The following is a 57198-nucleotide window of genomic DNA, read 5'->3' as shown; positions in this document are numbered from 1 at the left end:
CTTGGGAGCGTCGCTATGGCCTGATCCAGCCCACGCGCACCGAAAGCGGGCATCGTCTGTATTCAATGGCCGATATCGAGAAGGTCCGCAGCATCCTTGGCTGGATAGATCGCGGTGTTGCAGTGAGCAAAATTGGCAAGATATTGGCCAAAACCGAACCGCTCAAGGCACTGGCGCACATCATTCCCAATGAACTGGTACTCGCCGACTACGCCCAATGGCAACAGCAGATTCAGGCAGCGGTGAGTGCGTTTGACGAGGTTCAGCTGGAGCAGGTCTATGGGCAGGTCTTTTCCAGTTACCCGCTGACCGTGGTATTTCAGGACATTCTGATTCCGCTCTGGAAGCAATTGATGCTGCGCCAGGAAGCGCTCGGTCAGACCAGCGAGTGGCTTTTCCTGGATGGTTTTCTGCGTTCTCGTGTGTTGCAACGCCTGCTGCTCGTGCGTGTCATGCAACCTCGGCGAGTGATTGTCTGCGCGTTGGCAGGTCAGTGTCATGAATTCGAGGTGCTGGTGACGGCGCTGTTTCTGAGCAGTGTCGATTCGGCGATTCAGGTGCTGACGCTCAGTCAGCCATTCGACGAATTGCCCCTCGTCTGCGAGCGGATAAAGCCCCAGGCGCTGGTGCTGTTATCCAATCATGCGCCGGCTACTGAACTGCCACGGCGTTTGAATCGCTTGGCGATGGGTCTTGATTGCCAGTTGTTTCTGGCAGGCGATGCGTCCGATCTGGCGCAAGCGAGCCTGGCCGGATCGTCGATTGGATGCTTGGGTAACGAAGCCGTGATGATGCGCCAGCGTCTGAAACAGTTCCTGGCAGGTAACCTGGATACTTGAGACTCAGAGATGCAGTGCGGGATGAGTCAACCGATGTTGCTGCAGGATGTACTGGCGCAGCCGCTCGGTTTCGTCGGTGTCACTCTGACTCAACTGGTAGGCGTAGAAGCCATTCTCGGTTTCTTTCTCGAAGGTGCCGCGCAACGCGATCCGCTCATACCCTGATGGGCTGAACCACAAGGCGAAATGTTTTGGTGGTTTGGTCTTGTTGCGAACTTCCAGCAAAACCCCTTTGAACGACACTTCATGCACCCACATCGTGCCGGGTTGGCCGCTGGCATTTTCCAGGGCTACCGGCTCTTCGAGTACCAGCCGCCAAGGCCGTACCAGCGGACCGTCTTCATAGATACTGGGGACGCCGAGGCGTAAATGCAGGGCGTGAAACTCGTCTTCCACCAAGTGCAGCGGAAACGTTATTTGCTGGTTTTCGAAGTTGGCCTGAATGGTCACTTGCTCATGAGCCGCCAGGCGCGTGAGCAAATCACGGATCTGCGATCCACCGTTAACGAGCAGGCTCGACGTCGCATCCCGCACATTGAGCTGCGGGTTGTGCTGCATTTTCTGGATAAAATCCAGCTCATCCTGGGTCAGGAGTGCGTCGCGTTGCATGGCTTGCTCGAAAGGTTTAGTGACAAAGTCTTCGGTGATTGTAGTTAATGACCATTAATTCGAGGTTTTGTTTTTACCGTTCGTCGCTTTGATTGCAGACAGTTCAGTCTGAAGGTCTGCCAATTGCGCTTCCAGTTGCGCCACTCGCTGCTGTGCCTTGACCTGCGCGGTGACGTCTTTCTGCACACCGACAAAATACGTCTGCCCATCGCTTGGGTTTTTCACCGTTGAAAGGGACAGCTCGTTCCAGAACGGCGTGCCGTCCTTGCGATAATTTCTGAGGATTTCCCGGCAGGTGCCACCGCTGCTCAACGCCTCGCGAATCAATGAGAGCGTCTCTTGGTCACGGTCTCCTGCCTGAAGAAAACGGCAATCCTGATAGAGGATTTCGTCGCGGGTGTAACCGGTCAGGCGTTCGAACGCCGGGTTGACGTAAATCAGGATGTTGTCGTGCTCGCCTTCCTTTTCAGCAATCACGATGCCGTCGTTGGAGGCGTTGATCACCATTTGCAGCAATTGGGCGTTGATCACGTGAGAGTCCTTTCCACATTGATTAAGGTCTGCAGTCTAGAAGAACACTGGGCTGCGTCTACTGGCCATTGGCGCCAAATGAGAGCGGATCGCAGCTTTTTGGCTCTGGCTGTTAATATCCCCGTTCTTTAATGCAGCTTCAGGAACAGATTGATGAAAGTCGCCATCCTTTCCGGCTCGGTGTACGGCACGGCTGAAGAAGTCGCCCGCCACTCCGCGAACATTTTGAAAGCCGCTGGCTTTGAAACCTGGCACAACCCGCGTGCGAGTCTCGTCGATATTCAGGCTTTTGGCCCCGAAGCGTTGCTGGCGGTGACGTCGACCACCGGCATGGGTGAGTTGCCGGACAACCTGCAACCGCTGTACTCAACGATTCGCGATCAGTTGCCTGCTGCCTGGCGTGGCTTGCCGGGTGCAGTGATTGGCTTGGGCGACGCCAGTTATGGCGACACGTTCTGTGGTGGAGGCGAGATGATGCGTGAATTGTTCGGCGAGTTGGGCATTCGTGAAGTCCTGCCAATGCTGCGCCTGGACGCCAGCGAAAGCGTGACGCCTGAAGCCGACGCCGAGCCTTGGCTAGCAGAGCTGGTGACCGCGCTGCAGGGCTGACCAGCAGGGCGGCGCAGGGTTATGACGGGGCGCCGGAAATGGCTCATGGAGGTATGTCTGGCGGCATAACTTTGACAGGGGGCACTCCCGTCCGCCCGCTGACTCGCACGGCCATCAAGCTGGCTGCCAATGCAACTACAACAACCTCGGGGGCTGACTAGACTGCTGTTACGTTAAAAACAATAAGAATCAGGAGGTCCTTGTCGTGAGCGTAACCCCCCTCCAATCCCCCGACAGTGTAAAAGACCGGGTCAGTGCCGCCGAGTGGCAGACCCGCGTCGATCTGGCGGCCTGCTATCGGCTGGTCGCCCTGCATGGCTGGGATGATCTGATTTTCACGCACATCTCGGCCAAGGTGCCGGGCACCGAAGACTTTCTGATCAACCCGTTCGGGCTGATGTTCCACGAGATGACTGCGTCGAGTCTGGTCAAGGTCGATCAGGCCGGCAACAAGCTGATGGACAGCCCCTACGAGATTAATCCGGCGGGCTACACCATTCACAGCGCCGTGCACGAGGTTCGTCACGATGTTGTCTGTGTGTTGCACACGCATACGGCGGCCGGGGTCGCGGTGTCGGCGCAGAAGCAAGGCGTTTTGCCGATCAGCCAGCAGTCCTTGTTTGTTCTGTCCAGCCTGGCTTATCACGCCTACGAAGGCGTTGCGCTGAACCATGAAGAGAAGGCGCGCCTGCAAGCCGACCTTGGTGAAAACAATTTCCTGATGCTGCACAACCACGGTCTGCTGACCTGTGGCGGCACCATCGCGGACACGTTCCTGATGATGTTCACCTTCCAGCGCGCCTGCGATATCCAGGTGCTGGCGCAAAACGGGGGCGCCGAGCTGATCGCTATCGAACCGCAGATTCTGGCGGGCGCCAAGGCGATGATTGCCGGCGTCACCAAAAGTGCTCAAGGGATGGGTGGGGCACTGGCCTGGCCAGCGCTACTGCGTAAACTCGATAAACAAGACCCTGGGTATAAACTCTAATGCCACTCGCGGAGATTCCCCTGTGTGTCTGGCGCAAACGCGGCCAGACGTTTGTATTTCGTGGCCAGGCGATCCGTTACTGGACGGCGGGGCAGGGTGAGCCGCTGTTGCTCATTCATGGTTTCCCGACGGCCAGTTGGGACTGGCATTACCTATGGCAACCGCTGACGCAGCGCTATCGAGTCATCGCTTGTGACATGCTCGGCTTCGGTGATTCCGCCAAACCGATGAATCACGAGTACCGGCTGCTGGAGCAAGCCGATCTGCAACAGGCACTGCTGGAACACTTGCAGGTCGAGCAACCGGTGCACGTGCTGGCCCATGATTATGGCGACAGCGTGGCGCAGGAGCTATTGGCCCGGCATTACGAAGCGCGTATTCATATCGCCAGTTGCGTGTTCCTCAATGGCGGCCTGTTTCCCGAAACTCATCGCCCGATATTGATGCAAAAACTCTTGCTCAGCCCCTTGGGCTGGATGATCGGCCGAGCCTTTTCCCGTGACGCTCTGGTGAAGAGTTTTCAGCAGATTTTTGGTCCGGACAGCCGCCCCTCAGAAAGCGAGATGGACGATTTCTGGAGCCTGGTCGACAGCAATCACGGGCCCCGGATCTTGCACAAACTGATCGCCTACATCCCCGAGCGACGTGCCCAACGTGATCGTTGGGTCGCCGCCATGCAGCGCGGTGAAGTGGCGCTGCGGGTGATCGATGGCGAGGTCGATCCGATCTCCGGCGCACACATGGTTGCGCGCTATCGGCAGCTGATCCCGAGCCCCGACACGGTGCTGCTACCCGGCATTGGCCATTACCCGCAGAGTGAGGCGCCGGGGCAGGTGCTCCAGCATTACCTGGAGTTTCGCGACAAGTTAGTGTCACCGCCGCGCAAGGTGGCTTGCTCCTGAGTCGGGTCTGAAAGATCGCAGCCTCGTTTCACTCTGTAGGAGCTGTCGAGTGAAACGAGGCTGCGATCTTTCCCCATCACCCCAATATCAATCCCAATCTAAAACGCCATCATCCCCTAGCCTTATCAAGCACCATTCAGCTCCGCCGTGTTCATTGTGACCCGCAGCGCCGTGCCTGACACTCGGACTCATTGTCCCCTTGGCCTGCTGGAGTCCCCCCAATGAATGAGTCTGTGCGCTTCGAAGATAAAGTCGTGATCATCACGGGTGCCGGTGGAGGACTTGGGCGGGCCCATGCCCTGCTGTTCGCCAGGCAAGGCGCCAAAGTCATCGTCAACGATCTCGGCGGTTCGGCGCAGGGTGAAGGCGCCAGTGCTTCGGCGGCCGATCGCGTGGTGGCGGAGATTCGCGAGGCGGGCGGCATCGCCGAAGCCAACCACGACTCAGTCACCGACGGTGACAAAATCGTTCAGCACGCCCTCGACGTCTTCGGCCGTGTCGACGTCGTGGTCAACAATGCCGGGATCCTGCGGGACAAAACCTTCCACAAAATGGAAGACGACGACTGGGACCTGGTTTATCGCATTCATGTCGAAGGCGCCTACAAAGTGACACGCGCTGCCTGGCCGCACCTGCGTGAGCAAAACTATGGCCGCGTGATCTTCACCGCCTCGACTTCAGGCATCTACGGCAACTTCGGCCAGTCCAACTACGGCATGGCCAAGCTCGGCCTCTACGGCCTGACCCGCACCCTCGCCATCGAAGGCCGCAAGAACAACATCCTGGTCAACGCCATCGCCCCCACCGGCGGCACCCGCATGACCGAAGGCCTGATCCCGCCGCAAGTCTTCGAACAACTCAAACCGGAACTCGTCAGCCCGTTGGTGGTGTACCTCGCCAGCGAGAACTGCCAGGAAACGTCAGGACTGTTCGAAGTCGGTGGCGGCTGGATGGGCAAAGTGCGTTGGGAACGCAGCCTGGGCGCCGGGTTTGATCCACGGGTCGGTTTCTCGCCGGAAGATGTCGCGGCGCATTGGCAGCAAATTTGCGATTTCGAGGGGGCGGCGCATCCGAAGGACAACATAGAGGCGCTCAAGGAAATGATGGGGAACTTGAAGAAATATTCGCTTTAAAAAAACCAGCAAGGTCAGTGCTCTCGACCTTGCTGCTCTTTGAAATCAGGACCCGAAGTCTGGTTTGCGGAGGTCATCAAGGAAAATACTTGTGAACCAATGCCGCCAGACGCGCGGCCGTCTGCGCGTCCATGATCCCGTCGTAAATTTCCGGGCGAAAGTGCAATTGAAAGGCTCGAACAAGTTGTGTGAAGCCTTGTTCGGTTGATGCGCCGGAAACGTCATACCCGTAAGTCTTGAACAATGTCAGCAATGTGGTTTGGGTGGGGATGCCGGTTTCGTTGTATTGCTGCAGATAAGTATCCCGGGTGGCCTCGTCGAACCAGGCGCCGACACCTTTCAGGTGAAGTGCATGCCAGGGAAACTTCGGCCCAGGGTCACTTTTGCGGCCTGCCGCAATATCGGAGTGCCCCAGAACACGGGTTGGGCTGATATCCGGGTAGCGTTCAAGGATGTTCAGCGCCAATTCCTCAATCGCGCAAATTTGCTCTGGCTGATACGGCGGGAAGTTGAAAACCCCTTGGTCAAACGTCGCAAGGTTGACGATTTCGACGCCGATGGACGTATCGTTCAGATTGCTGCGATTGCCCCACTGGCTGACGCCCGCATGCCATGCGCGATGGGTTTCGTCGACGAGATTGAAGACTTCCTGCCCGGTATAACCTGCTTTGATATAGCTCGGATCAGTGATATCGGGAACCAGATAATGGGCGCTGACATTCGGCCCGGTCAGTGCATTGACCGAACTGGAGAAGTTACCGGCCGTGTAGTGAAAAATTAGAAAACGTATTCGACTGTTGAAACTTTTAGTGGCGCGATGCTTGTTGTAATTAATAGGTTTCATGAGGGATTGCTCACAATGAATTAGGTTGAAGTCAGCGTGCTAATAAAAATAATGGCTGGCTTGAAATTAACCTTATTCGATGTGGCGCTTCGCATGCTTACAGAACCTTGTAGGCACTCTCTCTAGTGTGTGTAGGCAGTAGCGGCTTAGCGAGATGCACGTGATATAAACGGTACCCTGTGTGAACGCAAATACATCTGGAGTCTAGCGTGAGACATGCGAACACTGAGTCAAATTCGAGAGGTGCTTCGGGTATCAGGTGGGAAGCGCATGCCTGTCTTCCTCTTCTACCAAACCAGGACATGTCTGCATTACTTCGCTATCAAAAAGCTGGTTTCCACCATGTTTCAGTGAACGTTGGCATGGACATGACTCCCTTTCCTACAGTGATGCAGGTCATTGCAGGCTTCAGAAACTGGATCACTTATCACACGGACAAACTCGTGTTGGTGCGAAATGTTGCCGACATTTATCGTGCACGGGATCAAAAAAAGTTGGCGGTGTCGTTTGATCTGGAAGGCTCGAATATGCTTTTGCAGGATCCAGCGATGGTCGCGTTATTTGCTTCGCTTGGGGTGAAGCAGATACTGCTTGCCTATAACAGGGACAATGGCTGCGCCGGCGGCTGTCACGGAGCGGGTATCGGACTTTCGTCCATTGGACGTGAAATCGTGGCGGCGATAAACACGGCAGGCATCGTCATGGACTGCTCACACGCCAGCAAGCGTTCCAGTCTTGAGATTATGGAGTTGTCACAGCGTCCAGTCGTTTTTTCTCATACTAATATCAACGCTATATTTGATCATCCCCGTACTATCGATGACGAACAGATACTCGCCTGCGCCGCCTCAGGCGGTGTTATCGGCTTGACGGGACTCGGGATATTTCTGGGTGACCCTCAAGCGTCCGTGAACGCTTTTGTTCGCCAAATTGACTATTTGGCGGAACGCGTTGGCGCTGCACATATTGGCCTGGGTCTTGATACCGAACTCTACCCTGATCTGAATGACCTGCCTGATGGTGTGAGTGAGGAAGCCTGGTGGCCGAAGGCTTACTACGGGGGTGTGAGCGCTCAAACTCAACTACAACCTGAAAAATTGCCAGAGATCGCTCGGGCGCTCGAGCACCTTGGCTACCAAGACACTGACATCAACGCCATATTCGGCGACAACTTCATGCGGGTAGCCGAAGCCACTTGGCTGCAAGCCTGAACAATACGTGAGTAGACTCAAGTCGATCAGCGCGCAAGATGTCTTCACCGGATGTTTAACTCGCGCCCTGCAAACCATCGCCCATAAAAAAGGCCGCTGCAAACGCAGCGGCCAAAGTAAGACGTTAAATCAAGGAGCTACAAATCAACGTCTGTGTACACGGGTGACGAGCTGAAAATCTTCAACGCATCTGAAATCTGCGGCTAATGGAGCAGGCGGATCACGTGCCATTGCTTCGTGCTTTCAGGCCGTTTGCCGTGAAAGCCCGGCAAGAATAAGCGTTTGAGTCAAAAGGAAAAATAGCGATTCCTGACATGCACCGTTACAGAGTTGGCAACAGTCATGATGCTGACCTCCGAAGCAGCTGCCGCAGGCTGCTGCTACAGGTGCGCGGTTGCCTATCTGATGCGTTCGGCTGATAACCCTCCATCCAGCCCATCCATACCCCGCGCAATCCTCCAATCCTGACGGCCATTCATTCTTTAGAGCGACACCGCGAATACCTCCTTGGTGCGCTTATCGCCCCCAGCGGGCGGCAGTAGGGTGGGGCCTTCTGTCACTCACCGGGGAAGACGCATGACAAAAACAACAATGCGCGCCATCTTCACACCGCAAGCGCTAGCCGCTGCGGTTGCCTTGGGTTGCTGTGCCCAGGCACAGGCTGTTTCATTCAACATTGGGGAAATCGAGGGGACGTTTGATTCTTCGCTGTCCGTTGGCGCGAGCTGGGGCATGCGCGATGCCGATAAGTCCCTGGTAGGGATCGTCAACGGCGGCACCGGCCAGGCGTCGACCGGTGACGACGGGCGACTGAACTTCAAGAAGGGTGAAACCTTCTCGAAGATCTTCAAGGGCATTCACGATCTCGAATTGAAGTATGGCGACACCGGCGTGTTCGTCCGTGGCAAATACTGGTACGACTTCGAGTTGCAGGACGAAGACCGCCCTTTCAAACAGATCAGTGACCATGGCCGCAAGGAAGGCGCCAAGTCCTCTGGTGCGCAGATCCTCGATGCCTTCGTCTATCACAACTATTCCATCGCCGATCTGCCGGGCACGGTGCGCGCCGGCAAGCAGGTAGTCAGCTGGGGTGAAAGTACCTTCATCGGCAACTCGATCAACAGCATCAACCCGGTCGACGTGTCGGCGTTCCGCCGTCCTGGCGCGGAGATCAAGGAAGGCCTGATTCCGGTGAACATGCTGTTCGCCTCCCAGGGGCTGACCGACAAGCTCACTGTGGAAGCGTTCTATCAACTGGAATGGGACCAGACCGTTCTCGATAACTGCGGCACGTTCTTTGGCAGCGACGTGGCGGCGGACGGTTGCAATAAGGGGTACACCGTTGGGAGCCCGGCCATTGCGCCGCTGCAACCGATCGCTGCTGCGTTTGGCCAGGGCTTTGAGGTCGGCAGGGAAGGCGTGATCGTTCCCCGTGGCGGGGACCGCGATGCCCGCGACTCCGGGCAATGGGGGACGGCGTTGCGCTGGCTCGGTGACGACACCGAGTACGGCCTGTATTTCATGAACTACCACAGCCGCACGCCAACGGTCGGCACCAGCACTGCCGGACCGGGCACGCTGGCGAGTATTCCGGGGATCGTCGCCACCGCCAACCGTGTTGCGCCCGGCACCGGCTCGGCCCTCGCGCAGAGTGTGATGCTCGGTCGCGGCCAGTATTACCTCGAATACCCGGAAGACATTCGCCTCTACGGCGCGAGTTTCTCCACTACGTTGCCGACCGGCACCGCGTGGACCGGCGAGATCAGCTATCGGCCCAACGCGCCGGTGCAGATCAACAGCACCGACCTGACCCTGGCGATGCTCAACCCGATCGCGGGCGGTGCCGCATCACCTATCGCGACTAGCCCCGGTGCCGACAACAAAGGCTACCGGCGCAAGGAAATCACGCAGGTCCAGAGCACCCTGACGCACTTCATCGATCAGGTGGCGGGCGCCGACCGCCTGACACTCGTGGGCGAAGCGGCGGTTGTCCGGGTCGGCGGGCTGGAGTCGCGCAGCAAGCTGCGCTACGGCCGGGATTCGGTGTACGGCCAATACGGTTTTGGCGGTGACACCGACGGTTTCGTCACGTCGACCTCCTGGGGTTACCGCGCCCGCGCCATCCTCGACTACAACAACGTCGTTGCCGGGATCAACTTCAAACCCAACCTGTCCTGGTCGCACGACGTGTCCGGTTACGGCCCCAACGGGTTGTTCAACGAAGGCGCCAAGGCCATCAGCGTCGGCGTCGATGCCGACTACCGCAATACCTATACCGCGAGCTTGAGTTACACCGATTTCTTCGGCGGTGACTACAACACCCTGGTAGATCGCGACTTCCTGGCGCTGAGTGTTGGCGTGAACTTCTGATCTGGCTGAGAAGGATGATTTCAATGCGCAAGATGATTCTGCAATGCGGCGTTCTGGCCCTGAGCCTGCTGGCCGCCGACGTGATGGCGGCGGTGTCGCCGGAAGAAGCGAACACGCTCGGCACCCGCCTGACGCCGTTGGGCGCCGAGAAGGCCGGCAACGCCGACGGCTCGATCCCGGCCTGGACCGGTGGCCTCCCGAAAAACGCGGGCGCGGTGGACAGTAAAGGTTTCCTGGCCGACCCGTTTGCCAATGAAAAACCGCTGTTTACCATCACGGCCGCGACGGTCGATAAGTACAAGGACAAGCTCTCCGACGGGCAAATAGCGATGTTCAAACGCTACCCCGAGACCTACAGGATCCCGGTCTATCCGACCCACCGGACTGTGGCCGTACCACTGGAGATCAATGAATCGGCCAAGCGCAGCGCCCTGAATGTGACGCCGATCAACGACGGCAACGGCCTGGCCAATTTCACCGGCAATCGCTATTACGCCTTCCCGATTCCGAAGAACGGCGTCGAGGTGATCTGGAACCACATCACCCGTTACCACGGCGGTAATCTGCGTCGCACCATTACCCAGGCAACGCCGCAGTCCAATGGTGATTACACCGTTATCCGGTTCAAGGACGAGGTCGCTGTGCCGTCGTTGCTGGGTGATTTGAAACCGGGCAGTGATGAGAACGTCCTCAGCTATTTCAAGCAGGAAGTGACCGCGCCGGCGCGGCTCGCGGGTAACGTGTTGCTGGTGCATGAGACCCTCGATCAGGTCAAGGAGCCGCGCAAGGCCTGGATTTACAACGCCGGCCAGCGCCGCGTGCGGCGAGCGCCGCAAGTGGCCTATGACGGCGTAGGCTCTTCGTCCGACGGGCTGCGCACCACCGACAACTTCGACATGTTTTCCGGCGCCCCGGATCGCTACGACTGGAAGCTGATCGGCAAGAAAGAAATGTACATCCCGTACAACAGCTACAAACTCGACTCGCCCAGCCTCACCTACAACGATGTGATCAAAGCCGGGCACATCAATCAGGACTTGACCCGCTATGAGTTGCATCGGGTCTGGGAGGTCGTCGCCACGGTCAAGCCCAACGAGCGGCACGTGTATGCCAAGCGTCACATGTATCTCGACGAAGACAGTTGGCAAGTGGCGTTGGCCGATCACTACGACGGTCGTGGTCAACTCTGGCGTGTCGCCGAAGGACACGCGCAGTTCTACTACGATCACCAGGTTCCGGCCTACACCGTTGAAGCGTTGTATGACCTGATCGCCGGTCGCTACATTGCACTGGGGATGAAGAACGAGGAGAAGCACAGCTTCGAATTCAATATCGATGCCAAAGCAGGGGACTACACGCCGGCAGCCCTAAGGAGTACAGGGGTGAGGTAATCATTCCTACAGCCTCCTACACAAAAGGTGACCTTGCGGTCACCTTTTTTATAGGTGTCGATCAGTCTGTTGAATACTTCTTCAACAAGCTGTGTGGAGAGGGCTAGGGTGGCGCCACAATTATAAAAAGGCGCACCACTATGACTGCCATGACGCCATGTCTGGACCGTCCTGGACTCCTGCCCCGTTTGTCTTCCCATCACCTGACTCGCGACCGGTTGATCGAGCCGTTGCTGGCATCGACCGCGCGAGTGAAATTGCTCTGCGCACCGCCCGGCAGCGGCAAGAGCGCACTGCTCACCGAATGCCTGTTGCAGGTGCCCGAACAGTGTCGGGTCTGTTGGCTGCCGTTGGCGGGAGAGCCGATGAATGCGGCTGGTTTTCGACAGCTGCTCGCGCAGGCACTGGGGCTTGGCGCGTCGGACGAACCTGCTTTGCTTGAGTCCCTCGCTCGGTTGCAGACGCCGATCTGGTTGGCGCTTGATGACTACTGCCGTCTTCCCAACCCGGAACTGGATCTGTTGCTTGACCGACTGTTGTCCGTCAACAGTCCGATGGTCACCTGGTGGCTGAGTGGTCGCCGTCGGCCGCAATGCAATTGGCCACGGTTGTTACTCGATGACGAACTGTACGATTGCGAGCGCGCCACGCTGGCGTTCAATCAAGAGGAGATTGAACACCTGTTGCATCACCTGGAACCGGCGCAGGCGCACAAAGGAGCCTGCAGGATTTTCGCGCGCACAGGTGGCTGGTGCGCCGGCGTGCGGATGGCGCTGCTGCAAAAATGCGACTGGTCACGCAATGACAAACACGCTCGAGCGGACACGCTGCACGACTACCTGGAACATGAGTTGTTCGCCAGCCTGACCCCGGAGCTTGCAGAAGCCTGGCGGGTCCTGGCTCACTTGCCACGCTTCAATGCCCGGCTGTGCGATCACTTGTTCGGCGCGGGCGAGGGCGCCCAATGGCTGAGTGCCTTGCAGGCGTTGGGTTGTTTCATCGACCCTTGGCAGGACTCGACAGACTGGCAGCAGGTGTTCGCCCCACTCTCACAGTTGATGCGCGAAGAGCAGTGGCCGGCCGGACGCTCCTGGCACCGCCGCGCGTGTCAGTGGTTTGCGGCCGAACTGGACTGGAAAGCCGCGTTTGAGCAGGCCTTGCTGGCCGAAGAGTTCGAGGTTGCGGTCAGTCTGCTGCAGCATTTCAGTTTCGAGCAGCTGTTCGAGGAGCAGACCGTGGTGCTCCTGTTGCGTTTACATGAGCAGCAGGGCGCCGACCTGATGCTCGGCTCGCCGCAACTGGTCGGGTTGATCACCGCAACTCTGCTGTTTGCCGGGCGATTCGAGCAGGCAGGCGAATGCATCGAACATTTGTCGCGTTTCATGCCTCAGCCGTCGGCGCTCCTTCAACGGCAATTGATCGCGCGCTGGCAGGCACAACAGGGGTGGTTGCTGCATTTGCAGGGGCGCATGGATGGCTCACGCGCGCACTTGCTGGAGGCGCTCGGCGAGCTCGGCCCCGAGCTCTGGACAGCCCGGCTGATGTGCCTGTCCGGTCTGACCCAACAAGCGTTGCTCAGAGGCGAACTCGACGTTGCGCAGGCGATCAACCGTGAAGCGTTGTGCCTGGCCCGTGCCAAAGGATCATTGGTGTTTGAGTGTCTGCTGGAGCTCGATCACGCGCAATTGCTCGAGCAGCGAGGGGCCAGCGGCCGGGCCGAGAGTTTGCTGGCCAACCTGCACGACTTGCTCGCGCAGCAACAACCACTGGCCGAGCCACTGATGGGGCGTATTGCCTTGCATCGGGGGCGTTTGAACCTGTGTCAGGGCCAGGATGCGCAGGCTGCCGCGTATTTCGAAAACGGATTGCAGGTCTGTCTGCGCAACCATGACAAACGAGCGCTGTATGGGTTTCTCGGTCTGGCGCAACTCGCTGCCAATCGCCTGGATTATGCGCAAGCGTTCGACCTTCTGCGTGATGCCGAACGGGTCATGCAGCAACGGCAAATTCCGGACACGGTGTATCGCAGCGCCCTGTTGCACCTGAGTTGCCATTTCTGGTTGCAGCAGGGGCGGGCGGAGTTGGCACACGAAGCCCTGATCCGCGTCTTGCGCCACTATCACGGCCCGCATGCACGACAGGCGCCACCGGCGACGCTGGAGCTGATTCCTGGCCTTGAATATTTGCAGGTGCTGGCCGAGGTGAACCTGGGGCAGGCGCAAACGCCTTTGGCCCGGCTCGAAACCCAGTTGCAGTGGGCACGACAGCGAGGGATGTCTCGGCTGCAAGCGCAATTGCACTTGGCATCAGCAGAAGTCGCCTGGCTGACAGGCGACGCTGTCATGGCCCGGCAGTCGTTGCAAGAAGGCTTGGTCCTGGTCGAGCGCTGCAACTTTCAACAAACCTTGCGCGATCTCCAGTTGCGCCAGCCACGGCTGCCGGAGGCCATCGGATGTACCGTGTCAGTTAGCTGTCCAGGGCCAACGGCCTCGGCTCAAAACAAGCTAAGCCAGCGGGAAATAGAAGTCCTTAAGTTAGTGGCTCAGGGAAACTCCAATCAACAAATTGCCGACCAATTGTTTATATCGTTACATACAGTAAAAACCCACGCGCGACGGATTAACGGAAAGTTGGGGGTGGAGCGTAGAACTCAAGCGGTGGCCAGGGCGAAAGTGTTGGGGTTAGTTGTTTGAGGTGTTTGTGAATGCTTACGAATGCACACAAGTTGCGGGGTGTACTTCCAACGCTTTGCTGTTTATAAAGTGTGCCTCGACCCGGTCAAATTGATAGTTGTTTTTTTGTGTGTGGGTCGACTAATCATTTATTGAAAGGAAGCGAGTGGATGAAAAGCGAATTATTTGAAGCAGTGAGCGAGGAGCTCGGCAAGATTTTCAAGAAAATGGGCTACACGATCAATGTGGATGAAACCTATCTCACGTCTGTGGTCATCAATGATCAGGGCGAACAGGTCGTTGATTATTCCAAGAGTTTGAGTTGGGCGATCATGGAAAAAGTGCAGACGGATGAATTTCCGGCTTTCGATGATACTTACGCAGGTGTGTTTTTCAAGCAATGGACTTTCGATCCTGCTTATCGGATTGTTGAGTTGGATATGATCGACATTAACCATGTTGGTCGTCTTGTGGTTGAGTCCTTCCGCAAGTAATCACTGAATGATCAATCCGGCAACGCCGCCATGGCTGGCAGCGTTGCCGGATTATTTATTTTTGAAATGTGCACAAGGAAGCCCGCATGAATATTCAAGTTTTAGAAAGCAGCGTTCAAGTAGAACTTCTGCGGCCGTCCACGCGGATGCTGGCTGAACAACCACAGCAGATACCTGATTGGCTGCAGCGTGCCAGTGAAGAAGATCGCCAGTACTACTTCAATACGGAACAGGCGCTAGCGAAACATGAGCAAGCGCTGGATGACCTGTTGAGGGAAGCCAAGTCCCTTAAAATGTTTGCTCAATTTTATGCCCGAGAGATGGTCAGGATCCCTTCGGGTGTCGTGGTTGATCCTGAGCAGATTTTCGTCAACACGCGCCATACGTTCTATGTCGCAAAGCAGAAGGTTGTTCAATGCAATCGCCTGACACTTCCCGAATTCCTGCTCAATGGCTTGTACGATTCGGCTGCCGCGCCCTTGGAGATCACCCTCGAAGGCGAGACGCTGCCGCCTGAGATCACCGAGCAAGATCTGTTGGAGGATATAGGCGGCGCGAGCATGCGATCCCTGTATGCCAAAAAATTTGAAGAGACGTACACCAACGAAGAAGTGCTTCAGGCGCTGCAGGCCGTATTAGACAGTCGCACAGACTTGAGCTCGCTCAGCGCTCATTTGCAGGGGCATATCAGCGAACACAGCCTGAAAATCGTTAATCTGGGCAGGCTTCACGCGCAGGGTTACTCCCTGGGCGATCTTTCGCTTGACGGCTGGAAAGTGCCTTTCCAGGGGTTGATCGTCTACTGCGGGCCAGAAGGTGAAGCCGGCCCATGTGTGCTCTATGCACCGCAGGCGCCTGGGGGCACGTCGTGGTATGAGTTCGTGAGCATCAAGCAGCTGAACTTTCATATCGCCGAATGGGTAGGACTGCCAGAAGGACGCAGTTACCTCAGTCGGCAATCTCATGCCAGCGAGCGAGACAGAACTGACGCTTACATGAGGCTTGTACCGGAACTGCCCAGCCAATGGCGTGGCATCAAGCGCAACCCGTGGCCAACAGTCGGTGCCGGTGCGTTACGCCAAGGGGTATTGCTCAACGTCGGTTGGTTACAAGGTGAAATGCAGGCGGTCACCCCCGCGGGTTATCGTTCAGCCACTGATCACCATCGAACGTACTTCGCTCGGTTGAACACCGAACTGAAAGCGCTGACCCGCCTTGCCAGCCATGAAGCCGGGCTGATCAGTTACGAACAATTTGCGTTCAATCTCGTTAAAAAGATGGCCGACGAACTGATGGCGGACAACGGTGAGTCAGTGTCCGTGAACCCCGACCTGATCATGGTCGAACTGGCCGACTCGCAGGCGATGACGTTGACCCAACTCATCATCAAAGAACATCACATCACCGAAGACAGTGGCCCGGCGCATAACCCCGGTATTTATCCAGGAATCCGGCTGTTGCCAGGACATCCACCGATGTCCGACTTACTGAATAAGTACATCGCCAATTGGTCGAAGGCGCTGCGTCCGGGTGAGAAATACATCGACATGCTGTCTTCGGATTACCTGGATAAAGATTCGCCAGGCTATGAGCTGAGGCGCGACGTGTATGTAAACGTGCAACTGCATGAGATGCGACGAGCGGCGTTGGCTGAACTGTTTGCGGGTGTACTTGAGCGTCAACAGTATGAGCGTATCGAACGGCTCATTGATCGCTTGCTCGTCCCGGAGCCCAACTCTTCGATCGGGGCGGATTATCCCGATTATCCCCAGCGCGAAGGCGTGTACAAGTTCTATTTGCAGGGCCGCAAGATCCAGGGTGTTTATGTTTTTCGCACAATGGACAAAGGCGTTGTTCAGGATTTCCTGTATACCCCACATGCACCGGATGGCAGATGGTTTCGACCGCTGGCCGAATTTTCAGCGTCGGTAAGAGCAGGGAGACTGGGCGTTTATTACTGTAAACGAGCAAAATTTAGCGATCAGCGAGTGATCAAAACCTTCGTTGACGGGATCGTTAACAGCAGTGCGGACGTCAAGCCGCCGCTACTGCAAGCCAATAGCCGCGTCTTCAACTTCTCTCATTGCTACACAGACATGATCAGACAGATTATTGAAGGCGTAGATGCCCAGACTTCCAGTCTCATCGAAATTGTTGCCAACCTGTCCTATGACGCGGCGGTGGCGGCGGTCGCTGTTATTGGGTGCATCTTCCCACCCATCGGTCTCGGGTTGAGCGCTGCAGTGATGGCTAAAGGGGTGTTTGAAGGAGGGGTGGCTTATTACGAAGGTGATAACGAAAAAGTGTTTTCCAGCTTTCTGGATTGCATGCTGGAACTGGGCACTTTGCATATTGGAAAGTTGGGGTTCTCGCAGGCGCAAAAGTTGATCGCCAAACAGCTGCGAGAAGTGAATACCTGCATGAGCGTTGTCTCGGCGTGCAGTGGAAAAAAGGTCGATCTGGCAGTCATGACCGAACTGATGAAGGAGGCGCTGGCAGAGCCCGATTCCAGCGAGCGGACGCTGCTGGAATAAGTACCGATTAACCAACGACGACGCTCGGTTCATAGCCCATCCGCCAACTCACGGCTCGTGTCGCCGCCAGCAACCGCTGCGCCGCCGGGCCGTTTTCGTCAGCATGAAACAACGAGGTCGGGCCGACAATCGTCATGACGGCCGCGACGCGCCCGACGGCGTTGAACACGGGCGCCGACAGGGCATCGACCCCCGGCATCAGCAAGCCATGCACATGATGCAGACCGCGATCGCGGATCTGTTCGCACAATGTCGCATAGTGTTGATCGTCGGCCAGGGCATGGACGCCGCCGGCTTGCAGTTCCTGTTCGCGCAGGTCGACAGTTTCGCGCTTGGGCAGAAACGCGCCAAACACCAGGCCTGTCGATGAGCTGAGCAACGGCAATACCGACCCCAATTGCGTCACCACCGTCACGGCGCGCACCGCCGGTTCGATATGCACCACGGTCGCCCCCTGATTGCCCCATACCGCGAGGAAGCAGGTCTCGTTCAACTCGTCGCGCAGTTCGGCCAGCGGCAGGGCGGCGACTTTCAACACGTCCATACTGTTGAGTGCGGCCAGCCCTACGCGCAGGGCTTCGCGGCCCAGACCGTAATGGTTGGTTGCGGCGTTTTGTTCGGCAAAACCGCTGGCAATCAACGCCTGCAAATAGCGGTGAACCTTGCTCGCCGGCATCTGCACGTGTTCGGCCAGCCGCGACAACGAAGTCGATGGCGACAACTCGGCCAGTGCCTTGAGGATGTCGGTGCCGACTTCGGCCGAGCGCACCTTCTGTTTGCCGTTGCTGTCGCTGATTGGTTTTTCCATGGAGGCGGTGTGATCCCGGGATGAATGGGCGTCTTTATAGCTTGACGGTCAATACCAATCAAATTACGTTATGCGTAATTGAATTACGATAAAAACAACCCCGGCGTGCAACGTCCTCTGCAATTGAGCGACAGGCCATTGCCTACTCCCTGTTCAGGAGGCTCCATGAACCTCGATTCAACGGCGCCCGCGCTGGTTTATCAGTCAGGCTTCGGCAACGAATTCAGTAGCGAAGCGTTGCCCGGCGCACTGCCCGTCGGCCAGAACTCCCCGCAAAAAGCCCCTTACGGTCTCTACACCGAACTGTTCTCCGGCACCGCGTTCACCATGCCTCGCAGCGAAGCGCGGCGGACCTGGATGTATCGGATTCAGCCGTCGGCCAATCACCCGGCATTCGTTAAACTGGATCGGCAATTGGCCGGTGGGCCGTTGGCTGAAGTCACCCCCAATCGCCTGCGTTGGAATCCGTTGGACATCCCGAGCGAGCCGACCGATTTCATCGACGGACTGGTGAGCATGGCCGCCAATTCAGGTGCGGAAAAACCCGCCGGGATCAGCATCTATAGCTACTGCGCCAACCGCTCCATGGAGCGCGTGTTCTTCAACGCCGACGGTGAACTGCTGCTGGTTCCTGAACAGGGACGGCTGCGCATCGTCACCGAACTGGGCGTGCTGGAGCTTGAGCCGCTGGAAATCGCCGTACTGCCTCGCGGCCTGAAGTTTCGTGTCGAATTGCTCGACCCGCAGGCCCGCGGCTACATTGCCGAAAACCACGGAGCGCCGCTACGCCTGCCGGACCTCGGGCCTATCGGCAGCAACGGCCTGGCCAATGCACGGGACTTCCTGACCCCGGTTGCGCACTACGAACACCTCAAGCAACCGACCACGCTGGTGCAGAAATTCCTCGGCGAGCTGTGGGGGTGCGAGCTCGATCACTCGCCGCTGAACGTGGTGGCCTGGCACGGCAATAACGTGCCGTACAAATACGACCTGCGCCGTTTCAACACCATCGGCACGGTCAGTTTCGATCACCCGGATCCGTCGATTTTCACCGTCCTGACTTCGCCGACCAGCGTTCACGGTCTGGCCAACCTCGATTTCGTGATCTTCCCGCCGCGCTGGATGGTGGCCGAAAAAACCTTCCGGCCACCGTGGTTCCACCGCAACCTGATGAACGAGTTCATGGGCCTGATCCAGGGCGCCTATGACGCCAAGGCCGAAGGTTTCGTGCCGGGTGGCGCGTCCTTGCACAGCTGTATGAGCGCGCATGGTCCCGACGGCGAAACCTGCACCAAGGCGATCAATGTCGAGCTGGCCCCGGCTAAAATCGACAACACGATGGCGTTCATGTTCGAGACCAGCCAAGTGCTGCGTCCGAGCCGTTTCGCCCTTGAATGCCCGCAACTGCAAAACAACTACGATGCTTGCTGGGCCTCGCTGCCCGCCACTTTCGACCCGACCCGGAGATAACCCATGACTCAGACTTCCATCACTCGTAGCTGGGTTACCTCCGCCAACGGCCACAGCGATTTCCCGCTGCAAAACCTGCCGTTGGGGGTGTTCAGCATCGAGGGGGGCGCACCGCGCAGCGGCGTGGCGATCGGCGATCACATTTTTGATCTGGAAGCAGCGCTTGACGCCGGTCTGTTCGACGGCACTGCGCGCACAGCCGTCGAAGCCACCCGTGGCGGTCAGCTGAATGCATTCTTCGAACTGGGCCGCGAGGCTCGCGTCGCTCTGCGTGAACGCCTGCTGGAACTGTTTGCCGAAGGCAGCACCCTGCACGGCAAGATCGAAGCCCAAGGCGCGAAACTGCTGCCACTGGCAGTCAATTGCGAAATGCACCTGCCGGCGAAAATCAACGATTACACCGACTTCTATGTCGGCATCGAGCACGCGCAAAACGTCGGTAAATTGTTTCGTCCCGACAACCCGCTGTTGCCGAACTATAAGTACGTGCCCATCGGTTATCACGGCCGCGCTTCGACCATTCGCCCGTCCGGCACCGACGTTCGCCGTCCGAAAGGCCAGACCTTGCCGGCCGGTCAGACCGAGCCGACGTTTGGTCCCTGCGCTCGTCTGGATTACGAACTGGAACTGGGCATCTGGATCGGTCAGGGCAACGAGATGGGCGACTCCATCGCCATCGGCGACGCCGCCGATCATATCGCCGGTTTCTGCCTGCTCAACGACTGGTCGGCACGCGACATCCAGGCCTGGGAATACCAGCCACTGGGCCCGTTCCTGTCCAAGAGTTTTATCACCAGCATCTCGCCGTGGGTTGTGACCGCCGAAGCGCTGGAGCCGTTCCGTCGTGCCCAGCCGGCCCGTCCGGAAGGTGACCCGCAGCCGCTGTCGTACCTGTTCGACAAGCGCGATCAAACCGCTGGGGCCTTCGATATCGAACTCGAAGTGCTGCTGCTCACCGAAACCATGCGCGAGAAAAACCTGCCGGCCCAGCGCCTGACGCTGAGCAACACACAACATATGTACTGGACCGTGGCGCAACTGGTCGCGCACCACAGCGTCAACGGTTGCCAGTTGCAGGCCGGTGACCTGTTCGGTTCAGGCACTTTGTCGGGCCCGCAAAGCGGTCAGTTTGGCAGTCTGCTGGAAATCACCGAGGGCGGTAAAAAACCAATCGAGTTGGCGTCGGGCGAGGTGCGCAAGTTCCTTGAGGACGGCGACGAAATCATCCTGCGTGCCCGTTGCAGTCGCGATGGTTTTGCCTCCATCGGTTTTGGCGAGTGCCGCGGCAAAGTACTGCCGGCACGCTAAGAGGAGCAGGTTATGGAACTCTATACCTACTACCGTTCGACTTCGTCCTATCGGGTGCGTATCGCGCTGGCGCTCAAGGGGCTGGATTACCAGGCGCTGCCGATCAACCTGATCGCGCCGGCAGGTGGCGAGCATCGCCAGCCACCGTATCTCGCCATTAACCCACAAGGTCGAGTACCGGCCTTGCGCACTGATGAAGGCGAACTGCTGATCCAGTCACCGGCAATCATCGAGTACCTGGAGGAACGTTTTCCACAGGTGCCGCTGTTGTCCAGGGACCTTGCCGCTCGCGCCCATGAGCGCGGGGTGGCGGCGGTGATTGGTTGCGATGTGCATCCGTTGCACAACGTCAGCGTGCTCAACAAGCTTCGGCAGTTGGGCCACGATGAGACGCAGGTGACGGAGTGGATCGGCCATTGGATCAGCCACGGATTGGCGACGGTGGAGCAGTTGATCGGCGCTGAGGGTTATTGCTTTGGTCTACTGCCGGGGTTGGCCGATGTCTACCTGATCCCGCAGCTGTACGCCGCTGAGCGTTTCAATATTTCGCTGGAGGCGTATCCAAGGATTCGTCGCGTAGCGGCACTGGCCGCCGCGCACCCGGCGTTCATCCAGGCCCATCCGGCGAACCAGCCAGATACCCCCTGAAGCCCCACACCGAACCCGTAGGAGCGAGGCTTGCCCGCGAAGAACGATAACGCGGTATTCCTGATGAACCGAGGCGCCTGGATCGCGGGCAAGCCTCGCTCCTACAAAAAAAGCGGCGGTCAATGCACGATGGAGTTAGGCGGTAAATGCCCCAGCCGCTCAGTGAGACGAATCCGCTGGATCGGGTCGTCGCTGAGCAATAGGGCATGTTCGAGGTCGAAGCGCTCGGCGTTCGGGCAATCGAGCCGCTGATAGAGGCTGGCCCGGGCCAGGTAGTCGGACGCGCTGGCGTTGCCCAGTTCCAGCACGCGTTCGGCGTCGATCAGGGCGCCGATGTAATCATCATTGGAAAGGTGCAACTGACGCAGGTTGCGCGACAGCCGTTGCAACATCTGCCCCGGTTCGGCGGTGACCAAGTGTTCGGCGCTGAGCTTGATGTTCGGGCCGTACTGGCGGTGCAGCAGTTCCCGGCAATCGTTGGGGTACAAGCGGCGTCCGCCACAAGGGTCGAGCAGGTGATCGGCACCGGGTACGCGCAGCAGGAAATGCCCGGGGAAGTTGACCCCGACCATGGGGATTTCCAGACCTTTGGCCAGCTCCAGCGCGATCAACCCCAAGGCCAGCGGCTGGCCACGCCGGCGTACCAGTACTTTATCGAGCAGGGCCACTTGCGGGCGCAGCGGGGTGAAATCATCCTGGGCGAATCCCAGGTCATTCATGCGTCGCAACAAGGGCTGGGCCAGTTCACTCACCGGCAGCATCGGCAAGCCATAACTGACTCGCTGTTGCAGGTCCCTGAAGTCGTTCAGCACTCCCTCCGGGCTCACCTCGTTATCGTGTTCGGCCGCAATCCACAACGCCGCCTCGAACAGCGCGGGCGGTGTTCGTTGCAGGCAGTCGAAAAAACGTTGGCGGGGCGTCATCAAAATCTCCAGGGAATGCCTCGTTTTAGCCCCGTCCCCGGCATTCGTCCAGTGCCGCGCACCGGTCGCAGCAGGTTATTTCCGAAAGCCAGCATGGCGGCGTTGCTTATTCCTGTGCGCTTCAGCAATTTTTGGGCGCAAGCCTATACTGGCGACTACAAGAAGTGATTCGGGAGCCTTACGATGTTCGCTCTCATGCAAAGCACTCGCCTTGAATCGCTGCATCTGAGCGTCGACCCGGTTACCGGGTTGAAGGCGGTCATTGCCATTCATAACAGCCGTCTGGGGCCAGCCCTGGGCGGGTGTCGTTACCTTGCCTATCCCAGCGACGAGTCTGCCATCGAGGATGCCGTGCGCCTTGCTCGAGGCATGAGTTACAAGGCGGCATTGGCCGGCCTGGCACAGGGCGGTGGCGTCGCAGTAATTGTTCGTCCGGTCCATGTGGAAAACCGCGCGGCGATTTTCGAAGCCTTCGGCCGCTGCATCAACCAGCTTGATGGCCGTTATATCACCGCGATCGACAGCGGCACTTCGGTGGCGGACATGGATTGCATCGCCCAACAAACTCAATACGTCACCAGCACCACCTCGGCGGGCGACCCTGCGCCTCACGCGGCGATGGGGGTGTTCACTGGCATTCGTGCCACCGCCATGGCCCGCCTGGGCAGCGACAATCTCGAAGGTTTGCGAGTGGCGATTCAAGGGTTGGGCAATGTCGGTTATGCCTTGGCCGAGCAACTGCACGCGGCGGGGGCCGAGCTACTGGTCAGCGACATCGACCACGGCAAGGTGCAACTGGCCATGGAACAACTCGGCGCGCACCCGATTGCCAACGATGCATTGCTGAGCACCCCGTGTGACATTCTCGCGCCCTGCGGTCTCGGCGGTGTGCTCAACAGCCACAGCGTGACGCAACTGCGCTGTTCGGCAGTGGCCGGTTCGGCGAACAATCAACTGACTCATCTGGACGTCGCCGATCAACTGGAACGACGCGGCATTCTGTATGCGCCGGATTACGTGATCAATTCCGGCGGGTTGATCTATGTGTCGCTCAAACACCGTGGCGAAGCGCTCACGACCATCACCGCGCACCTGTCGAAAATCAGCTCACGGCTGACCGAAGTCTTTGCCCATGCCCAGGCTGAAAAACGCTCTCCGGCCCGGGTCGCGGACGAGTTGGCGGAGAAAGTGCTGTACCGATGAAGGAGTGAGGGCCTTATCCGGCCAGCTTGCTCCCAAGGCCCGGCGCCATAAGCGTCGGGCTTGACCACCGCACGCACACCCCGCGTGCCAGGAGCCCTGTAATGCCGCACAAGGTTGAGCTGCCTTACACCCGATTTTTATCCCCCGAAGGTCAATTACTCGGCGATCTCCCCCTCTGGGCCGACGACTTTAATTTGCTGGCGCGCCTTTATCGGCAAATGGTCTTGACTCGCCTTTTCGATCAGAAAGCCGTCGCCCTGCAACGCACCGGGCGCATTGGTACTTACGCGCCGACATTGGGCCAGGAAGCGATCGGTGTCGCCGTCGGCAGCGTGATGCATGCAGAAGACGTATTGGTGCCGTATTACCGCGACACCGCCGTGCAGTTGATGCGCGGTGTGCGTATGGAAGAAATCCTTCTGTATTGGGGCGGTGACGAGCGCGGCAGTGACTTTGCCGAGCCAGCGGTGGCCGAGGACTTTCCGATCTGTGTTCCGATCGCCACCCAGGCCCTGCATGCATGCGGCGTCGCCAGCGCGTTCAAGATTCGTGGCGAGCATCGGGTCGTGGTCACCACGTGCGGCGACGGCGCCACCAGCAAGGGCGACTTCCTTGAAGCCCTTAACGTCGCAGGTGCCTGGCAGTTGCCGGTGGTGTTTGTGGTCAACAACAATCAATGGGCAATCTCGGTGCCCCGGCGAATTCAGTGCGCAGCTCCGACGTTGGCGCAGAAAGCGATCGGCGCCGGATTTCACGGCGAACAGGTCGACGGCAATGACGTGCTCGCCGTATATGATCGAGTGCAAGTCGCACTGGAGCGGGCCCGCCAGGGCAAAGGCCCGGTGCTGCTGGAGTGCCTGAGCTATCGCCTCGGCGATCACACCACCGCCGACGATGCCACGCGCTATCGGCCGGCGGACGAGGTCAAGCAGGCCTGGCTCGAAGAACCGGTCAAGCGCTTGCAACGCTTCATGGTCGGGCAGGGCGTGTGGAACGAAGGCCGCGAACAGGCGCTGATCAGCGAATGTCAGGTGTTGGTGCAGCGTGCTGTGGATAACTTCGAGGCGGCAGGCACTCAAGCCCCCGAGTCGGTGATCGATTACGTTTACGCGAAGTGGCCTGCAGCCCTGGCCGAACAGCGCGAAGGGTTACTTGAGCGGGCTGCGCGCCGGGCGGGAGGTTCGGGCCATGAGTAACGGCAAAGTCACGTTGCTGGAGGCGGTGAACCTGGCGTTGCATCGGGCCATGAGCGAAGACGAAAACGTGATCGTCCTCGGTGAGGACGTCGGCGTGAATGGCGGCGTGTTCCGTGCCACCCAAGGGTTGCGCGACAGCTTTGGTTTCAAGCGGGTCATCGACTCGCCGCTGGCCGAAACCATGCTCGGCGGACTGGTGGTCGGCATGGCCGCCCAAGGCCTGAAACCGGTGGTGGAAATCCAGTTCATGGGCTTCATCTACGCCGCCATGGAACACCTGGTGTCTCACGCCAGCCGCCTGCGTAATCGCACGCGCGGGCGCATGACTTGCCCGATGGTCATGCGCACACCGATGGGCGCCGGCATTCGTGCGCCGGAGCATCACAGTGAAAGCACCGAAGCCCTGTTCGCGCATATTCCGGGGTTGCGGGTGGTCATTCCTTCATCCCCGGCCCGGGCCTATGGCTTGTTGCTGGCGGCCATCGACGACCCGGACCCGGTGGTGTTTCTCGAACCGACCCGACTCTATCGAATGAATCCGCAACCTCTTGTGGACGACGGCAAACGCCTGCCGCTGGACAGCTGTTTCACCCTGCGCGAGGGCAGCGACATCACGTTGATCAGCTGGGGTGCCAGCGTGATGGAAACCTTGCAAGCCGCCACGGCACTGGCTGAGCGGGGCGTCTCGGCGGAAGTGATCGACGTTGCGAGTATCAAGCCGCTGGACCTCGACACCCTGGAAGCCTCGGTGCGCAAGACCGGCCGCTGCGTGATCGTCCACGAAGCGCCACGCTCCTGCGGTGTCGGCGCGGAGATCGCTGCCAGCCTCTACGAACGGTCGTTGCTGGAATTGCAGGCACCGATCCAGCGAGTGACGGCGCCGGACATTCCGCCGCCGCTGTATCGACTGGAGTCGCTGTACGTGCCCAACGTTGACGACATTCTTCAGGCCTGTGATTGCGCGTTGAACTACGCCTGAAACCCAAGGAGGCCGCCATGAAATATTTCAAACTGCCGGATCTGGGCGAAGGTTTGCAGGAAGCGGAAATCGTCCGCTGGCACGTCAAACCTGGCGATACCGTCAAGGCCGATCAGCTTTTGGTGTCCGTGGAAACCGCCAAAGCCCTGGTGGATATTCCGGCACCCCACGACGGTGTGGTGGCGAAACTCTACGGTGGCGAGGGCGACATCATTCACGTCGGTGAACCGTTGCTCTGCTACGAAGGCGAAGCGGACGCGGGTACCGTGGTCGGGCGCCTCGAAGGGGGCGGCAGCCAGCAGGAAGATGCGTTCTTTATCGGCGCCGCACCCTCGACCCGCGAACACCTGGCGAACCGCGCCACCCCGGCCGTGCGTCAATTGGCCCGGCAACTCGGCGTCGAATTAAGCGGGCTGACCGGCTCCGGCCACGAGGGCCTGATCACTCGCAACGATGTGGAAAACGCCTCCCAGGCCGAACGTGAGCGCTTCGGTGGCGAGCGGTTGCGCGGTGTGCGGCGCAGCATGGCGTTGAACATGGCCAGGTCCCATGCCGAAGTGGTGCCGGTGACCATTTTTGGCGACGCCGATCTGCATCGTTGGGGCCAGGCACGGGAACCGCTGATTCGTTTGGCGAAGGCAATCGCGGCGGCTTGTGCCATAGAACCGGTGCTCAACAGCGCTTTCGATGGCAAAACCCTCTCGCTTAAACAACACGAACAACTCGACCTGGGCATTGCCGTGGACACCCCGGACGGTTTGTTTGTGCCGGTGCTGCGCAATGTCGGCCAGCGCACGGCGACGGACCTGAAGGAAGGTGTCATGCGCTTGCGGGCCGATGTACAGGCGCGCTCGATCCCACCCTCGGAAATGATGGGAGCGACCCTGACCCTGTCGAATTTCGGCACGCTGTTCGGACGCTACGCCAACCCGGTGGTGGTGCCACCGCAAGTGGCAATCCTCGCAGCCGGTGCGATTCGCGACGAACCGGTGGCGGTCGATGGCGCAGTGGTGGTGCATCCGGTCCTGCCGCTGTCCCTGACCTTCGATCACCGGGTGGTGACGGGCGGTGAGGCGGCGAGATTCTTCAAGGCGTTAGTCGATGCATTGGAGCAACCCGAGGCCTAGGGGGCGTTCTGCGGCCATGAAAAAGGCCCTGAGCCATATGACTCAGGGCCTATTCAATTCGGGCATTGCTTTACTTGGGTGTCTTGGCGGCTTTGGCGGGCTTGGTCGGCTCAGCGCTTTGCACCTCAACAGGAGCAACCACTTCTACAGGAGCAGGTTCTTCCGCGACTTCAGCAGGGGCATTGAGCAGTTCGGACAAAGCATCCGGCTGGCTCTTGAATGCCTTGGCGAACACATCGCGGTTCTTCGCCATGTAGATCCCGGCTTCTTCCACTTGCTGTTCGGTCAGCGACGGAACGGCTTTTTGCAACACTTCGGCCAGCAATTCGGCCAGTTCGAGCATTTTGTCATGACGGTCAGCTTCGGCTTTATCCATGAACAAGCGCTCCAGATCTCGGCTGCTGCGGTATACCACTTCGACGGCCATTCACCACCTCACATGCCTTCACATTAGTTGTCTGTTTCGACTACTGTATTTATATACAGCGAAAAGGATAAGCGAATCCCTGCGCTTTGGGTAGTGGCTTTTTAATGTAGACCGAAATCAGTGGTTGTCAGGTGAACCGCGTCGCCCAATCGCGAGCAAGCTCGCTCCCACACTGGTTTTGTGAACGCCGCAAATCCCCTGTGGGAGCGAGCTTGCTCGCGATTGGGCCTGTCAACATTCCACAAAAGTGTCCAGTAGCAACCCATGGCCATCTCACCCAACAGCCGCTGGCCTTTTTTCTGCATGCAGAACAATCGTCACGTCAAATCCGCATCATCCGGTCGAACCGACCTAAGGAAGCATCATCGTGAAAATCAACTGGGCTGAAAACCTGCGGCAGAACGTGCATGAACTGGCCGAGTCTCTGGGCAACCTGTTCGTCGAGACTTTCCACTACATGGCACTGTTCGCCATCGGAGCGGTGACCGCATGGGCCGCGGTGATGGAATTTTTACAGATGATCGAGGCCGGCCATATCAAGATCGATGACATCTTGCTGCTGTTCATCTACCTGGAACTGGGCGCGATGGTCGGGATTTACTTCAAGACCAACCACATGCCGGTGCGCTTTTTGATCTACGTGGCGATCACCGCGCTGACGCGACTGCTGATTTCCAACGTGTCGCACCACAATCCGCCAGACATCGGGATTATCTACTTGTGCGGCGGGATTCTGCTGCTGGCGTTTTCGATCCTGGTGGTGCGTTACGCTTCGTCGCAGTTTCCCTCGATGAAGATCGAACATCCGCAGCGCAAGATCGGCGCGGGTTCAGGTGAGCATCCCGAAGTTGAAAAAGGCGAACTTTAAAGCCTGATGGCCGGCCGGGAATGGCCGTTGACGTAGGGTGGCGGCAGGGTCCGATTGTCGTCGGTCATGGCTTCGAGGATCGTCATGGCGCTGTGGCCTTGCTCGATGGCGATACCGAACTGAATGCTTTGCACCAGGCGTTTGAGTCGGATGGGGTCATTGCGTTGTTCGGCGCTGATCATCCGTTTGGCAACCACGCGGCCATTGTTGGAGAGGGTCAGCATGATGCTGCCGTCCAGACCTTGAATGCTCAGATTGATCTGATAATCCGCTGCAAAGGCATCGGTAATGAGCTGAAAGGGATTGTCCATGATGCGTCACCGCTTGATTGAACGTGCAGTAGTTGACTGGCCGTGAGCGGGATTAGTTCGTAACACCAGACCACCGGCTACTCCCTGGCCGCATCGCCATCATCGTTTTACAAGAGGTATAGCAAGGGGCGTGCCGGAACGATTACGCACACACCTTGTAGCAGCTGGCGAAGCCTGCGTTCGGCTGCTGTAGGAGCGAGGCTTGCCCGCGAAGGCGTCAGTTCTGACACACCGCGTTATCGTTCTTCGCGAGCAAGCTTCGCTCCTACAGCCGCTGCTACAAGGCGTGCCGTTTCAGGGCATGTGTGCGTCGATGATCGCAGACGGTGCAAACCGGCCGATCAGCACTCCACCCAGCTTACGGCCAGGCCACCCCGTGACGTCTCTTTGTATTTGTCGTGCATGTCGGCACCGGTATCGCGCATGGTGCGGATCACCCGGTCCAGGGAAATGAAGTGTTTGCCGTCCCCGCGCAGGGCCATTTGCGTGGCGTTGATCGCCTTCACGGCAGCAATCGCATTGCGCTCGATGCACGGCACCTGAACCAGGCCGCCGACCGGGTCGCAGGTCAGGCCAAGGTTGTGTTCCAGGCCGATTTCAGCTGCGTTTTCCAGTTGTTCCGGGGTTGCGCCCAGCACATCCGCCAGTCCGGCAGCAGCCATTGCGCAGGCCGAACCGACTTCGCCTTGACAGCCGACTTCGGCGCCGGAGATCGAAGCGTTTTTCTTGCACAGAATGCCTACGGCCGCCGCGCCGAGGAAGAACGCAACCACGTCATCGTCCGACGCGTCCGGGTTGAATTTCATGTAGTAGTGCAGGACTGCGGGGATGATCCCGGCCGCGCCATTGGTCGGTGCCGTCACCATGCGTCCGCCGGCAGCGTTTTCCTCGTTCACGGCAAGGGCAAACAGGTTCACCCACTCCATGGCCGACAGCGTGGAGGTGATGACATTGGGTTTGCCGATTTCCAACAGGCTGCGGTGCAATTTCGCCGCGCGGCGTGGAACATTCAGACCGCCCGGCAGAATGCCCTCGTGGCGCAGGCCTTGCTCGACGCACTCGCGCATCACCGACCAGATGTGCAGCAGCCCCTGACGGATTTCCGCTTCGCTGCGCCAGGCCAGCTCATTGGCCATCATCAACTCGGAAACCCGCAGGCCGTGCTGGTTACAGAGCTTGAGCAATTCGCCAGCGCTGGAGAAATCGTAAGGCAGCACGACGTCGCTGGCTGGCGCGACACCGGACTCGGCTTCCGCTGCTTCGATGATGAAACCACCGCCGATCGAGTAGTACGTTTGCTCCGACAGCTCGCCGGTTTCGCCGAAGGCTGTCAGGGACATGGCGTTGGGGTGGTAGGGCAAACTCTCGTCGAGCAGCAGGAGGTCGCGCTGCCAGTTGAAGGCAATAGTCGTTTTGCCTGCCAGCGACAATTCACCGGTTTCGCGCAGCGTCTGGATTCGCCTGTCGATGCTGGTCGGATCGATGCTGTCCGGCCATTCGCCCATCAAGCCCATGACGCAGGCGCGGTCGGTGGCATGACCGACGCCGGTGGCTGAAAGGGAACCATAAAGGCGGATTTCTACCCGTCTTACGGCGTCCAGCAAACCCTGATCGGTTAGTGCCTGGGCGAAGGTCGCCGCGGCGCGCATCGGGCCGACGGTGTGGGAACTGGACGGACCGATGCCGACTTTGAAAAGATCAAAAACACTGATAGCCATGCTAAAGCCTATACAAGCAATGGGAGAGGAATCGCTGCCATGTTTTGTAGGACAAGCGCAATGTCGGCGATACTGCCCCTCTCGGTCCACCGTGACCAACGAAACTTCCTAAGAAAGCCTTTAGCGGGACTAAACGATGAGTCGTCAATTGCATGCCCAGACTTATGTCTGGCTGCACGTGTTTTCCTGTGCCGCGCGGCACCTGTCGTTCACCCGATGCGCGGAAGAACTGCACATCACGCCGGGGGCGGTCAGCCAGCAAATCCGACAACTGGAAGAGCGACTGGGTTTTCGCTTGTTCCACCGTCGCGCTCGCGGCGTGGAACTGAGCGCTGAAGGCCAGCGACTGGCCATTACGGTCAATGAGGCTTACGGCAGTATCGACGCGGAATTACGACGACTGGACGCCGGCATGATCAGCGGCATATTGCGGGTGCGCTCGATTCCATCCTTCCTCAGCAAGTGGCTGACCCCGCGATTGCCGCGTTTGCAGCAGCGCTTCCCGGACATTCAGTTACGCCTGGTGGCGGAGGACAGCAGCGTGCCGTTGCACGAGGGTGATTTCGACCTGGCGATCGATTTGAACGACGGCAGTTATCCGGGATTGTTATCCACAGCCTTACTCGACGAGCAGATTTTCCCGGTCTGCGCCCCGAGCCTGTTGCGTGGCCGCCCACCGCTGCATGGGCCGGCGGACCTGGTGCACTTTCCGTTATTGCACGACATCACCGCCTGGCGCGGCAGTTATGAATATGCGGAATGGGAGTTCTACCTCAATGCCATTGGCTTCGAGGGCGCCGACGTGCGGCGCGGGCACACGTTCAATCGCAATCACCTGACCATTGAAGCGGCGATTGCCGGGATGGGCGTGGCGATTGCGCGGCGAACGTTGTTGAACGATGAGCTGGAGCGGGGGGCGTTGATCGTACCGTTTGGCTTGGCGGTGCCCAATCACAAGCGTTACATGCTGCTTTATGCACCGGGTGCGCTGAGCCACCCGGGCGTGCGTGCGGTGCATGACTGGCTGGTGGAAGAGGCGGGGGCTTTTCGTAGCCTGCACCCGCTGGCGGAGCAGCGGATGTGAGTAATTCTGACAAAGAAGCGAGGCGACCCAACTCCCGACCTTAACAGCGCTTTTGGCCGTTGTCCGGCTTTTTTTGCGAATCGAAATTTTTCTTTTTTTAGGGGTTGAATTGTTCCTCGCACAGACCGATTGTGTAAGTAAGAGGTCACGGTGATGACGCCCAAGGGCCAGCCGATGTGCCTCTCGCGAGCTAGCTGAAATAAGGGATGAACTATGCAAATCCAAGTCAACAGCGATAACCATATTCAAAGCAGCAAACGACTGGAGGAGTGGGTACGTACTACCATTGAGAGCACGCTCGAACGTTACGAAGAGGACCTGACCCGAGTTGAGGTTCACCTGAGGGACGAGAACGGCGACAAGCCAGGTCCCCATGATTTGCGCTGCCAACTGGAAGCGCGGCCAAAAGGCCATCAACCAATTTCTGTCACCCATAAAGCCGAAAACCTGGAACTGGCGATCGACGGGGCAGCCGAAAAACTCGAACATGCGCTGGATCATCTGTTCGGCAGACTGCGGGGCAAACCGCGAGCTGCTGTGGTGCCGTTCGAGAGACGTACTGCCGATGCGCTGCTGGAAGACGAGTTTCTCGAGAACGAACAGGCCGCACAAAACGGTTGAAGCCTGATCTACTTTTTACCTCCCACTGAAGACGGGCCTGCTGATGCAGGCCCGTTTTAGTTTGTGCGTTCAATGTTTGTAGCAGCTGCCGAGGCACGAGGCTGCGTTGCGGTCCGCAGGACCGCTCTCGGGGGCCGCTTCGCAGCCCAACGCAGCCTCGCAGGCTCGGCAGCTGCTACAAAGTGGTGGCTCAAGCTTCGGCAATCAATTCCATCCGACTTTTTACATATGAGAATATTTATCATTAGTATTGCCTTCTCGTTGGCCCCGTGACGTTCACGGGGTCTCACCGGGTTTCCAGGTCGAAACATGAAAGGCAAAAACACCGCGCTTGAGCTGCAAATTACGCGCGACGCCGCACACAGCGGCGACCGTGTGCATTTCCTGCACGTGTTCCTCACCCAGCGTTCGCAGATGGAAGCGCTGGTAAGCCGTCGTGTCGGCTGCCGAGCCACCGCCGCAATGGCGGCGTGTCGCTCGCCTAAATGGAAGCCGTTTTACGAGTCGTACCTGGCTAGAGGCTTCTCGAAAACGCAGGCCTTGGTAGCCTTGGCCCGAAAGCTCTGTCGGGTGGCATTTGCCCTGATGAAAAATCAGAGCAAATACCTATCAGCCTGAGAGTTCAGTGTTGCGGGGCAACATAGAATCTCCCACAGGGTTGGATGTGACCCCAAATTATGTGATCACCGCCATCCTTGTGGGAGCTTGCTCGCGATGGCGGCCTGACAGGCACCGAAAATCCATGAACTACCGCAAAAACGCCTGCCGATACTCCCCAGGCGTCCCACCCAGCGCCTGGCGAAACCGATTGGTGAAATGACTCGCACTGGCAAATCCGCACGCCAACGCAATCTCTCCTAATGGTCGTGACGTTGAGCGCAGCAAATCCCGCGCCCGGCTCAATCGCCGCGCCAACACATACTGATGCGGCGGCAAACCGAAGCTCTCCCTGAACATCCGCGCAAAGTGATATTCCGACAGCGCACACAATCGCGCCAGTTGCCCAAGACTGATGGCTTCGGCCAACTGACTGTCGATGTACTCCACCAACTGCCGTCGCTGGTGCGCCGCCAGTCCGCCCTTGAGCCGCAACCCTTCGCGCATCCCCACCTGGCAGAGCAACGCGTGGCTCAGCATTTCGTGGGCCAGACTACTGGTGAGCAGACGTTCGCCCGGTTCATCCCAATTGAGAGTGATCATCTGCCGAAAGCGCCGCGCTTGCTGCGGATCGTCGAGAAAGGTGCTTTCGCGCAATTGCAGCTCGCGAGGTTCGCGGTCCAGCAGCGTGACGCAGCCGAGGGCGAATTGTTCGGGGCTGAAATACAGGTGGGCCAGGCGAATGTCGCCATTGATCACCCAACCAGACTGATGCTCGGCCGGCAGAATGCACAGCTTGTCGGGGCCGCCTTTGGTGCCGGGCTGGTCGCGGCGAAAAGTGCCGGTACCGCCGGCGATGTAGCAAGAGAGGGTGTGGTGGCTCGGCGCTTCGTAATCCTGGGCGTCATGATGGTTGCTCCACAAGGCTGCAGCCATGCCGTCACCGAGCTCGGCGCTGTGCTCGAGGCGAGCATTGGGCGAGCGGTTGAGGGCTTGAAAGACTTGCAACGTTTCCAGTGCGGGCATGATCGCTTTTCTCCAACGCCTTGCATCCTACTCCGTAGGCGTTCGCCTGCCAGCCCGTCGCCTGACAAAAGCGCAAGTTTATGCAAGTGCGCCAAGCCCTGGCGCAGGACACTGGGCCCCTATTGAGGAGCCTTTGCCATGAACCTGTCTTTGTACCTGTTGACCGTGCTGATCTGGGGCACCACCTGGATTGCCCTTAAATGGCAATTGGGCGTGGTGGCCATTCCGGTGTCGATCGTCTATCGCTTCGGCCTCGCCGCGCTGGTGCTGTTCGTGATGTTGCTGCTCAGCCGGCGCCTGCAAGTGATGAACCGCCGCGGACACCTTATCTGTCTGGCACAGGGGCTGTGCCTGTTCTGCATCAACTTCATGTGCTTCCTCACCGCCAGCCAGTGGATCCCCAGCGGTCTGGTGGCGGTGGTGTTTTCCACCGCGACGCTGTGGAACGCCCTCAATGCGCGGGTGTTCTTCGGTCAGAAAGTCGCCCGTAACGTGCTGATGGGCGGCGCACTGGGCTTGCTCGGGCTCAGCCTGTTGTTTTGGCCTGAGTTGGCCGGCCACGCCGCCAGCCCGCAAACCTTGCTCGGTTTGGGCCTGGCGCTGTGCGGAACCCTGTGTTTCTCGGCAGGCAACATGCTTTCGAGCCTGCAACAGAAGGCCGGCCTCAAGCCGTTGACGACCAATGCCTGGGGCATGGCGTATGGCGCGGCGATGCTCTTGGTGTGGTGCCTGGTCAAGGGGGTTGCGTTCGATATCGAGTGGAATGCCCGCTACCTCGGCTCGCTGCTGTACCTGGTGATTCCGGGTTCGGTGATCGGGTTCACCGCCTACCTGACGCTGGTCGGGCGCATGGGCCCGGAGCGCGCCGCCTACTGCACCGTGTTGTTCCCGGTGGTGGCGCTCAACGTGTCGGCGTTTGTCGAAGGTTACCAGTGGACCACGCCCGCACTGGCGGGGCTGGTGATGGTGATGCTGGGGAACGTGCTGGTGTTTCGCAAACCCAAGGCGCCGGCCACCGTGGGGAATGGCAAGCTGGCGTGAGGGCCCGATAAGATCAAAAGATCGCAGCCTACGGGTTCGCCGCCGCCACCCAGCGAATCCGCCGATAGACTGTAGGAGCGAGGCTTGCCCGCGAACCAGCGCCTCGATTCATCAGGAATACCGCGTTATCGTTCTTCGCGGGCAAGCCTCGCTCCTACAGAGGTAGGCTGAGATCTTTTGCTTTGTCGGGTTAGCCTTTCCAGACCTGTGGGTTTACCAGGTCTTGTGGTCGCTCACCCAGCAAGGCGCTGCGCAAGTTGGCCAAGGCCCGGTTGGCCATGGCTTCGCGGGTTTCGTGGGTGGCCGAGCCGATGTGCGGCAAGGTCACGGCATTTTTCAGTTGGAACAGCGGCGATTCGGCCAGCGGCTCTTTCTCGTAGACGTCCAGCCCGGCGCCGCGAATCCGCTTGTTTTGCAGTGCTTCGATCAATGCCGGTTCATCGACCACCGGCCCCCGGGCAATGTTCACCAGAATGGCGCTCGGCTTCATCAGTGCCAGTTCGCGGTGGCTGATCAGGTGTCGGGTCTTTTCGCTGAGCGGCACCACCAGGCAGACGAAATCGGCTTCGGCCAGCAGTTGATCGAGGCTGCGAAACTGTGCGCCGAGTTGTTGTTCCAGCTCGGTCTTGCGGCTGTTTCCGCTGTAGAGGATCGGCATGTTGAAGCCGAGCCGACCGCGACGGGCAATGGCCGCGCCGATGTTGCCCATACCGACGATGCCCAGTGTCTTACCGTGCACATCGCAACCGAACAATGGCGCGCCGACGGTGGCTTGCCATTGACCGGCCTTGGTCCAGGCATCCAGCTCAGCCACGCGCCGGGCGCTGCTCATCAACAGGGCGAAGGCCAGGTCGGCGGTGCTTTCGGTCAGCACGTCAGGGGTGTTGGTGAGCATGATCCCGCGCTCATTGAAATAGGCTACGTCATAGTTGTCGTAACCCACCGAGACGCTGGACACTACTTGCAGTTTCGCGGCGTTTTCCAGTTGGGCGCGACCGAGCTTGCGGCCGACACCAATCAAACCGTGGGCGTGGGGCAGGGCTTCATTGAACTGGGCGTTGATGTCGCCGTTTTTCGGGTTCGGCACGATGACGTCGAAGTCTTGTTGCAGGCGTTCAACCATTTCAGGCGTGACGCGGCTGAAGGCGAGGACGGTCTTTTTCATGGGCGGGGGCTCGTCGGGCGGAGGTGAATGCTGAGCACGCTAACATTCTTCCCGGGATTTGTGCGAGTCACCTGACTACCGCTCAACGGCAGTTGAGAGCTTTGAGCGCCATCCAGTTATACTGCCGCCTTTCGTGGCTCGCTGACCGGGCCCGACACTTTGCGCATTACCCGGAGCTTTCATGACTTCCCCGAAACAACCGCCGGTAGCGGACGCCTTGGGCGACGAGCTGCCAGACGGCGTCGACGCCGGCACTCAGAGCGAAATCAACGCTGCGATCCCGGCGTTCAAGTTCCCGTTCAAACCGGGTGAACTGCAGGCAGCCAAGGGGGCCAGCCAGCCCTGGTACAAGAACGGCGCCAAGAACGGCCACACCAAGACCCCTGGCGCAGCGCCTCCGGGGACTCGTCGTTCGATGGGCAAGCGTTAGGATTCGGCTATTTGCATTGCCGGGCCTGCCGTCTTCGTCGGAACGCCGCCCGGAGCCGGCTCGCTCCCACAAGGGATCTTCAGCGAACACAGAGTTTGTGTACGGCGATGGTCCACTGTGGAAGCGAGCCGGCTCCGGGCGGCGTTCCGACGAAGAGGCCATTACAGGCGCAAATCCCTTCGGATCAAGCCGCCCGCAACGAAATAAACCTGTAGTTCGCAGCCCCATCGGTCGCCACTTGCGCCCCGGCCGCCTGTACTTGCCTGGCGATATCCTCACCCGACACATGGAACAGCCATTCGCTGTCCCACTGCGGCAATACCTGGCCGGTCAATTCGTCGATGATCCTGGCGAATGCGTGCATGTCCGGCAGATAGGCGGTAAATCCATCGCCCTTCAGCGCGGTCGTGCGGATTCCCAGCAACGCGCAAATGGCGTCCTTCATCTGAATGTCATCGCGATCCGCCTGACGGGAGCGCTGAATCAGCGCTGACAATTCCCGGTCTATCAACTCACCGCCAACAATCAACTGCGGCCCTTTTTCCCAGGACTCGGGCGGGCATTCCTTCACTGCAGTGTTCAGGGGGATGTGCGGATTGATTTCCATCGGGTAGATGCGGCACACCAACGGGCGGCGTTCGTAGATGCGACAGCGATTGTCTTCGTCAAGATGACGGCAGGCTCCGACGTTATAGGCCGCAAAGGTGACCGCGACGTTGGCCTCGGCGTCGGCGCTGCGAACCCGCGCCGAACGACGTTCGGCGTGTTCGCGTTGCTGCGGCGGCAGGCCCAGGCCATTGCTCAGGAAGGCTTCCACCAGCACGATCACCTGACCGCCATCGGCGGCCCAGACCCGGGCTTCGGGCAGGGTCAGGGGCACATGGTGATCGTTGCAGCATTTGCCGCAACCTACGCAGGAAAACGTCGTATTCATTGAGCGGTCAGTCGCATCCGAGGGCATAAAACAGCGACAGAATGCCGCCGCAGTGGCCGCTCTCGAAGCAAGTTATGCGCCACTCACTGCGCGTTGGCGGCGGATGGCTCACTTCATGCCCAATCGCTTGGCCATTCGCCCGAGATTCGCCCGATCCAGGCCCAGTTCACGGGCGGCGCTTGCCCAGTTGTTGTGGTGACGCTCCAGGCATGCACTGATCAAGTGGCGCTGATAGCTTTCGGTGGCCTCGCGCAAATCGCCCGCCACCGTTGCCACTGCGGCCGCAGCCGGTTGCTCGACACTGACGTCGACGCTGCCATTGGGCAGGTCCAGGTCGGTAGCGCTCAAACTGAGAATTTTCGGTCGTTCCTTACAGCTACCCAAGGCCTTCAAGGCACTGCGGCCGATCAAGTGCTCCAGCTCCCGCACGTTGCCGGGCCAACTATAGGCCAGCAGCGCAGCCTGGGCGTCCGCGTTCAGGCGCAGGCTGTTGAGGCCCATGCGCGAGCGGTTCTGTTCCAGGAAGTAGCCGCTGAGCAGCAGCACATCACGTCCGCGATCCCGCAAGGCCGGCACCAGCAACGGGTAAACACTGAGTCGGTGATAGAAGTCGGCACGGTAGCGGCCACTGCGTACTTCCTCCGCCAGGTCGCGGTTGGTTGCCGCGATCAGTCGCACGTCGACCTGGTGTTCTTTATCCGAACCCAGCCGTTGCAATTGGCCGCTTTGCAGCACGCGCAGCAATTTGGCCTGCACCGTCAGCGACAACTCACCGACTTCATCGAGAAACAGCGTGCCACCGTTGGCCAGTTCGAACTTGCCGCGCCGGTCATTCATTGCCCCGGTGAACGCGCCGCGCACGTGGCCGAACAGTTCGCTTTCCACCAAGGTGTCCGGCAATGCGGCGCAGTTGAGGCTGATGATCGGCTTGTCGGCTCGGGGTGATGCGGCGTGAATCGCCTGAGCCACCAACTCTTTGCCGACCCCGGTTTCCCCAGTGATCAGCACGGTCAGATCGCTGCCGCCCACCAGATTGATTTCTTCCACCAGCCGTTTGTGGGTCTTGCTCTGGCCAATCATCTCGCGGTTCTGCTGGCCGCTGGCCTGGCGGTAAACCTCGGCGCGCTGATGTTCGTCTTCGACGCGATTGGCCAGGCGTTCGATGCGCTCGGCGGCGTTGACCGTGGCGGCGGCGAGGCTGGCGAAAGCTTGCAGGGCGTCCAGTTCGATCGGTTCGAAGCGCTCCGGATCGAGGGCATCGAGCGTCAGCAGGCCCCACGGACGTTCGTCGATGAACAGCGGGCAACCCATGCAGTCGTGGACTTCCAGGTGATCGTCGAGGCCATCGACCAGCCCATCGTAAGGGTCAGGCAAGTTGCTGTCGGCGGCGAAGCGAGTCGGGCCGGGGCTGCTGAGCAAAGCTTCGAAACGTGGGTGCTCGCTGACTTTGAAGCGCCGGCCAAGGGTGTCGGTGCTCAACCCGTCAACGGCCAGGGGCACCAGCCATTCGCCGTCGAGGCGCAGCAGGGCGGCGGCATCGCAGGGGAGCAGGGCGCGCATGGCTTCGAGCAGGCGTCGATAACGCTCGCCTTCGGGGAGTTCGCGGGAAAGGTCGGATACCAGGGGTAGCAGCGTGGTCAGCAAGGCTTTTGCAGTCATAGTGACTCCGTGTAGTCGGTATGACTATAAAGCAGCTGCTGTCGATATGACTATATTGTTTTTAAGCTATTGATTTATAAGGTTTTAAATATTGGCACGGAAACTGATAAGCCTAGAGTCATCAGTTAGCAACCCATGTCACCCAGGAGTCGCCTTATGCTTAGCGTTCAAGACCGTGCCATCGTCAAATCCACTGTGCCGTTGCTGGAAAGCGGGGGCGAAGCGTTGATCACTCACTTCTACCGCATGATGCTCTCCGAGTACCCGCAAGTTCGCCCGCTGTTCAACCAGGCCCACCAGGCCAGTGGTGATCAGCCACGTGCCTTGGCCAACGGTGTGTTGATGTATGCGCGGCACATTGACCAGCTCGACCAGTTGGGCGATCTGGTGGCCAAGATCATCAACAAGCACGTCGCCCTGCAAATCCTCCCGGAACACTACCCGATTGTCGGTACCTGCCTGCTGCGGGCGATCTCCGAAGTGTTGGGCGACGAAATTGCCACGCCTGAAGTGATGAGCGCCTGGGGCGCGGCCTACGGTCAATTGGCCGAGATCCTGATCGGCGCCGAAACCAGCATCTACGACCAGAAAGAACAGGCACCGGGCGGCTGGCGCGGGGCGCGGGAATTCATCGTGGCGGCCAAGGTTGAAGAAAGCGCTGAAATCATCTCGTTCTACTTCGAACCGGCCGACAAAGGCCCGATTCTGGCGGCAGAGCCTGGCCAGTACATCGGCATGAAGCTGATCCTCGATGGCGAAGAAATCCGTCGTAACTACTCGCTGTCAGCCTTGGCGAACAAAGGCCAGTATCGCATCAGCGTCAAGCGTGAAACCGGTGGCCGCGCCTCGAACCACTTGCACGATCACCTGCAAGTGGGTTCGACCATTGAGCTGTTCCCGCCATCGGGCGATTTCACTCTGAGCGACAGCGACAAACCACTGGTGTTGATCAGCGGCGGCGTTGGCATCACGCCGACTCTGGCGATGCTTGAAGCGGCTCTGGCGACCGAGCGGCCGGTGCATTTTATCCACTGCGCACGTAACGGCAGCGTTCACGCCTTCCGTGACTGGATCGACGGCTTGGCCGAACGTCACCCGCAGCTCAAGCGCTTCTATTGCTACGACGAAGATGACGGCGTCAGCCCGGCAGCGCACAAGGTGGGTTTGTTGACTCAGGAGCAGCTCGGCGAGTGGTTGCCGCAGCAGCGCGATCTGGACGCTTACTTCCTCGGGCCTAAAGGCTTTATGGCGGCGGTCAAGCGCCACCTCAAAGCCCTGGGTGTTCCGGAGAAGCAGAGCCGTTACGAATTCTTCGGGCCGGCTGCAGTGCTGGAATAACGGCAAGTGCTGAGATTCGGACGGCCCCTGTAGCAGCTGGCGAAGCCTGCGTTCGAGGACGCAGTCCTCGCCAGCCCTGCAGACGCGTTGTCAAAGGCGGACCTCGGTTGCTGGTTTTGCGAGGACTTCGTCCTCGAACGCAGGCTTCGCCAGCTGTTACAGGATTGCGGTTCGACCTGTGCCTATCGGTCTCTCAGCCCTTCAATTCCTTCAAATGCTTGTACACCGTTGCCCGTCCCATGTTCAGCACATTGGCGACATAGTTGGAGGCGCTTTTGCCTTTGAAAGCGCCTTCGGCATGCAACGCCAGCACCAGTTCGCGTTTGTGGTCGCGGGTCAGCAGGTTCAGGCTCAGCTGGCGTTCGCGCAGCCAGGCATGGAGGAAGGTATTGATCCGCTCCTGCCAGTCATCGCGAAACAGCGCGTCCGGTTGTGGAATCAGCTTGCTCGGCGACAGGAACAGATCCAGTGCCGCTTTCGCGTTTTCGAACAACGAAATATTCAGGTTAATGCACAGCACCGCCAGCGGACGACCTTCACTGTCGCGCAGCACGCTGCTCAGGCTACGGATCTTCTGACCATCCCAATTGAGTTTTTCGTACGGCCCGATGTTTCGTTCGCTGACATCGTCGCTGAGCATGTCCTCCAGTGCCGAATCATCACCAATTTCCCGTTTGGACAGGTTGTTGGCGATGTAGTCGACCTTCTGTGTGCGCAGATCGTGCAGCACCACCTCGGCGTGAGGAAAGAACAATGTGGCGATGGCGTCGGCGATCGCTCGATAGTTGTCCAGCGGCGAGCGCTCCAACGCAGAGACATCGAGGGCCGGATCGTGTTCTTGGGCGTTCATAAAGTTGGAGCTCCAGGCAGTATCAACGCCTCATCAACAGAGGGCGCTGGAAGTTTGCCGTAATCGTGTCGAGACGTCACCTGAGGACGACAATCAGCTCAGCCGGGTGGGGGAGAGCATCTGCGCATCCAGGCCGAAGCGCGTCAGTTGTTCGGGCAGGGTTTCACCGCGTACCAGTGCGGCGCTGGCCTGGCCCATGGCCGGTGATGTTTGAATGCCATAGCCGCCTTGCGCCGCCACCCAGAACAATCCCGGCACCTGTGGATCGTAACCGGACAACAAGTCGCCGTCGCTGACGAAACTGCGCAGGCCGGCCCAGGTTCGGGTCGGACGGCGGATGGTCAGGGTCGTGGCTTCTTCGATCTGATAAATGCCCATGGCGATGTCCAGTTCTTCCGGCTGCACGTCGTGCGGTTCTACCGGGTCGGCGTTGGCCGGCGAGCCGAGGAACATTCCGGCGTCGGGCTTCATGTAGAAGGATTCGTCGAGGCTGACCAGCATCGGCCAATGGTGGATGTCCACGCCCTCGGGCCCGGCGAAGATGAACGCCGCCCGACGTTTCGGTTGCAGGCCCAGCGGCCTGGCGCCGGCCAGTTCGCCGATCTTGTCGGCCCAGGCGCCGGCCGCATTGATGATGACCGGGGCGGTAAAGGTCTGGCCGTTGGTTTCTACGTGCCACATACCTTCGGCATCGCGGGTCAGGCTCAGGACTTCACGGTCGGTATGGACCTCGCCGTTGTTGCGGCGGATACCGCGCAGGTAACCCTGGTGCAGGGCATCGGTGTCGATATCACTGGCCGTCGGGTCGAAGATCGCACCATGGACTTTTTCCCGGCGCAGAATCGGCAGGCGCGCACAGGCCTCGTCGGCGCTGAGCAGTTGCATCTCCGGCACGGTGGATTTGGCGCTCAGGTATTGATTGTTCAGTTCGACCGGATCGCCAGTGAAGTCCACGGTCATCTCGCCGCGCGGGGTCAGCAGCGGGTGCTCGCAGAAACCGGTTGGCGGGGTGTCGAAGAAATCGCGGCTGGCCTGGGTCAATGCCCGAACCTGCGGAGTCCCGTAGGCGGCGGTGTACAACGCAGCGGAACGTCCGGTCGAGTGGTAGGCCGGATGGGATTCGCGTTCGAGCACGATCACGCGGGCCTGTTGCGACAGCCAGAAACCGGTGGAAGCGCCGGCTATCCCGCCGCCGATGATGATGAAATCTGCCTGGCTCATGAACGTCTCCTGTGGGGCGCAAATAAGGCTCCCTGTAGGAGCGAGGCTTGCCCGCGAAGGCGGTGTGTCAGTTTAAATTTTATCTCCTGATACACCGCCTTCGCGGGCAAGCCTCGCTCCTACAGGGGCGGTGGTGTTAGTGCTGAAGTTGGTAAATGGCATTGGCCACTGCGATGTCTTCCAGGCCCAGACCAATCGAGCGAAAGAACACATGACGATCGTAGTCGGGGCGCTGCACTTTTTCGCTGAGCAGATCCGGCAGGTCGCCGATAATCGCGTTTTTTTCCCAACCATGTTGTTCGCCGGCAATCAGCATTTCACCGGCCGAGCCCGGGGTGGTCAGGCGATAGTCGCAAAATACCTGCATATGATTGAGGCTCTGCGGCGGCACTTCGTGGGCACGCGGCGCGTTGGTGCTGATGGAGGTGATCAGCGCCGGTTTGCTTAACTTCGACGGGTCGATCACCGGGCCTGCGGAGGAGGTGCAGAGCATGATCACGTCAGCGTCTTGAATTGCCGTTTCGCGGTTGTCGACGAGGGTCAGGCGTGGATCGAGGCTGTTGAGCTGTGCCAGTGCTTCTGGATTCAGATCGCCCAGGCCTGGCGAATAGAGGCTGATGCTCTGCCAGGCCCGCAGGTTCTTGACGTAATGCAGGTGCGCCTGGGCGACCTTGCCACTGCCGATGATCGCCAGGCGCCGGGCCTGCAATGGGGCGAGGGCATCAACCGCCACGGCTGTGGTCGCGGCGGTGCGTGCGGTGGTCAGCTCGCCGGCATCACAGAGCAGCAACGGCTGGCCGGTCTGCATCGACATCAGCAACGTCCACGCCGTCACCAGCGGACCTTGCTCGCGCACGATGTACGGCGAGGTCTTGACCCCATAGACGCCTTCTTCTGCCAGTACCCCCAGGTAGTTGATGAAATCACCGGCACCTTGTGGAAACTCCACCAGATGCTGCGCCGGTTGCACCGCTTGCCCGGCGGCCAGGTCGCGGAAAAGTTTGCGCAGGATTTTCGGCACGTCGACCTGTGCCAGCAGCTCGCGGGCCTGAAGTTGGTTGATCACATAAGGCGTACTGGACATGGTCGGCTCCGGGCACTGAAAGTAAACTAATTTGTCTATTATGGACTTTTAGTTATCGCGGGCAAGCTCCTGTTGAAAAAAATCCAGACGGAAAAAAAGCGCAGTCCGTTTCCGGCTGCGCCTCTTTTACTGCGTCCCCTGTTACGGGCGCTTGCGCTCAACCGCTCGCAACAGATGCGTCGGTGGCGTTTCACAGCTGATCTTGCGTCCCAGCAGCGCCTCGATGGACGGTAGCTGGTAGGAGTCGTCTTCACCGGCAAAACTGATGGACACCCCATCGGCGCCAGCACGACCGGTACGGCCGATACGGTGTACGTAGTCGTCCGGAACTTCCGGCAGGGTGAAGTTGATCACGTGGCTGATGCCGTCGATGTGGATGCCGCGACCGGCGACATCGGTGGCCACCAGCACGCGAATCTTGCCTTCGCGGAAACCTTCCAGGGTCTTGATGCGTTTGTGCTGCGGTACGTCACCCGACAGCTGCGCGGCGTTGACGCCATCACGGACCAGGCGTTCTTCGATGCGCCGCACTTCATCCTTGCGGTTGGCGAACACCATCACCCGCTCCCAGCCGTTGTCGTTGACCAGGTTGTAGAGCAGTTTGTATTTGTCGGCACCGGCCACCGCGTAGATGTGCTGCTCGACGTTTTCGCTGGCCACGTTCTGCGACTCGATCTCAACGATCGACGGGTCGGTGGTCCACTGCTTGGCGAGGTTCATCACGTCTTCGGTGAAGGTCGCGGAGAACAGCAGTGTCTGACGTTCGTTTTTCGGCGGGGTCTGGCGAATGATCTGGCGCACTTGTGGGATGAAACCCATGTCGAGCATTCGGTCGGCTTCGTCCAGGACCATGACTTCGACCATGTCCAGGTGCACGTCGCCACGCTGGTTGAAGTCCAGCAGGCGGCCCGGCGTGGCCACGAGGATGTCGCAGTGACGGGCTTCGAGGTGCTTGAGCTGCTTGTCGAAATCCATGCCGCCAACAAACGTCATGACGTTGAGGTCGGTGTACTTGGTCAGGTCGGCCGCGTCCTTGGCGATTTGCACCACCAGTTCACGGGTCGGCGCGATGATCAGCGCTCGGGGCTCGCCCATGTAACGCTCTTTCGGCGGCGGGGTTTGCAGCAGCTGGGTGATGATCGAAATCAGGAACGCGGCGGTTTTGCCGGTGCCGGTCTGGGCGCGACCGATGGCGTCTTTGCCCGCCAGGGTGAAGCCAAGCACTTGGGCCTGGATCGGCGTGCAATACGGAAAGCCCAGGTCCTGGATGGCATGCATCAGTTCGGGAGCGAGTTTGAAATCGTGGAAACGGGTTTTGCCTTCCTGGGGTTCGACGGCGAAATCTTCGAGTTTCCAGGGAATGACCGGCGCCTTTGGCTTCGGTTCGCGACGCGGTTTTGCGGGTTTCGGGGCTTCGCTACGCGGTGGCTCGGCGGCAGCAACTTCAACAGGCTGGACGGCCGGTGCGGTCGCTGGCTCGTGCTTCGGTACCGCGGCGGTGGCGGTCTGGCCAGACTGATTACCGTCGGTGCGGTGGCCGGGATTGTGAGACGGAGCACTGGTGACTGGCGCGAGTTGCTCAGTCTCGCTTTTACCGAACATTTTTTTGAGTGCTTTGAGCACGGTCATCTCATCAATTGGTTAAGGAATATACGCCGGCCAGTGTAATGCAAGAATCGGGCGCGGCGTAGTGGGATGATCAAAGGGCGTGCTTTTCGCCTGAAGCGTTAACGCAAGCGCTCGGCGAGCCATACGCCGATGTCGCGAATCTCCTCGGGTAACACTTCGTGGCCCATTGGGTATTCCTGCCATGTCACGGTGACACCACGCAGCTTTAAATGCTCATAAGCGCTGCGACCCATGGCGTTTTGAACCACGTCATCGTACTGGCCGTGCAAAGACAGCACGGGAATGCGCTGCTGGCTGGCCGAAAGCTCCAGTTCATCGCTGAAAGTCGGTGCATAAGTGGAGAGGGCAATTACGCCGCCCAATGCTCCCTGCCATTTCAGGAAGGCGGTGTGTAGCACCACGGCGCCACCCTGGGAAAAGCCGGCCAGAAAAATTCGCGAGGCGTCTATTCCACCGGCGCGCTGCTCTTCGATCAGATTGATGACTACTTGTGCCGACTCTTTCAGCTGCTCGCGGTTGATCGCACGCGCCGGGTTCATGGCCAATATGTCGTACCAGCTTGGCATCTCGTAGCCACCGTTGATGGTGACCGCGCGTGTCGGTGCCTGAGGGAGAACGAAGCGGGTGGTCAACAGCGTTTCCTGCAAGGCTTCGGCCACCGGCAGGAAGTCGTAACGGTCAGCGCCCAAGCCGTGCAGCCAGATTACGCAGGCGTCTGCGGGCTTGACGGGGTGAAGAATCAAGGGCTGGGTCATGGGTGCTCCAAAGGTGTGCGCGCGCGCTCGTTCAGTGCGAGTTCCGAGTGCGTGCCTGGTTGATCAGTTAAGAAGATGTCGCAAGGCTACAAGTTTTGCTATTGACCTGGCGCTGAAACGCTTTAGCGGACGGTCTGGTACGGGCTTTGCTATGGGAAAACGGTGCAACCCATCTCGTGCCTTGCGGTAACACTATCAGTGTACCGCTGGTTGCGGGATAGCAAAGAATCCGGTGATGGATGTTCGCCAGTGGCCGCTACGGGCTTCGCGAACGTGAAAGGGCTACAGCCCGTTCGGCCGATTGGTGAGAAGTGAGTTATCCATGAATGGATTTTCTCCTACTAGACTCATAGCGCAGGTCTTACGTCGGTTGACCCCAAAAAAAGCCAACACGGGTCAACAACGCCTCATAAGGGTGCGACTGGACTCAAGCTCCGACACAACAAGAGCAAAACTGGAGGTTTGAATGAAGATGTTGAAATCCACCCTGGCCATCGTGACTGCAGCCGCAGTACTCGGTGTCAGTGGGTTCGCTCAGGCGGGTGCAACCCTGGATGCAGTGCAGAAAAAAGGTTTCGTACAGTGCGGCGTGAGCGACGGTCTGCCCGGCTTCTCGGTACCGGACTCCACTGGCAAGATCGTGGGTATCGATGCTGACTACTGCCGCGCTGTCGCTGCTGCAGTCTTTGGTGATGCGAACAAGGTCAAATTCAGCCAGTTGAATGCGAAGGAGCGTTTCACTGCTCTGCAATCCGGCGAAATTGACATGCTGTCGCGTAACTCCACCATGACCAGTTCCCGTGACGCGGGCATGGGCCTGAAGTTTCCTGGCTTCATTACTTACTACGACGGCGTAGGCTTCCTGGCCAACAGCAAGCTGGGCGTAAAAAGTGCCAAGGAACTGGACGGTGCGACCATCTGTATTCAAGCCGGTACCACCACCGAGCTGAACGTGTCCGATTACTTCCGTGCCAACAACCTGAAATACACCCCGATCACTTTCGACACCTCCGATGAAAGCGCCAAGTCGCTGGAATCCGGTCGTTGCGACGTGCTGACCTCCGACAAGTCCCAGCTGTACGCACAGCGCAGCAAGCTGGCTTCGCCGAAAGACTACGTGGTATTGCCAGAAACCATTTCCAAAGAACCTCTGGGTCCTGTCGTGCGTAACGGCGACGACGAGTGGCTGGCGATCGTTCGTTGGGTTGGCTACGCCATGCTCAACGCTGAAGAGGCGGGCGTCACCTCCAAAAACGTGGCTGAACAAGCCAAGTCGACCAAGAACCCGGACGTTGCCCGTCTGCTGGGCGCTGACGGTGAATACGGCAAGGATCTGAAGCTGCCGAAGGACTGGGTCGTCAAGATCGTCAGCCAGGTCGGTAACTACGGTGAAGTGTTCGAGAAAAACCTCGGCAAGAGCACCCCGCTGGAAATCGACCGTGGCTTGAACGCCCTGTGGACCAACGGCGGCATTCAATACGCACCACCAGTGCGCTGATGGTTCTATCGCCCGGTGGGCCAACCACCGGGTGATGTTCTGTTCCATTACATCCGGGGCACTTCATGCAAAATTCAATCGGCGCACCAAAGCAGAGGCTCAGCCTCAACGATCCCAAAGTGCGTGCGTGGCTATTTCAGATCATCACCCTTGTGGCGGTGGTCTCGATGGGCTGGTACCTGTTCGATAACGTGCAGACCAACCTTCAACACCGGGGTATCACCTCCGGTTTCAGCTTTCTGGAGCGCAGTGCAGGTTTCGGCATCGCTCAACACCTGATCGACTACACCGAATCGGACACGTATGCCCGGGTGTTTGTCATCGGCCTGCTCAACACGCTGCTGGTGACCTTCATCGGCGTGATCCTGGCGACGATCCTGGGGTTCATCGTTGGCGTATCACGCCTGTCGAAGAACTGGATCATCAGCAAGCTGGCGACTGTTTATGTGGAAGTCTTCCGCAACATTCCGCCGTTGCTGCAAATCCTGTTCTGGTACTTCGCGGTGTTCCTCACCATGCCGGGGCCCCGCAACAGCCATAACTTCGGCGACACCTTCTTCGTCAGCAGCCGCGGCCTGAACATGCCGGCCGCGCAAATGGCGGATGGGTTCTGGGCCTTCGTGGTCAGCGTGGTCGTGGCCATTGTCGCCATCGTGCTGATGAACCGCTGGGCCACCAAGCGCTTCGAAGCGACCGGCGTACCCTTCCACAAGTTCTGGGTGGGCCTGGCGCTGTTCCTGGTGATCCCGGCGCTGTGCGCGTTGATCTTCGGTGCGCCGCTGCACTGGGAACTGCCGAAGCTGCAGGGCTTCAACTTCGTCGGTGGCTGGGTGCTGATCCCGGAACTGCTGGCGCTGACCCTGGCCCTGACGGTGTACACCGCGGCATTTATTGCCGAGATCGTGCGTTCGGGCATCAAGTCGGTCAGCCATGGCCAGACCGAAGCGGCGCATTCCCTGGGTTTGCGCAACGGTCCGACCCTGCGCCAGGTGATCATCCCGCAAGCCCTGCGCGTGATCATTCCGCCGCTGACCAGCCAGTACCTGAACCTGGCGAAAAACTCCTCGCTGGCGGCCGGTATCGGTTATCCGGAAATGGTGTCTTTGTTCGCCGGTACGGTGCTGAACCAGACCGGGCAAGCGATCGAAGTCATTGCCATCACCATGAGCGTGTACCTGGCGATCAGTATCAGCATTTCCTTGCTGATGAACTGGTACAACAAGCGCATTGCGCTGATCGAGCGGTAAGGAAAAGCGCATGAGTACTCATACTTTCAAACCTGACATGCCTCCACCGAGCAGCAGTATTGGTGTGATCGCCTGGATGCGCGCGAACATGTTCTCCAGCTGGCTCAACACCCTGCTGACCCTGTTCGCGTTCTATCTGATTTACCTGGTGGTGCCGCCGATCCTGCATTGGGCAATCCTTGACGCCAACTGGGTGGGCACCACCCGCGCCGACTGCACCAAGGAAGGTGCGTGCTGGGTGTTCATCCAGCAACGCTTTGGCCAGTTCATGTACGGCTACTATCCGCCGGAACTGCGCTGGCGGGTGGACCTGACCGTGTGGCTGGCCATCATCGGCATCGCACCGTTGTTCATCTCGCGCTTTCACCACAAAGCGGTGTATGGCCTGAGTTTCCTGGTGCTGTACCCGATCATTGCCTACTTCCTGTTGCACGGCGACCTTTTTGGCCTGGCCACCGTGGCGACCAGCCAATGGGGCGGCTTGATGCTGACCCTGGTGATCGCCACCGTTGGTATTGCTGGCGCGCTGCCGCTGGGTATCGTCCTGGCCCTGGGCCGTCGTTCGAACATGCCGGCGATTCGGGTGGTCTGCGTGACCTTCATCGAATTCTGGCGCGGCGTACCGTTGATCACGGTGCTGTTCATGTCCTCGGTGATGCTGCCGCTGTTCCTGCCCGAAGGCATGAACTTCGACAAACTGCTGCGGGCGCTGATCGGCGTGATCCTGTTCCAGTCGGCGTATGTGGCCGAAGTGGTGCGTGGTGGCCTGCAAGCGATTCCCAAAGGTCAGTACGAAGCGGCTGCCGCCATGGGCCTCGGTTACTGGCGCAGCATGGGCCTGGTGATTCTGCCGCAAGCCCTGAAGCTGGTCATTCCAGGCATCGTCAACACCTTCATTGCGCTGTTCAAGGACACAAGCCTGGTGATCATCATCGGCCTGTTCGACCTGCTCAACAGCGTCAAGCAAGCCGCCGCCGACCCGAAATGGTTGGGCATGGCCACTGAAGGTTATGTGTTCGCGGCCCTGGTGTTCTGGATTTTCTGTTTTGGCATGTCCCGCTACTCCATGCATTTGGAACGTAAGCTGGACACTGGGCACAAGCGCTAAAAGCCGTACCTAATTTAGGAAGTTTTGTCATGAGTGAAGCGATCAAACAGCCTGTGAGCCCTGAAGGCATTATTCAGATGCAGGGCGTCAACAAGTGGTACGGCCAGTTCCATGTGTTGAAAGACATCAACCTGAACGTCAAGCAGGGCGAGCGTATCGTCCTGTGCGGCCCGTCGGGTTCGGGCAAATCCACCACCATTCGTTGCCTCAACCGTCTGGAAGAACACCAGCAGGGCCGCATCGTGGTCGATGGCGTGGAACTGACCAACGACCTCAAGCAGATCGAAGCGATCCGTCGTGAAGTCGGCATGGTGTTCCAGCACTTCAACCTGTTCCCGCACCTGACCATCCTGCAAAACTGCACGCTGGCGCCGATGTGGGTGCGCAAGATGCCCAAGCGCAAGGCCGAAGAAATTGCCATGCATTACCTGGAGCGTGTGCGTATTCCGGAGCAGGCACATAAATTTCCGGGGCAGTTGTCCGGCGGGCAGCAACAACGTGTGGCGATTGCTCGTGCGCTGTGCATGAAGCCGAAAATCATGTTGTTCGACGAACCGACGTCGGCGCTCGATCCAGAGATGGTGAAAGAGGTGCTCGACACCATGATCGGTTTGGCCGAAGACGGCATGACCATGCTCTGTGTAACCCACGAAATGGGCTTTGCCCGGACTGTGGCTAACCGGGTGATCTTCATGGACAAGGGGGAAATTGTTGAACAGGCGGCGCCGAATGACTTCTTCGACAATCCGCAGAATGAACGGACCAAGTTGTTTTTGAGCCAGATTTTGCATTGATCGGGGGGGTTTTAGAAACCTGGGCGGTGTTCTGAAGCTGTGGTGGGGTTTTGATTGGGGGCATATCCATTTTTTTGGTAGCGGCGGCTGGCGGTTTCGCTTTTACAGCGAGTCACTTTTGACAAACGCCTCAAAAGTAACCAAAAAGTCTTGCCCCTCCATTCGGTGCCTCGCTTAGGCTCGGCATGCCCTCACTCCGGCATTGCTCCGGGGGGCCGCCGCCATCGGCCATCCATGGCCGGGGGCGGCTACCGCGGCATCCTTGCCGCGGTGCCCCCTGCGCAACGCCTGCGTTCGGCCTCTGGGAAAGGGGCGGCAGATCTGAAGCCGAAGCGAAGCAACGGCAAGATCAACAGCTTCGCGAGCAGGCTCGCTCCCACAATGTATCGGCGCACCGCAATTGTTTTTAACCCCCACAATGGCGCGGCGTACCGCTTTTGATCCTCACCACTCATCAAGCCGAGCGTTAGCTCGCCTTCAGCTTTTGATCTTGAGGCACCGCCCCCTCGAGAGGCCGAGTGGAGGTTCTGCGCAGTGGGCAACCCGGCATGGATGCCGGGTTAGCCGCCCCCGGCCATGGATGGCCGATGGCGGCGGGCCCACGGAGCAGGACCGGAGCGAGGGCATGCCGAGCCACAGCGAGGCACCGAACGAAAGGGGCAAGAGCGCTTTGGTTACTTTCGCGCTTTTCGAAAGTGACCCGCCGTAAGGGCGGAACCATTAGCCGCCGCTACCAAAAAACCGGATATGCCCCCAATCCAAAAACTGTCGCGCAGGCGAAAATCAGTTAGCCACCCGAGCCCCAGCCATGCTCCCGCTCAAGTCATAAGCCGCCAGTTCCGCCTGATGCGCCGCCAAGATCTCCGGCAACGATCCACGCAGGTACTCGACCCAGGTCTTGATCTTCGCGTCCAGGTACTGCCGCGACGGGTAGATCGCATACAGATTCAATTCCTGCGACCGGTAGTTCGGCATCACCCGCACCAACGTGCCGTTGCGCAAGCCTTCGATGGCGGCGTACACCGGCAGCACACCCACGCCCATGCCGCTGGTGATCGCGGTTTTCATTGCGTCGGCGGAGTTCACCAAAAACGGCGAGCTATTGATGGTGACCATTTCCTGGCCTTCCGGCCCGTCGAAGTTCCATTTCTCCAGCGGGATCACCGGGCTGACCAGGCGCAAACAGGCGTGGTTGAGCAAATCGCTGGGCTTTTGCGCGCAGCCGTTGGCTTTTACATACGCCGGCGAGGCACAAACGATGCTGTAGGTGATGCCCAACCGCTGGGAGACGAAGCCCGAGTCCGGCAGTTCGCTGGCGAGCACGATGGACACATCGTAGCCCTCATCGAGCAGGTCCGGCACGCGGTTGGCCATGGTCAGGTCGAAGGTCACGTCCGGGTGGCTTTTGCGATAGCGGGCGATGGCGTCGATCACGAAGTGCTGACCGATGCCGGTCATGGTGTGCACCTTGAGTTGCCCGGCCGGGCGCGCGTGGGCGTCGCTGGCCTCGGCTTCAGCTTCTTCAACGTAGGCCAGGATCTGCTCGCAGCGCAGCAGATAGCGTTTGCCGGCCTCGGTCAGGGCGATGCGTCGGGTTGTGCGATTGAGCAGGCGGGTTTGCAGGTGGGCTTCCAGGTTGGAGACCGCGCGCGAGACGTTAGCCGTCGTGGTGTCGAGTTGCACGGCGGCGGCGGTGAAGCTGCCGGCCTCGGCCACGTAACTGAAGGCGCGCATGTTTTGCAAAGTGTCCATGGGGTGCTCTCGGGTGCGATGGCAAATTGTGACACAAGGTTTCAGGGTCTGAGACCCCGACCAAGGGATTATCGCGTGATCGGTAATAAAGATTCACAGGAATCCCGGCTTATCGCCATTCGGGTCGCCCCATAGAATTACGCCACTGTGGGAACCCGGACATTGTGGGAGCGAGCCTGCTCGCGAAAGCGTCGGCTCAGCCAACAATGATGTTGAATGTCATTGCGCTTTCGCGAGCAGGCTCGCTCCCACAATGTCCGGGTTCCACCATTTTCTCGTACCTCCCCCCTATTTCAGGAATTTGCAGCAGTGCCGCGTCGCATCAGCAGAGCGTTTCAGACGCTCAGTGTTTTGGCTTTAACCCTGGCAATCAGCGGCTGCATCGGAACCGGAGGTATTGCCCCACAGGGCAAGGCGCTGGAGGCCAATTCACTGGCCACCGACGCAGCTATCCAGAACGCCGCGCAGGACGCTCACTGGCCCACCGCCCAATGGTGGCAGGCGTATGGCGACCCGCAATTGAACCGTTGGATCGACCGCGCCGTACAAGGCAGCCCGACCATGGCAATGGCGACAGCGCGAGTGCGTCAGGCCAAATCCATGGCTGGCGTCGCCGAATCCGCCGAGTCGCTGCAGGTCAACGGCGAATCCACCCTCAAACGCCATAACTGGCCCACCGATCAGTTCTACGGGCCGGGCGAGTTGGCCAACACGACGACGTGGGACAACAACGCCGCGCTGGGCTTCAGCTATGCGCTCGACTTGTGGGGCCGCGAAAGCAATGCCACCGAACGTGCGGTGGACATGGCCCACATGACCGCTGCCGAAGCGCGGCTGGCCCAGCTCGAATTGCAGAACAACATCGTGCGCGCCTACATCGAATTCTCGTTGCACTATGCGCAGCGTGACATCGTCGAGGCGACGTTGAAGCAACAGCAGCAGATTCTCGATCTTGCACAGAAACGCCTGACTGGCGGCATCGGCACCCATTTTGAAGTCAGTCAGGCCGAAGCGCCGCTGCCGGAAACCCATCGCCAGATTGACGCGCTGGATGAAGAAATTGCGCTCAGCCGCAATCAACTCGCAGCCCTCGCAGGCTTTGGGCCGGGAGAGGGCGCGCAGTTGCAGCGGCCGACGCTGTCGTTGGGTACAGCGCTGAAACTGCCATCGTCGCTGCCTGCGCAATTGCTCGGTCAACGCCCCGACGTCGTCGCCAGTCGCTGGCAAGTGGCGGCCCAGGCTCGGGGCATTGATGTTGCGCATGCCGGTTTCTACCCCAACGTTGATCTGGTCGGCAGCCTCGGCTACATGGCCACGGGTGGCGGAGCACTGGAGTTCTTGACTGGCAAGAAGCTCAACTACAGCGTCGGCCCGGCGATCTCGTTGCCGATCTTCGATGGCGGCCGTTTGCGCTCCGAGCTGGGTGAAGCGTCGGCCGGTTATGACATTGCCGTGGCCAAGTACAACCAGACGCTGGTCAACGCCCTGAAAAATATCTCTGACCAGTTGATCCGCCGTGAGTCCATGGACAAGCAGCAGACGTTCGCCGCTGAATCCGTGGCCTCCGCGCAGAAGACCTACGCCATCGCGATGATCGCCTATCAACGGGGGCTCACCGACTACCTCAACGTGCTCAACGCCCAGACGCTGTTGTTCAAGCAGCAGCAGGTCCAGCAGCAGGTTCAGGCCGCGCGCCTCAGCGCTCACGCCGAACTGGTGACCGCGTTGGGGGGCGGACTCGGTGCGGGTAACGACGTGCCGAAAGACAGTCAGACCGCAGCACCGAAAACCCCGGCCCTGCTTAAGAGCATCGTGAATTGAACACAAAACCTGTAGGAGCGAGCTTGCTCGCGAAGAGGGCATGTCAGTCAACATTTATGTCGCCTGACACACCGCTTTCGCGAGCAGGCTCGCTCCCACAGGTCCCGAGCCTTTACTGAATTTCATTGAGCCGTATTTCATGACTTCCTTGCCCGCACCTTTGCGCTGGCTGTATTCCCTGGAATGGCGTCGGGGGTTTTTCGACTGGGCACGCAGCGATGGCGTGACCTGGGTCTACATTTTCAAGGTGTTGTTCGCGGCGTTCCTGACCTTGTGGCTGGCGATGCGCCTGGAGTTGCCGCAACCACGTACGGCGATGATCACCGTGTTCATCGTCATGCAGCCGCAAAGCGGCCAGGTGTTCGCCAAGAGTTTCTATCGCTTCCTTGGCACGTTGGCCGGCTCGGCGGTGATGGTGGCGCTGATTGCCTTGTTCGCGCAGAACACCGAACTGTTCCTCGGTTCACTGGCGATCTGGGTCGGTATCTGCACCGCTGGCGCGGCGCGCTGCCGCAACTTCCGTGCCTACGGTTTCGTGCTCGCCGGTTATACCGCCGCGATGGTCGGTTTACCGGCACTGGCCCACCCGGACGGCGCGTTCATGGCGGCGGTCTGGCGGGTACTGGAAATCTCTCTGGGGATTCTCTGTTCGACGCTGGTCAGCGCCGCGATCCTGCCGCAAACCGCCAGCGCCGCGATGCGCAACGCCTTGTATCAGCGCTTCGGTGTGTTCGCGCTGTTTGTCACCGACGGCTTGCGCGGCCGCGGTCAACGGGATGCCTTCGAAGCGAGCAACGTGCGGTTCATTGCCGAGGCCGTGGGCCTGGAGGGGCTGCGCAGCGTGACGGTATTCGAAGACCCGCACATGCGCCGGCGCAACGGTCGGCTCAGTCGCCTGAACAGCGAGTTCATGGGCGTCACCACGCGCTTCAACGCCTTGCACCAGCTGCTCGAACGCTTGTACGACAGCAACGCCGAGCACGTTGTCGCGGCGATCAAACCGGGTTTGCAGGACCTTGCCGAATTACTCGACGGTTTCAGCGGTCGTGCCTTGACCCATGCCGATGCGGCGCGCCTGGTGCTCGCGTTGAAGGCTTATAAGGAAGGGTTGCCGGCGCGGGTTCGCACCCTGCGAGCGACGTTTCAGCAGAGCGCTCCGAGCGACGCCGAGCAACTGGATTTTCATACCGCGTATGAACTGCTCTATCGCTTCGTCGACGACCTGCACGGTTATGCACAGACCCACGCGTCCCTGGCCGATCACAGTCACGAACGAGAGCGTTGGGACGAGCCCTTCACGCCTCAAACCAACTGGCTGGCGTCGGCCGCTTCGGGCATTCGCGCCGCGTTCATTCTGGTGGTACTCGGCAGTTACTGGGTCGCCACCGCCTGGCCCAGCGGTGCAACCATGACCCTGATCGCCGCTGCCACCGTGGGCCTGTCTGCCGCCACGCCGAACCCCAAACGCATGGCGTTCCAAATGGCCTGCGGGACGTTCCTTGGGGCGTTGATCGGCTTCGTCGAGATGTTTTTCATCTTTCCCTGGATCGATGGTTTTCCGTTGCTCTGCGTGATGCTCGCACCGGTGATCGTGCTCGGTTCTTTCCTCACGTCGCGGCCGCAATACGCCGGTGTCGGCCTCGGTTTGCTGATCTTCTTCAGCACTGGTTCGGTGCCGGACAACCTCACCGTTTACAACCCGTACACCTTCATCAACGACTACATCGCCATGGTGCTCGGCATGCTGGTGTGCGCGGCGGCCGGGGCGATCATTCTGCCGCCCAACAGCCGCTGGTTGTGGCGCCGACTGGAGCAGGATCTGCGCGAGCAAGTGGTGTACGCCATCAGCGGCAAACTCAAGGGGTTGGCGTCGAGCTTCGAAAGCCGCACGCGGGACTTGCTGCATCAGGCATACGGACTTGCGGCAGGGCAGCCGCAGGTGCAACGGGACTTGCTGCGCTGGATGTTCGTGGTGCTGGAAGTCGGGCACGCGATTATCGAGTTGCGCAAGGAACAGGCGATCCTGCCGGTGCATCCAGCCTATGCCGAATCCCAGCCATGGCGCCAGGCGATCCGGGTGATGGGCCGCTCGCTGGTACGGCTGTTTCTGCAACCGAGCCAAAGCAATCTGGAGCGTGCACTGATCGCCGTCGATCACGCCATCAGCCGCGTGCAAGCCACCGACGAACCCTTCGCCCCGCACTTCGACACCTCGGCGTTGCGCCGGGTGAAGAGCTATCTGCACTTCATCCGCACTTCATTGCTGGACCCGCAATCACCACTGGCGACTTACGCGAACAGCTCGCCCCAAGGACTTGAACATGCCTCGTGAGATCGCCTTCCATGGCGTGTACATGCCGACCATGACGCTGATGTTTTTCATCGCAGCTGCGCTGGCCTGGGCGCTGGACCGGTTGTTGTCCGGGTTCGATGTGTACCGCTTCTTCTGGCACCCGGCGCTGTTGCGCCTGAGTCTGTTTACCTGTCTGTTCGGCGCCCTGGCGCTGACTGTTTACCGTTGACTCTCTACCACTGAGAATGCCCTGATGAAAAAGCTTTTCAGCCTGCTCGCCACCCTGTTGGTGCTGGCCCTTGCGATGTGGATCGGCCGGACCCTCTGGGTGCATTACATGGACACCCCCTGGACCCGCGACGGCCGGGTGCGCGCTGACATCATCAACGTTGCCGCCGACGTCACCGGTGAAGTGGTGGACGTGCCCGTGCGCGACAACCAACTGGTGAAGAAGGGCGATTTGCTGATGCAGATCGATCCCGAGCACTACCGCATCGCGGTCAAGCAGGCGCAATCGCTGGTGGCCTCGCGCAAGTCGACGTGGGAGATGCGCAAGGTCAACGCCCATCGCCGCGCCGATATGGACGCCCTGGTGATCTCCAGGGAAAACCGCGACGACGCCAGCAACATCGCCGACTCGGCCCTGGCCGATTTCCAACACGCGCAAGCGCAACTCGAAGCCGCCGAACTCAACCTGAAACGCACCGAAGTGCGGGCGGCGGTGGATGGTTACGTGACCAACCTCAACGTCCATCGCGGCGACTACGCCCGCATCGGCGAGGCGAAAATGGCCGTGGTCGACATGAACTCGTTTTGGGTTTACGGCTTCTTCGAAGAAACCAAACTGCCTCATGTGCGAGTGGGTGATAAGGCCGACATGCAATTGATGAGCGGTGAAGTGCTCAAGGGGCATGTGGAAAGCATTTCCCGCGGCATCTACGACCGGGATAACCCAGAGAGCCGTGAGCTGATTGCCGATGTGAACCCGACGTTCAACTGGGTGCGGTTGGCACAGCGGGTGCCGGTGCGGATTCACATTGATGAAGTGCCGGACGGGGTGCTGCTGGCGGCAGGCATTACGTGCACCGTCGTTGTGAAGCAGGATACTGTGGAGTAATCGGTAGACCGCGTCGCCCCC

49 protein-coding genes and 2 pseudogenes (1 of these 51 only partly in view) are annotated in these 57198 nt (G+C 59.4%); 33 read left to right on the top strand and 18 right to left on the bottom strand.

Annotation, left to right across the window (positions count from 1 at the left end; translation table 11 throughout):
- Nucleotides 1–839: the 3' portion of a MerR family transcriptional regulator gene (locus tag ACM6IR_RS15110; protein ID WP_414908470.1), read on the top strand. The gene continues 121 nt to the left of window position 1, outside the view; 839 of the gene's 960 nt are visible here — the last part of the coding sequence; its start codon lies off the left edge, out of view; the stop codon is at nt 837–839.
- 3 nt (nt 840–842) lie between these two features.
- Here ACM6IR_RS15110 and ACM6IR_RS15105 read toward each other — a convergent pair whose 3' ends face one another.
- Nucleotides 843–1448: a hypothetical protein gene (locus ACM6IR_RS15105; protein ID WP_414908469.1), complete on the bottom strand. Its 606-nt coding sequence runs from the start codon at nt 1446–1448 to the stop codon at nt 843–845.
- Between the two features lie 54 nt (nt 1449–1502).
- Nucleotides 1503–1979, bottom strand: coding sequence for a PAS domain-containing protein (locus tag ACM6IR_RS15100; protein ID WP_414908468.1), 477 nt, complete (start codon nt 1977–1979; stop codon nt 1503–1505).
- Between the two features lie 153 nt (nt 1980–2132).
- On the opposite strand from ACM6IR_RS15100, the gene ACM6IR_RS15095 reads away from it, so the two are divergent.
- The 4 genes from ACM6IR_RS15095 (at nt 2133) to ACM6IR_RS15080 (ending at nt 5611) form a co-directional block, all read left to right on the top strand.
- Entirely contained in the window at nt 2133–2588 is a 456-nt protein-coding gene (locus ACM6IR_RS15095; protein ID WP_414908467.1) for a flavodoxin, read from the top strand.
- Between the two features lie 205 nt (nt 2589–2793).
- Nucleotides 2794–3576, top strand: coding sequence for a class II aldolase/adducin family protein (locus ACM6IR_RS15090; protein ID WP_414908466.1), 783 nt, complete (start codon nt 2794–2796; stop codon nt 3574–3576).
- The gene (locus tag ACM6IR_RS15085) at nt 3576–4478 is read left to right on the top strand and encodes an alpha/beta fold hydrolase (RefSeq protein WP_414908465.1); all 903 of its coding nucleotides are present in this window, start codon (nt 3576–3578) and stop codon (nt 4476–4478) included. The genes ACM6IR_RS15090 and ACM6IR_RS15085 overlap by 1 nt, the downstream gene beginning before the upstream one ends.
- A 221-nt stretch (nt 4479–4699) precedes the next feature.
- Nucleotides 4700–5611: an SDR family oxidoreductase gene (locus ACM6IR_RS15080; RefSeq protein ID WP_414908464.1), complete on the top strand. Its 912-nt coding sequence runs from the start codon at nt 4700–4702 to the stop codon at nt 5609–5611.
- A gap of 76 nt (nt 5612–5687) precedes the next feature.
- Here ACM6IR_RS15080 and ACM6IR_RS15075 read toward each other — a convergent pair whose 3' ends face one another.
- Nucleotides 5688–6455 carry an N-acetylmuramoyl-L-alanine amidase gene (locus tag ACM6IR_RS15075; RefSeq protein ID WP_414908463.1) on the bottom strand — a complete coding sequence of 256 codons (768 nt, stop codon included), beginning with the start codon at nt 6453–6455 and terminating at the stop codon, nt 5688–5690.
- A 302-nt stretch (nt 6456–6757) separates the two neighbouring features.
- On the opposite strand from ACM6IR_RS15075, the gene ACM6IR_RS15070 reads away from it, so the two are divergent.
- The 6 genes from ACM6IR_RS15070 to ACM6IR_RS15045 all read left to right on the top strand — a co-directional run bounded on the left by ACM6IR_RS15070 (nt 6758) and on the right by ACM6IR_RS15045 (nt 17127).
- A complete protein-coding gene (locus ACM6IR_RS15070) occupies nt 6758–7666 on the top strand; it encodes a membrane dipeptidase (protein WP_414908462.1) in 909 nt (302 codons plus the stop codon).
- A 576-nt stretch (nt 7667–8242) separates the two neighbouring features.
- Nucleotides 8243–10036 carry a DUF1302 domain-containing protein gene (locus ACM6IR_RS15065; RefSeq protein ID WP_414908461.1) on the top strand — a complete coding sequence of 598 codons (1794 nt, stop codon included), beginning with the start codon at nt 8243–8245 and terminating at the stop codon, nt 10034–10036.
- A gap of 23 nt (nt 10037–10059) precedes the next feature.
- Nucleotides 10060–11427 carry a DUF1329 domain-containing protein gene (locus ACM6IR_RS15060; protein ID WP_414908460.1) on the top strand — a complete coding sequence of 456 codons (1368 nt, stop codon included), beginning with the start codon at nt 10060–10062 and terminating at the stop codon, nt 11425–11427.
- A 140-nt stretch (nt 11428–11567) separates the two neighbouring features.
- A complete protein-coding gene (locus tag ACM6IR_RS15055) occupies nt 11568–14120 on the top strand; it encodes a LuxR C-terminal-related transcriptional regulator (RefSeq protein WP_414908459.1) in 2553 nt (850 codons plus the stop codon).
- A gap of 149 nt (nt 14121–14269) precedes the next feature.
- The gene (locus ACM6IR_RS15050) at nt 14270–14593 is read left to right on the top strand and encodes a hypothetical protein (RefSeq protein ID WP_414908458.1); all 324 of its coding nucleotides are present in this window, start codon (nt 14270–14272) and stop codon (nt 14591–14593) included.
- Between the two features lie 86 nt (nt 14594–14679).
- On the top strand, nt 14680–17127 hold the full coding sequence (locus ACM6IR_RS15045) for a dermonecrotic toxin domain-containing protein (protein WP_414908457.1): 2448 nt from the start codon (nt 14680–14682) through the stop codon (nt 17125–17127).
- Nucleotides 17128–17134: 7 nt separating this feature from the next.
- Here ACM6IR_RS15045 and ACM6IR_RS15040 read toward each other — a convergent pair whose 3' ends face one another.
- Nucleotides 17135–17935: an IclR family transcriptional regulator gene (locus ACM6IR_RS15040; RefSeq protein WP_414908456.1), complete on the bottom strand. Its 801-nt coding sequence runs from the start codon at nt 17933–17935 to the stop codon at nt 17135–17137.
- 165 nt (nt 17936–18100) lie between these two features.
- Here ACM6IR_RS15040 and hmgA point away from each other — a divergent pair, with 165 nt between their 5' ends.
- Genes hmgA through maiA form a run of 3 tightly spaced genes read left to right on the top strand, consistent with a single transcriptional unit; the run spans nt 18101 to nt 21361 of the window.
- A complete protein-coding gene (gene hmgA / locus ACM6IR_RS15035; RefSeq protein ID WP_414908455.1) occupies nt 18101–19405 on the top strand; it encodes a homogentisate 1,2-dioxygenase in 1305 nt (434 codons plus the stop codon).
- Between the two features lie 3 nt (nt 19406–19408).
- A complete protein-coding gene (gene fahA, locus ACM6IR_RS15030; RefSeq protein ID WP_414908454.1) occupies nt 19409–20713 on the top strand; it encodes a fumarylacetoacetase in 1305 nt (434 codons plus the stop codon).
- Between the two features lie 12 nt (nt 20714–20725).
- Nucleotides 20726–21361, top strand: coding sequence for a maleylacetoacetate isomerase (maiA, locus tag ACM6IR_RS15025; RefSeq protein ID WP_414908453.1), 636 nt, complete (start codon nt 20726–20728; stop codon nt 21359–21361).
- A 119-nt stretch (nt 21362–21480) separates the two neighbouring features.
- Here the strand turns inward: maiA and ACM6IR_RS15020 are convergent, their stop codons facing one another.
- Nucleotides 21481–22284 carry a SirB1 family protein gene (locus tag ACM6IR_RS15020; protein WP_414908452.1) on the bottom strand — a complete coding sequence of 268 codons (804 nt, stop codon included), beginning with the start codon at nt 22282–22284 and terminating at the stop codon, nt 21481–21483.
- A 183-nt stretch (nt 22285–22467) separates the two neighbouring features.
- On the opposite strand from ACM6IR_RS15020, the gene ACM6IR_RS15015 reads away from it, so the two are divergent.
- From ACM6IR_RS15015 to ACM6IR_RS15000, 4 genes are all read left to right on the top strand, one after another.
- On the top strand, nt 22468–23487 hold the full coding sequence (locus tag ACM6IR_RS15015) for a Glu/Leu/Phe/Val dehydrogenase dimerization domain-containing protein (protein ID WP_414908451.1): 1020 nt from the start codon (nt 22468–22470) through the stop codon (nt 23485–23487).
- Between the two features lie 101 nt (nt 23488–23588).
- Nucleotides 23589–24683: a pyruvate dehydrogenase (acetyl-transferring) E1 component subunit alpha gene (pdhA, locus tag ACM6IR_RS15010; RefSeq protein ID WP_414908450.1), complete on the top strand. Its 1095-nt coding sequence runs from the start codon at nt 23589–23591 to the stop codon at nt 24681–24683.
- The gene (locus ACM6IR_RS15005) at nt 24676–25662 is read left to right on the top strand and encodes an alpha-ketoacid dehydrogenase subunit beta (RefSeq protein ID WP_414908449.1); all 987 of its coding nucleotides are present in this window, start codon (nt 24676–24678) and stop codon (nt 25660–25662) included. Before pdhA ends, ACM6IR_RS15005 begins: the two co-directional genes overlap by 8 nt.
- A gap of 17 nt (nt 25663–25679) precedes the next feature.
- A complete protein-coding gene (locus tag ACM6IR_RS15000) occupies nt 25680–26789 on the top strand; it encodes a dihydrolipoamide acetyltransferase family protein (protein WP_414908448.1) in 1110 nt (369 codons plus the stop codon).
- Nucleotides 26790–26961: 172 nt separating this feature from the next.
- Here the strand turns inward: ACM6IR_RS15000 and ACM6IR_RS14995 are convergent.
- Nucleotides 26962–27216 (bottom strand): annotated as a pseudogene (locus tag ACM6IR_RS14995) (YebG family protein); the annotation flags it as partial.
- Nucleotides 27217–27583: 367 nt separating this feature from the next.
- Between ACM6IR_RS14995 and ACM6IR_RS14990 the strand changes: the two are divergent.
- Nucleotides 27584–28084, top strand: coding sequence for a phosphate-starvation-inducible protein PsiE (locus ACM6IR_RS14990; RefSeq protein ID WP_414908447.1), 501 nt, complete (start codon nt 27584–27586; stop codon nt 28082–28084).
- On the opposite strand, the gene ACM6IR_RS14985 is transcribed toward ACM6IR_RS14990, so the two are convergent.
- Nucleotides 28081–28395, bottom strand: a complete 315-nt coding sequence (locus ACM6IR_RS14985; protein WP_414908446.1) for a DUF3509 domain-containing protein — start codon at nt 28393–28395, stop codon at nt 28081–28083. The genes ACM6IR_RS14990 and ACM6IR_RS14985 overlap by 4 nt on opposite strands.
- 341 nt (nt 28396–28736) lie before the next feature.
- The gene (locus ACM6IR_RS14980) at nt 28737–30113 is read right to left on the bottom strand and encodes an L-serine ammonia-lyase (RefSeq protein WP_414908445.1); all 1377 of its coding nucleotides are present in this window, start codon (nt 30111–30113) and stop codon (nt 28737–28739) included.
- A gap of 136 nt (nt 30114–30249) precedes the next feature.
- Here ACM6IR_RS14980 and ACM6IR_RS14975 point away from each other — a divergent pair, with 136 nt between their 5' ends.
- From ACM6IR_RS14975 to ACM6IR_RS14965, 3 genes and pseudogenes are all read left to right on the top strand, one after another.
- On the top strand, nt 30250–31197 hold the full coding sequence (locus ACM6IR_RS14975) for a LysR substrate-binding domain-containing protein (protein WP_414908444.1): 948 nt from the start codon (nt 30250–30252) through the stop codon (nt 31195–31197).
- 213 nt (nt 31198–31410) lie between these two features.
- A complete protein-coding gene (locus ACM6IR_RS14970) occupies nt 31411–31818 on the top strand; it encodes an HPF/RaiA family ribosome-associated protein (RefSeq protein WP_414908443.1) in 408 nt (135 codons plus the stop codon).
- Between the two features lie 456 nt (nt 31819–32274).
- Nucleotides 32275–32436 (top strand): annotated as a pseudogene (locus tag ACM6IR_RS14965) (IS110 family transposase); the annotation flags it as partial.
- A 129-nt stretch (nt 32437–32565) separates the two neighbouring features.
- Here ACM6IR_RS14965 and ACM6IR_RS14960 read toward each other — a convergent pair.
- Nucleotides 32566–33441 carry a helix-turn-helix domain-containing protein gene (locus ACM6IR_RS14960; RefSeq protein ID WP_414908442.1) on the bottom strand — a complete coding sequence of 292 codons (876 nt, stop codon included), beginning with the start codon at nt 33439–33441 and terminating at the stop codon, nt 32566–32568.
- A 138-nt stretch (nt 33442–33579) separates the two neighbouring features.
- Here ACM6IR_RS14960 and ACM6IR_RS14955 point away from each other — a divergent pair, with 138 nt between their 5' ends.
- Nucleotides 33580–34482 (top strand): DMT family transporter, encoded by a 903-nt coding sequence (locus ACM6IR_RS14955; protein WP_414908441.1) that lies wholly within the window; start codon nt 33580–33582, stop codon nt 34480–34482.
- Nucleotides 34483–34672: 190 nt separating this feature from the next.
- Here ACM6IR_RS14955 and ACM6IR_RS14950 read toward each other — a convergent pair whose 3' ends face one another.
- On the bottom strand, nt 34673–35647 hold the full coding sequence (locus tag ACM6IR_RS14950; RefSeq protein WP_414908440.1) for a 2-hydroxyacid dehydrogenase: 975 nt from the start codon (nt 35645–35647) through the stop codon (nt 34673–34675).
- Between the two features lie 181 nt (nt 35648–35828).
- On the opposite strand from ACM6IR_RS14950, the gene ACM6IR_RS14945 reads away from it, so the two are divergent.
- Nucleotides 35829–36077 (top strand): hypothetical protein, encoded by a 249-nt coding sequence (locus ACM6IR_RS14945; protein WP_414908439.1) that lies wholly within the window; start codon nt 35829–35831, stop codon nt 36075–36077.
- A gap of 184 nt (nt 36078–36261) precedes the next feature.
- Here the strand turns inward: ACM6IR_RS14945 and ACM6IR_RS14940 are convergent, their stop codons facing one another.
- Entirely contained in the window at nt 36262–37011 is a 750-nt protein-coding gene (locus tag ACM6IR_RS14940) for a YkgJ family cysteine cluster protein (protein ID WP_414908438.1), read from the bottom strand.
- A 108-nt stretch (nt 37012–37119) separates the two neighbouring features.
- On the bottom strand, nt 37120–38670 hold the full coding sequence (norR, locus tag ACM6IR_RS14935; protein WP_414908437.1) for a nitric oxide reductase transcriptional regulator NorR: 1551 nt from the start codon (nt 38668–38670) through the stop codon (nt 37120–37122).
- Between the two features lie 156 nt (nt 38671–38826).
- Between norR and hmpA the strand changes: the two genes are divergently transcribed.
- On the top strand, nt 38827–40008 hold the full coding sequence (gene hmpA, locus ACM6IR_RS14930; RefSeq protein ID WP_414908436.1) for an NO-inducible flavohemoprotein: 1182 nt from the start codon (nt 38827–38829) through the stop codon (nt 40006–40008).
- A gap of 193 nt (nt 40009–40201) precedes the next feature.
- Here the strand turns inward: hmpA and ACM6IR_RS14925 are convergent, their stop codons facing one another.
- The 5 genes from ACM6IR_RS14925 to ACM6IR_RS14905 form a co-directional block, all read right to left on the bottom strand.
- Nucleotides 40202–40858 carry a helix-turn-helix transcriptional regulator gene (locus tag ACM6IR_RS14925; RefSeq protein ID WP_414908435.1) on the bottom strand — a complete coding sequence of 219 codons (657 nt, stop codon included), beginning with the start codon at nt 40856–40858 and terminating at the stop codon, nt 40202–40204.
- A 93-nt stretch (nt 40859–40951) separates the two neighbouring features.
- Nucleotides 40952–42079: an NAD(P)/FAD-dependent oxidoreductase gene (locus ACM6IR_RS14920; protein WP_414908434.1), complete on the bottom strand. Its 1128-nt coding sequence runs from the start codon at nt 42077–42079 to the stop codon at nt 40952–40954.
- 136 nt (nt 42080–42215) lie between these two features.
- Nucleotides 42216–43163: an ornithine cyclodeaminase family protein gene (locus ACM6IR_RS14915; protein WP_414908433.1), complete on the bottom strand. Its 948-nt coding sequence runs from the start codon at nt 43161–43163 to the stop codon at nt 42216–42218.
- Nucleotides 43164–43304: 141 nt separating this feature from the next.
- Nucleotides 43305–44792: an ATP-dependent RNA helicase RhlB gene (gene rhlB, locus ACM6IR_RS14910; RefSeq protein ID WP_414908432.1), complete on the bottom strand. Its 1488-nt coding sequence runs from the start codon at nt 44790–44792 to the stop codon at nt 43305–43307.
- Nucleotides 44793–44890: 98 nt separating this feature from the next.
- Nucleotides 44891–45547 (bottom strand): alpha/beta hydrolase, encoded by a 657-nt coding sequence (locus ACM6IR_RS14905; RefSeq protein WP_414908431.1) that lies wholly within the window; start codon nt 45545–45547, stop codon nt 44891–44893.
- Nucleotides 45548–46013: 466 nt separating this feature from the next.
- Between ACM6IR_RS14905 and ACM6IR_RS14900 the strand changes: the two genes are divergently transcribed.
- The 4 genes from ACM6IR_RS14900 (at nt 46014) to ACM6IR_RS14885 (ending at nt 50194) form a co-directional block, all read left to right on the top strand.
- Nucleotides 46014–47045, top strand: coding sequence for an amino acid ABC transporter substrate-binding protein (locus ACM6IR_RS14900; protein ID WP_414908430.1), 1032 nt, complete (start codon nt 46014–46016; stop codon nt 47043–47045).
- A gap of 65 nt (nt 47046–47110) precedes the next feature.
- Nucleotides 47111–48292 carry an amino acid ABC transporter permease gene (locus ACM6IR_RS14895; RefSeq protein ID WP_414908429.1) on the top strand — a complete coding sequence of 394 codons (1182 nt, stop codon included), beginning with the start codon at nt 47111–47113 and terminating at the stop codon, nt 48290–48292.
- A gap of 10 nt (nt 48293–48302) precedes the next feature.
- A complete protein-coding gene (locus ACM6IR_RS14890) occupies nt 48303–49400 on the top strand; it encodes an amino acid ABC transporter permease (protein ID WP_414908428.1) in 1098 nt (365 codons plus the stop codon).
- Between the two features lie 29 nt (nt 49401–49429).
- Entirely contained in the window at nt 49430–50194 is a 765-nt protein-coding gene (locus tag ACM6IR_RS14885) for an amino acid ABC transporter ATP-binding protein (RefSeq protein WP_010444394.1), read from the top strand.
- A 783-nt stretch (nt 50195–50977) separates the two neighbouring features.
- On the opposite strand, the gene ACM6IR_RS14880 is transcribed toward ACM6IR_RS14885, so the two are convergent.
- Nucleotides 50978–51946 (bottom strand): LysR family transcriptional regulator, encoded by a 969-nt coding sequence (locus ACM6IR_RS14880; RefSeq protein ID WP_414908427.1) that lies wholly within the window; start codon nt 51944–51946, stop codon nt 50978–50980.
- Nucleotides 51947–52255: 309 nt separating this feature from the next.
- On the opposite strand from ACM6IR_RS14880, the gene ACM6IR_RS14875 reads away from it, so the two are divergent.
- From ACM6IR_RS14875 to ACM6IR_RS14860, 4 genes are all read left to right on the top strand, one after another.
- The gene (locus tag ACM6IR_RS14875; RefSeq protein ID WP_414908426.1) at nt 52256–53767 is read left to right on the top strand and encodes an efflux transporter outer membrane subunit; all 1512 of its coding nucleotides are present in this window, start codon (nt 52256–52258) and stop codon (nt 53765–53767) included.
- A 139-nt stretch (nt 53768–53906) separates the two neighbouring features.
- Nucleotides 53907–56099 carry an FUSC family protein gene (locus ACM6IR_RS14870; protein ID WP_414908425.1) on the top strand — a complete coding sequence of 731 codons (2193 nt, stop codon included), beginning with the start codon at nt 53907–53909 and terminating at the stop codon, nt 56097–56099.
- On the top strand, nt 56089–56289 hold the full coding sequence (locus ACM6IR_RS14865) for a DUF1656 domain-containing protein (protein ID WP_201114793.1): 201 nt from the start codon (nt 56089–56091) through the stop codon (nt 56287–56289). Before ACM6IR_RS14870 ends, ACM6IR_RS14865 begins: the two co-directional genes overlap by 11 nt.
- A 24-nt stretch (nt 56290–56313) precedes the next feature.
- Nucleotides 56314–57177: an efflux RND transporter periplasmic adaptor subunit gene (locus tag ACM6IR_RS14860; protein WP_414908424.1), complete on the top strand. Its 864-nt coding sequence runs from the start codon at nt 56314–56316 to the stop codon at nt 57175–57177.
- Nucleotides 57178–57198 lie beyond the last annotated feature (21 nt).

It is taken from the genome of Pseudomonas sp. IT-P253, assembly GCF_949768125.1.
In the GTDB taxonomy this organism is placed as follows: Bacteria; Pseudomonadota; Gammaproteobacteria; order Pseudomonadales; family Pseudomonadaceae; genus Aquipseudomonas.
This window is presented reverse-complemented; position numbering and strand designations above follow the sequence as displayed.

Bases quoted from the DNA above. Each gene is read 5' to 3' on its own strand.
- ACM6IR_RS15105 (WP_414908469.1), bottom strand. From the start codon at position 1,448: ATGCAACGCGACGCACTCCTGACCCAGGATGAGCTGGATTTTATCCAG.
- ACM6IR_RS15095 (WP_414908467.1), top strand. From the start codon at position 2,133: ATGAAAGTCGCCATCCTTTCCGGCTCGGTGTACGGCACGGCTGAAGAA.
- ACM6IR_RS15085 (WP_414908465.1), top strand. From the start codon at position 3,576: ATGCCACTCGCGGAGATTCCCCTGTGTGTCTGGCGCAAACGCGGCCAG.
- ACM6IR_RS15080 (WP_414908464.1), top strand. From the start codon at position 4,700: ATGAATGAGTCTGTGCGCTTCGAAGATAAAGTCGTGATCATCACGGGT.
- ACM6IR_RS15075 (WP_414908463.1), bottom strand. From the start codon at position 6,455: ATGAAACCTATTAATTACAACAAGCATCGCGCCACTAAAAGTTTCAAC.
- ACM6IR_RS15070 (WP_414908462.1), top strand. From the start codon at position 6,758: ATGTCTGCATTACTTCGCTATCAAAAAGCTGGTTTCCACCATGTTTCA.
- ACM6IR_RS15065 (WP_414908461.1), top strand. From the start codon at position 8,243: ATGACAAAAACAACAATGCGCGCCATCTTCACACCGCAAGCGCTAGCC.
- ACM6IR_RS15060 (WP_414908460.1), top strand. From the start codon at position 10,060: ATGCGCAAGATGATTCTGCAATGCGGCGTTCTGGCCCTGAGCCTGCTG.
- ACM6IR_RS15055 (WP_414908459.1), top strand. From the start codon at position 11,568: ATGACTGCCATGACGCCATGTCTGGACCGTCCTGGACTCCTGCCCCGT.
- ACM6IR_RS15050 (WP_414908458.1), top strand. From the start codon at position 14,270: ATGAAAAGCGAATTATTTGAAGCAGTGAGCGAGGAGCTCGGCAAGATT.
- ACM6IR_RS15045 (WP_414908457.1), top strand. From the start codon at position 14,680: ATGAATATTCAAGTTTTAGAAAGCAGCGTTCAAGTAGAACTTCTGCGG.
- ACM6IR_RS15040 (WP_414908456.1), bottom strand. From the start codon at position 17,935: ATGGAAAAACCAATCAGCGACAGCAACGGCAAACAGAAGGTGCGCTCG.
- hmgA (WP_414908455.1), top strand. From the start codon at position 18,101: ATGAACCTCGATTCAACGGCGCCCGCGCTGGTTTATCAGTCAGGCTTC.
- fahA (WP_414908454.1), top strand. From the start codon at position 19,409: ATGACTCAGACTTCCATCACTCGTAGCTGGGTTACCTCCGCCAACGGC.
- maiA (WP_414908453.1), top strand. From the start codon at position 20,726: ATGGAACTCTATACCTACTACCGTTCGACTTCGTCCTATCGGGTGCGT.
- ACM6IR_RS15020 (WP_414908452.1), bottom strand. From the start codon at position 22,284: ATGACGCCCCGCCAACGTTTTTTCGACTGCCTGCAACGAACACCGCCC.
- ACM6IR_RS15015 (WP_414908451.1), top strand. From the start codon at position 22,468: ATGTTCGCTCTCATGCAAAGCACTCGCCTTGAATCGCTGCATCTGAGC.
- pdhA (WP_414908450.1), top strand. From the start codon at position 23,589: ATGCCGCACAAGGTTGAGCTGCCTTACACCCGATTTTTATCCCCCGAA.
- ACM6IR_RS15005 (WP_414908449.1), top strand. From the start codon at position 24,676: ATGAGTAACGGCAAAGTCACGTTGCTGGAGGCGGTGAACCTGGCGTTG.
- ACM6IR_RS15000 (WP_414908448.1), top strand. From the start codon at position 25,680: ATGAAATATTTCAAACTGCCGGATCTGGGCGAAGGTTTGCAGGAAGCG.
- ACM6IR_RS14985 (WP_414908446.1), bottom strand. From the start codon at position 28,395: ATGGACAATCCCTTTCAGCTCATTACCGATGCCTTTGCAGCGGATTAT.
- ACM6IR_RS14980 (WP_414908445.1), bottom strand. From the start codon at position 30,113: ATGGCTATCAGTGTTTTTGATCTTTTCAAAGTCGGCATCGGTCCGTCC.
- ACM6IR_RS14975 (WP_414908444.1), top strand. From the start codon at position 30,250: ATGAGTCGTCAATTGCATGCCCAGACTTATGTCTGGCTGCACGTGTTT.
- ACM6IR_RS14970 (WP_414908443.1), top strand. From the start codon at position 31,411: ATGCAAATCCAAGTCAACAGCGATAACCATATTCAAAGCAGCAAACGA.
- ACM6IR_RS14960 (WP_414908442.1), bottom strand. From the start codon at position 33,441: ATGCCCGCACTGGAAACGTTGCAAGTCTTTCAAGCCCTCAACCGCTCG.
- ACM6IR_RS14955 (WP_414908441.1), top strand. From the start codon at position 33,580: ATGAACCTGTCTTTGTACCTGTTGACCGTGCTGATCTGGGGCACCACC.
- ACM6IR_RS14950 (WP_414908440.1), bottom strand. From the start codon at position 35,647: ATGAAAAAGACCGTCCTCGCCTTCAGCCGCGTCACGCCTGAAATGGTT.
- ACM6IR_RS14945 (WP_414908439.1), top strand. From the start codon at position 35,829: ATGACTTCCCCGAAACAACCGCCGGTAGCGGACGCCTTGGGCGACGAG.
- ACM6IR_RS14940 (WP_414908438.1), bottom strand. From the start codon at position 37,011: ATGAATACGACGTTTTCCTGCGTAGGTTGCGGCAAATGCTGCAACGAT.
- norR (WP_414908437.1), bottom strand. From the start codon at position 38,670: ATGACTGCAAAAGCCTTGCTGACCACGCTGCTACCCCTGGTATCCGAC.
- hmpA (WP_414908436.1), top strand. From the start codon at position 38,827: ATGCTTAGCGTTCAAGACCGTGCCATCGTCAAATCCACTGTGCCGTTG.
- ACM6IR_RS14925 (WP_414908435.1), bottom strand. From the start codon at position 40,858: ATGAACGCCCAAGAACACGATCCGGCCCTCGATGTCTCTGCGTTGGAG.
- ACM6IR_RS14920 (WP_414908434.1), bottom strand. From the start codon at position 42,079: ATGAGCCAGGCAGATTTCATCATCATCGGCGGCGGGATAGCCGGCGCT.
- ACM6IR_RS14915 (WP_414908433.1), bottom strand. From the start codon at position 43,163: ATGTCCAGTACGCCTTATGTGATCAACCAACTTCAGGCCCGCGAGCTG.
- rhlB (WP_414908432.1), bottom strand. From the start codon at position 44,792: ATGACCGTGCTCAAAGCACTCAAAAAAATGTTCGGTAAAAGCGAGACT.
- ACM6IR_RS14905 (WP_414908431.1), bottom strand. From the start codon at position 45,547: ATGACCCAGCCCTTGATTCTTCACCCCGTCAAGCCCGCAGACGCCTGC.
- ACM6IR_RS14900 (WP_414908430.1), top strand. From the start codon at position 46,014: ATGAAGATGTTGAAATCCACCCTGGCCATCGTGACTGCAGCCGCAGTA.
- ACM6IR_RS14895 (WP_414908429.1), top strand. From the start codon at position 47,111: ATGCAAAATTCAATCGGCGCACCAAAGCAGAGGCTCAGCCTCAACGAT.
- ACM6IR_RS14890 (WP_414908428.1), top strand. From the start codon at position 48,303: ATGAGTACTCATACTTTCAAACCTGACATGCCTCCACCGAGCAGCAGT.
- ACM6IR_RS14885 (WP_010444394.1), top strand. From the start codon at position 49,430: ATGAGTGAAGCGATCAAACAGCCTGTGAGCCCTGAAGGCATTATTCAG.
- ACM6IR_RS14880 (WP_414908427.1), bottom strand. From the start codon at position 51,946: ATGGACACTTTGCAAAACATGCGCGCCTTCAGTTACGTGGCCGAGGCC.
- ACM6IR_RS14870 (WP_414908425.1), top strand. From the start codon at position 53,907: ATGACTTCCTTGCCCGCACCTTTGCGCTGGCTGTATTCCCTGGAATGG.
- ACM6IR_RS14865 (WP_201114793.1), top strand. From the start codon at position 56,089: ATGCCTCGTGAGATCGCCTTCCATGGCGTGTACATGCCGACCATGACG.
- ACM6IR_RS14860 (WP_414908424.1), top strand. From the start codon at position 56,314: ATGAAAAAGCTTTTCAGCCTGCTCGCCACCCTGTTGGTGCTGGCCCTT.